Here is a 51780-nt window from a genome sequence, read left to right as displayed (position 1 = left end):
GCTTCAAAGTGTTTCACCCAACGACTTACAACCGAGTGATGAATACCTAATTCTTTCGCAATGGTTTTATAGCTCATGCCTTCTTTTAAGTATAAATCTATAGCTTGTTTCTTAAATTCTACATCGTAAGTGACTCTAATTTTTCCCATGAAAAAATCCCCTCCATAGTAAACAGGTTAATGTGCTTTCTTTTTCCTGTCTACTATAAGGGGATCATATCAAAACAATGGTTGCTTTTATTTCAGTCAATTCCTACTGTTGAAGAAACGGAAATTCTCCTGAGAAATGCCCATATAGATTTTTTGAAAAGAGAAAGCTTTCGCTATCTTATCTATCATAAGGATACTAATGATTTTATTGGAACTGCTAGCCTTCACGGAATTAATTGGAAAATTTCTAAATGTGAAATTGGATACTGGATTAATACGCAATTTAGTGGCAATGGATATATGACAGAGGTAGTAAGTGAGTTAACAAACCTTGGATTTCAGTTACTCAAATTTAGAAGGATTGAAATACGCTGTGAATCTACTAACACTAAAAGTCGTGCGATCCCTGAAAAACTAGGTTTTGAGCTTGAAGGGATATTACGTAATGAAGATCTTTCAGCTGACGGTAAAAAACTAATTGATACCTGCATCTATGCAAAGGTAAATTAGATTGAAATTTTAATACTCAATTGCGTCTGTGTACATAGTTTATTCCCCTTCTAATCCATTATTGTGATTTGTTTAGAACTATAGTACATCATTTTATAAATAAATTACTTCATGAAGTTATAAAATTAGGACCGTACATATTAGACATATCTAAAATTTACGGTCCTTTTGTTTACTAGTACTTATCTAACCTAAAGATAAGTATGTGCTCCTTTTACAATTTGAATTTCTTTGTAAGCTTCTTATATTTTCTATATGAACGTCGAACAATGTTTAACATGAAATACGGTATTTTAACAGGGAAAGGCAATTTATAAATGAAAGGCAAGTAAAATGTAAAATATGCCTTTTCTAAGTCTCTCCACTTACTATCTTCTTTTGTTTTTAAGAAATCAGATACATCGACTACATATCCCCTTCCATTTTCCATCATCACATTTTTTCCGTGAACATCACAAGGAGTTAATCCTTGCTCCCTTGCATACTCTATAGCTTCATTGATATCAAGGATTACCTGCTTAGGAATTTTAATCCCCTTATGGATAGCATCGTATAAGGTAATTTCTTTTAACCGTTTCAATACTATGAAATTTTCTCCTTTATATATAAGATTCGAATAAGAAGGATGATTTCCGATTCTTCGGTATACTTCTGACTCTTTTTCAATTCCTTCTCCTTCTCGCGCGTAAACTTTCACTACCCAATCTTTGTATTCTTTGTGCATAAATACTGCGGCATAATTACCTGTCCCTAAACACTTCCAAAGTCTAGGAATATCTTTAACTACTATAGGCTCGAATTCATCCTCACTTCTTATGCTTACCTCTTTTAATAATTCGTCCTTTATCAATCTCACAAAACTATTTATACTCATCATTCCCACTCCGGTTTTGCTACAAGGGGTACTACCCCATACCCATCAAGTTAAAAAGTACATTCTTCCCTAATACGAAAAAAATGAGCAGACTTCACTAAGTAACTAACTGTAGCGAAATAAATTTTTCATTTAGGGGGGTACTTCAAAATCTTAAAATGGATATTCTACGCAAATATATATTATTGATACAATAAGTTATGTTAACTTCATATAATTATATTATACAAAAACTCAGCAAATACCGTTACGAAAAGTTTACAAGTCATATCTACTCTCTCTAAATAGTTTATTGCGAATCTATTTTAAGGAGAATTCTTACATCACAATTTCATAAATCTAAGGTTTCAAACTATTCATTACGAAAAAAAGACCGTATCACTACGGTCCTTTTCTCGCTCTTATGCAAACACTATGACTGTGTAACTTTATTAGAAACAAGTAGTTTTTCAATACATATAGGTAACATATCTAATAACGTTTCAAATGCGTAATTTACGTCCAGACGCTCCGTCCATTGATGTGCATCTTTTCCTACTGGTCCCATATTTAATACTGGAACGTCAAACTCTTCTAATTCCTCTAGTGGAATCGAATAACCTTTATCCCATAATGGCATATTGTCTACAAGAGAACTCATTGAATCCAATGGGTTTTGTAAGCCCACATAGCTTAAATCTGAAATTCCTCCAAAATAATTTTGGTTTTCAAATGTAATGCTATGATTATAGTGGGCATACTTTTCCATTTCTACAACTACCTCTTTAATTAAAGGATTGTCGCGTGAACTCACAGCTGGATAGTATGGCGGCGCAAAGAAAAGTACAATCATTGGAGCCTTTTCTTTACATAAGATAGATAATTTGTCTACTAAATCAATAGTTACTGCACGATCATCTTTATCTTCTCTATTTTTTATAATATCGGATTGAATTTCATCTATTTTTTCTCTTCCATGTTGTTCAATTGCATAAGCGATAAGCTCTTCATACGTTAATACATTTACTTTAAGATTCGGCGGTATGAACGGATTATACTTAGAAAAATGATACGCTCGCTCCTCATACGATTCTTCGATTTTCTCTGCTACTTTCGTTACTTTTTGGCGTAACAATGAAACTACATCTGTCATCGTTTTTTCTAGTAAAAACAAATTAAATAATGTGACAGCACGATGAGGAATTTGTACAGAATAATCCTCCTTTAAATCTCTTTGAAGCAAGTTAGTTGGTGGTGGACTCGCTTCCCCTTCTACAATATCACAAAGGTCCGTATTCAACTCTAATTCCGCTGTTAATAATGCAGCCATATAGCTCCCATTTAATCCTGCAAAAGGTTCGCCTACATGTGTCTCTTTTCCATAGCAAAGGAAACCAGGTAACACCTTACCAATAGAACCAGTATAAATGTACTTATTTTGGTCACCAGGATGTCTTGAAAACATAGGCTCTGAATTTAGGACCGTTCTATACTCTAAGTCATGTTCTTTTGCTAAGTCTAATAATCTTGGAACAGCAGCTCTCATCCCTACAGAGTTCACTTCTTCATCTGGAACAGCCAATAAAAGAACATTCCCATCAAATCTTCCTTCACAAGCTTGCTCAACCATCGCCATTTGTAAAGTTAGACCACATTTCATATCCATTGTTCCTCTACCAAAGAGCCAATCTCCTTGTTCTATATCTTCACGTACATGATCTGGTAGCTCATCTTTATGAGAATAAAACATAGATGTTAATTTTTTAGGGTTAAATGCATCTTCTTTCCACACTCCATAATCCTGTACATCTACAACATCAAAGTGACTAACAAGAATTACAGTATTTTTCGTACTATCACTTTTCTTTACTAGGGCTGTAACAAAATATCGTCCATCCCCCGTCGGATTTTTTTGTAAATGATGCGGATTTTGTTTGAAATACTGTAAGTCAGATAATTGTTCTACAACAAAGTCTGGCAATATAACTTCAGCTTCTGAACCTGTAATACTAGGAATTTCAACAAGATTGCTTAATAATTGAACCAATTGTTCTTTAGATTGCCACTTTGACATATAAATCCCCCTATTTTTCCGCATTATGAAATTCATTTCCAATATATGAATAAAAAATGACGACAGCTATCAAAATTATAATTTTGCCGTTTGGCAAGCTTATGGTTCTTTTCATTTGCGGCAAACATATGCTTCCAGGATTTGAAGAATATGTTTAATATCACTTTTAAATAAAGTCACGGTGTTTATTTAAAAGACGCGATGTTTTGTCCCTTTAGATCTGTTTATCTAAAGAGAGGTTTTTATAGTGAAAAGAAAATCTGAACTGAAAGACGGATTAAGAAACTGCTGAGTAGCAATAAAGTTACTCCACTAAAGGGACAGATTGTTGAGGAACGTTTCCAGGCAATTAGATTATTCAAGTTTGAATAGATCATTGAGATTGTGAAGGTTTTTTACTTAAACTAACGGGGCAGTAATACTCAATTAAAAATAATGGTAAAGTTAGTGAAAAGAAGAAGGATTAAAAATCGTATAGATTCATTGTAATACATTTTAAGTTTTTGTGTGGCGAGGTATTTGAGAAGTAAGAATGATTTCATCAAAAAAACATTGAAGCTCCAACGGGGTTTTATATGACTATTTTTCCAGACCCAATTTAACATCACAAATTACAAATAAACATTCTATACTTTTGGTTAGATTTTTTATATAGTTTGATTGACAGCATCAGGGCTAGTCATAGCAATCTACTCGATACATTGTACGAGCTTGAATCAAAAATTGAATCAAGAAGTCGTTATGGATTTATACATGGGGAACTCGGCCCTGATCATGTATTAATTAATGACAAACTAGAACCTTATTTGATTGATATCGAAGGAACCGAGTTCTTTGATATTGAGCATGAGCACAGTTTTTTGCAGTTTCGATTTGGGGATTATTATCGATATTTAAAGAATGATACTCTCGACCCCAACAGGATGTTATTCTATCGATTCCATCATCATATATCCTTAACTTCAGGCGGGTTGAGATTGCTTCACAGAGGATTTCCGAATCAACAATTTGCAAAAGATCTAACCAATCACCATTCCCGTTGTGCACTGCGTTTTATTGAAGGTTGAACTTATGTCATTAAAAATTTAAAGATAGATAGGAGTTAAATACAATGATAAAAGGTTTCGGAGGAATATTTTGGAGAACTAAAAATCTTGATGTTATAAAAAAATGGTACAGTGAAGTGTTGAAGATTGAAATAGAAAATTGGAACGGGACTGTGATTAAACCCGAATTAGGAACTGAGACTATCTTTTCTTTCTTCACTGAAAATGACAATTATTTTCCAACAGAACAACAAGTGATGTTGAATTTCCAAGTACATAATCTAAACGAGACTATTCAGCATCTTGAACATATTGGTGTACCTCTTGAAAAGAAAGAAGAGATTAGTGAATTTGGAAAGTTTATTTGGATTAAAGATCCTGAAGGTCGATTGATTGAGCTGTGGGAGAAATAGCCGGTTACAATCATTTACTATTAAGCTAACGAGTGCTTTAGTTCAATAAAAAAAGTTGATTCCTTTGAAGTGCACCTTCGTTTATTAGACACAGTCTAACAATCGGAGGTGCACTTTTTTAATCTAAATTAATACTTTTAATAAAATCAAAATGATTTTCATCAGCTAATTTATCGATATAACCTGTTATATACAGATTTGCTTTAGATACTTCTGTATTCTTAAACTCAGAATAAAAATCAGGAGAAAATGATACTTCTAAAACAATACTATCCCCAGGTTTAATATTTAACTTATTACCTTTAGCTAACACTCTAAATGGATTTGTTGTTTGGCCAGAAACAGTAGGTGATTTAGGAAATGAAAACATAACATTATTTTGTACAATAATATAATCGGTATTATTAGTCATTTTTATTTTATAAGATATTTCAGTGTTCATATTAAGATTTTTAGAAATTAATTCATACACTATTCCATTTTCAACATCTGCTTGTTTAAAAGTAATATTATTTTTACTAGAACAAGCACTCAAAACAAAAAACAAAACCAATATGATTATTCCACATTCTTTTTTCATTGATCTATTACCACCTATCAGTAAACACTATATTCTCTTTGGATTGTCATAACATTTGAAACGTACGTAACACTAGTAATACTCTAAAAGCTAGAATTAGAACCGATTATGACAGTAGCGTCCAGTTCCTTGTTTCTAGCAACTTTTGTGCTAAGCCCAGCACCAGCAAAGATTTCAAAGGCCTGGGGTGCCTGAACTTCGCTCGTCTCTATCAAAAGATGTCCATCCAAAGCTAACCAGAGTAAAGCTTCTTCTGCTACTCTTCGCAGAATGTTAAGACCATCTTCTCCTCCGTCAAGCGTTACATGTGGTTCATATAGGCGTGCCTCCCGGGGGAGAAACTTTATTATTTCAGTAGGAACGTAAGGTACGTTCGCAACTAGGATATTTACATGGCCCTTAAGTGAGTCTGGTAGAGCTTTATACAAGTCACCTTCAAAAGCATGACCGCCAAAATTCGTTACATTGCGGCTAGCGCATTGTACTGCGATAGGGTCAATGTCAACAGAATACAATTCAACTCGTCCCAAAGCTGCTGCCAGTGCTGCGCCCACCGCACCTGATCCACAACATAGGTCAACAATGATATCGCTAGAACGTGACAGAGCCTCTGTTTGATGAACAAGGAACTCGGTACGTTTACGCGGTACAAAAACGCCTCGATCCACTTCTATTCGTAGACCACAAAACTCCGTGTATCCAACAACGTATTCCAGAGGTAAACCGTTGACTCGCATTTCTACCATTTTCATAAGGTCCTCTGGAGTTAGTGCCTCTGACATAAGTAACCGGGTCTCATCTTCTGCAAAAACACAACCGGCACTTCGAAGCTTGCTAACTATATATTTTTCCATTTTCATATCCAAAAATAAATTTGTTTTATTCTCTATATTATCTCACCACTTTTGATAAATTTTGTTTGTAATTCAGAATTCGTTAAAAATAGCTAATATCCTTTTTCAATAACCTGATTCTTACATAAACTGTCATTTGATGGACATATTCGTCTATGACCATCTCTTTCCCTTGTATATAGAGCATTCTTTTCAATTTCTGTTTTCGTCAAATCTAATTAACAGAGATATAAACGAAAACACATATTTTTACACTATTTCGATTTATATATACAAACTATAATTTTAACGTTTTGGGCTATTTGCTTTGCTTAAGTTGATTTGCATAGATACTACCCCTCTTTGAAATATTTCAGTTCAAAATGAAATAATATTTCAACATAGACTATCAATCTACCTAGACATTATGACAATCACCTTTAATATCTGAATTTTCCATATATTAAAGGATATTACTCAAACAACCTCGAACATTGTAATAAATATACATAAGGAGGTTGATTTATTTTGTTTCGTTCATTTACAAATGGATGTGTTGCCCTTGTGCAGCGTTTCTTACCAGAACCGTTTATTTTATCATGTTTATTAACTGTTTTCGTTATCTTCTTCGGCATGTTTGCAACGCACCAAACACCGGTCGAAATGATTACGCATTGGGGCAATGGCATTTGGGGACTTCTCGCCTTTTCTATGCAAATGGCTCTTGTACTCGTGACAGGATCTGCATTAGCAAACGCTCCTCTTATTAAAAAAGGATTAACGAGAGCAGCGAAATTACCGAAAACAAATGGACAAGGTATTATTGCTATTTCAATCGTAAGTTTACTAGGAGCATACATAAACTGGGGATTTGGTATTGTTGTATCGGTTTTATATGCAAAAGAAGTGGCCAGACAGTTAGAAGGATTAGATTATAGGTTAGCAATTGCTTCTTCCTACTCTGGATTTCTCATTTGGCATGCAGGCCTTTCTGCTTCTATCCCTCTTACGTTAGCAACTGGCGGCGAAACGTTAATTAAAACGACAGCTGGAAGTATTAAAGAAGCGATTCCAATAACAGAAACGTTATTCTCACCATACGCACTCGTGCCAGTTATTATTTTTCTCGTTACGATGCCTCTCATTAACCGGGCCATGCATCCAGATGAAAAACATACAATAACTGTAGATCCTAGCGTATTCCATGAAGAAGCTGCCGCTCAAGAAGTAGGGAACAATACGTTCGCTGAAAAAATGGAAAATAGTATGATTATTACACTTTGCATCGGATTATTAGGTCTTATTTATATTTTTAACTATTTTAGTACGAAAGGCTTTAACCTTACGCTTGATATCGTTATTTTTATGTTATTAATTGCCGGTCTTATTTTCCACCGTACTCCGATTCAATATATTCGCGCTTTCTCTGACTCAACTAAGAGTGCTTCAGGTATTTTACTTCAGTTTCCGTTCTATGCTGGAATTATGGGGATGATGATTGGAGTAAATAGTGAAGGTCTTTCGCTTGGAGGAGCTATTTCTACTTTCTTTATTAGTATTTCAAATGAAACCACATTCCCGCTCTTTACATTTTTAAGTGCTGGCATTGTAAATATTTTCGTTCCATCTGGAGGCGGTCAATGGGCAGTGCAAGCACCAATTATGATTCCAGCTGGCGCTGAACTTGGTGTACCTGCCGCGAAAACAGCGATGGCAATTGCGTGGGGCGATGCTTGGACAAATTTAATTCAACCTTTCTGGGCATTACCGGCATTAGCGATAGCTGGTTTAAGCGCGCGTGATATTATGGGATTTTGTGTTGTTAACTTACTATATGCAGGATTTATCATTAGTCTATGTTTCTTATTTATTTAAACGAAAAGCTAGTTTTATACTAGCTTTTTTATATAATAAATCATTCATTATCTATACAGCTTATTACCTTCCTCCACTCTACCTCTGCATGATTTAATGCTTCATATGTAAACAAATCTTCACATACTTTTTCAATCATATGAGGATTGTTCTTAAGGAAATTCCACTGCAATACTTTAGGGAGAACATACGTTTCGTATTCTTTACTTCCCTTTATTACCTCATCAACTTCTCTTTCACAAATCCCTCTTATTAAATAATCATTTCTTAATTGTATTTGAATTTGGTGAAACGTTTCGCTGTATTTCTTCAATTGGACTAAACAATTAATATACGTACGCAAAAGTTCGTCATCACAATTGCAACACTTTATAATACGATCGATTTCATTCATAATGTACGAGCCGCTTCTTCTATTTGTAACAGCCATTTTTCACGCTTCGTTACTTTACTCGTTTTCACAGATTGAAAAGCAGAACGTTTTATATCGCGAATACCACAAAAACGTAAAACCCCTCTTTTCATCATAATCCAATCCGCTGATCGATATAATAGGGCCACGTACCATAACGGTGAGTCTAACGTATTAATAACCCATGCTTTCTTTCCTTTAAATAAGCCTTTCGGTAATGACCCCTCATATTTATAAGCAAATCCAGCTACAAAAATACGATCGATAAATCCTTTTAAAATAGCAGGCATGCCCCACCACCATATCGGATATATGAAAAGAAGAATATCCGCTTTCTGCACTAATTCTCTATATCGCTTCGTCTCTTCTTCATTTAGTAAATCACGTCTTTTCTTCTCTTCATTAAATACAAGCACTGGATCAAATTGTTCTTTATATAAATCAAGTAGCGTAACAGAATGATTTGTTTCCTCAAGTCCTTTTTGCACATGCTCTAAAATTGCCCCATTAAAGCTTGAAGTATTAGGGTGAGCATATATAATTAGTACGTTCACTACAAAACAACTCCCTCTTTAGTTAAAGTTTCCCCTTCTTTAACATCGTCTCTACAATTTGCACATTTTTCGAACTTTGTAACAAACGATTTAATACTGTTAGTAACTCTTCTCTTTCTAAACCTTTCAATTGCTCTTTAACTGTACTCTCACCAGCACCTTGAATTTCATACACAACTGCCGCCATATGTTTACAATAATTTTCATAAGGACACTCGCAGCTACTTTCTGCAAAATCTTCAAGATCAATAATCACTTCATAATTCCCTGCATTTCCAGTAACGAAAGCAAATACTTTCTTGTCGTGTATTTCAACATCTTCTACATGTCCCTCTTCATAATATTCATATCCTCTATCTATAATGTACTTTGGAATCCATTTCATTATATCTTTTAATAAGTATGCATACATCACAACACCTCTTCCTCTAATTCCCTTTTGACTTCCAAAATCCTGCATGTTATTCTAATAACTGTCAAGTAGCGAGTCTACGTGACAAAACGACTGACACCTATTCGGCGGAGGTGTCTCTTTTCATTTGCAGCCGATATGAAGTGCCTCTTTCAGGCACATTCAATCTTTGACACTACACACTCAACACCATTCCCTTGTATCAGGCTGCTTTAGCAGTCYTTTACTCTACATACTTCAAAAAAAAGAGAGCTCAGCTCCCTTTTCCCGCTTTATAAAATACCCCTTTTTCAGCATAGCGATATTCATCATCAGCTAAAGTAATTTTCCCATCCAGTTTGAGTTCATCTAATAGTCTTGATAAATAAAATTGATGTAACATTTTTTTAGTGAATTTTCCTTCATGATGCGAAACGATATGTTCTTGAATATCTAACAATGATATTGGCTTATCTTGCTCTATCATATATTCATAAACTGTACTACGCAGTTTTACGTATTTTTCGAGTGTCACAGTACTTCGCAACCCCTTTCTTCTTATTATATGTTTTCGTAATCGGTTTTTTTGCAACAAAAAAACCTCTCCGATAAGAAGAAGTTACGTATATCTTCGTCTTATCTCCCAGAACAAATATGTTCTGCTGGAATTAGCACCTGCATCGCGGTTGCTGGGTTTCATCGGGCCAGTCCCTCCACCTCTCTGGATAAGAAAATATTCACTTTAAATTTAACTATACGTAATTTTATTATAATTGTCAAATAAATATAAAAAATTATATTTTCTTCTTTATTGTTCATACTACAAAAAGATGTACAAAAGGAGGCTACTACTTTGAAAAAGAATGCTCGTGGATACGTACAAGATTCTTTTCATTCCTTACAAGAAGCGAAACATTGTTTAGAAGATGCATTACAGACTGTTGAAGAAGATTTTAATCGCGCACGTATTGAACAATTCCTTTACGCTGTAGAGCAAGCTCTTCAACGTTGCGATTACACCGTTCACATTTTAGAACAAGAATGAAAACTTCCCATCAAAAGATGGGAAGTTTGTTTCAAATGGCATACTTCATCATTATTACCGTTATTATTAAAAAATATACAGAATTAACAATTTCTAAAATCCCTACTTTTAATATAGAAATCTTTTTGCCATACAACATAATGGCCCGAATTACACTTGGTACAAATATGAGTGAACACCATGGATTTATAGCAAATACAATTACCGTTAATACAATATGGTATCCCCAAGATATAAAACGATACTTCGGATTATTTTTTTCACGAATCATCGTTTTCACATAAAACGTACTTCCTAAAAAATATAGAAATGAAATAAGCGTAATGAATAATGCTGTTTTATCTATTAATTTCATGGAGAAATAATAACTGATTAAACCACCTATACAAAACACTATAATCGCACAAACATCATTTAGTAATGCTCGTTCATTTTTTTGACGAGCGTAATACATATTTACAATAAACAATGGAATCATTAATACTGCGAATAAAAGAATTCGCCATTCATATAATAAAGAAATCATCCCAAATACAAATGCAATGATAAAATAAACAATTGCAGCGTGTAGAAATTCTTTTTTTCTTCTTTGCCTTATGTACATGAGAAATGGATAAGTAGCTAGATAGATAAAGAACCAGGCTAAAAACAATGGGATATGATAAAAAGTAGGTTTACCAAGTAATACACTTAATAGAAATGGTATGACAAGCATCGCCCATGCTCCATGTTGCTTCGGAATAACTAACTTCATTAACTATACACCTCCCTCTTGAAAATAATTCTCACCTACTATTATACAAATAATTTCATATAATAACGGACATATATTGAATCTATTTTTTGACAATAAAAAATGCTCCTTACAATATGTAAGAAGCATGAAAGAGGCAAACGAATATGTAAGTCGCGACCCTACCTTATATGAGTATGCTTTTCTATGTCACGTTATGCTCATCTAATATACCGTATTTCTTTTTAAATCTTGTGAGGATCGTAATCCATGACGTACTAAATAGCAGCAGGAAAATAACATTCGATATCGCGTGACTCAAATCAAAGTAAAAACTTGCGACATAGTAAGCAATAACTGTTTCCCACGTTGCTTCCTGTATAAAACCGAGAAGACCCCAAAAATTCATAATCCAGCCAAATAGAAATCCAACGGCAAATCCGTACAACAGTCTTCCCCACAGTTTTTTCATTAAAAATGTATTACGTAATAGTCCAGCTATAAACCCGATCATGCCCCAAGAGAACATTTGCCACGGCGTCCACGGACCTTGTCCTAAAAAAATATTAGATACAATAGCCGCCGTTGCCCCAATCATAAAGCCAGTTTCACTCCCAAAAACAATTGCAGAAACGATAATGACAAAAGAAGTCGGTTGTACACTTGGTAAAATAGAAAATGGTACCCGGCTAACCGCTGCAATCGCCGCTAACACAGCAACGATAACAATTTCACGTGAAACAAACGCCTTCCTTTCAAAACGAACATAGAAAGGTAACATAATGACAGCTAATAAAAACAAACTACTTACCATGTAATACCCGTCCATAATAAAGGTCGTAAAGAGTAGTGTACATATTACAACCGCAAAAATAAATATTATGAATGCAACATATCGTTTGGACACGCTTCGTACACATCCTCCCACGTTAATGCAAATGGCAACTCTCTACGGATGAATCGATTAATAGATGTTGTATAAAAGAAGTTACCACTAAAGAACTCTTTCGGTGCATCATTCATAATGACTTTCCCGTCAAATAACATCATGCACTGATCAACGTATTTCGCTGCAAACTCAATATCATGCGTTGCCATTACAATTGTTGTACCTTCTTTTTGCAACTGTTTAAATAGCTCTCCTACTCTTTCCTTTTTCCATGGATCTAGTCCCTTTGTCGGCTCATCGAGTAATAATAAAGTTGGCTTTGATAATAACGTTGTACATAATGCGAGTAATTGTTGCTCTCCGCCGCTACAATCATGTGGATGGCGCTCTTTAAGTGAATCTAACCAGAATTTTTTCAACATTTCTTCTGCTATTGTTTTTCCCTCTTCACCATATAATTCACGCGCACGCTCATAAACCTCTTCCCATACTGTATCAAAAGTAAAATGATAGTACGGATGTTGCGATACGTACCCTATACTTTTAAATCGTTCTTTCGAATCAATTTTATGTACCACTTTACCATTCCACTTTACCTTACCTCTTCTAGCTTTTTGCAATCCTGCTAAAATCGTTAACAGTGTAGACTTCCCGGTTCCGTTTTTCCCAACTAGAGCTGTCCATTTTCCCTTTTCGATGTTCACTGTTAAATCTCGTAAAATAAGTGGACTATTTTTTTCATATTGAAAAGATATATGTTCTGCACTTAAAATTACTTCTTGCTTTTCATAGTGTTCTACTTGCCCATTCCTATATGATATCGCTGAAAAATCATTCATTTTCATTTGCGCTTCTCGCACTGTAAATGGAATCTCTTTCACATTCCACTCTAAAAACAATCTTGGAATTTGTGGAATGAATGGACGTAACTTTTCTACTTCCCACATGTTCGCTATCACATTTTTAGGAGTATCATCATAAATGATTCTGCCATTATCCATACAAACAACGCGTGTTGCGAGCGGTATAACTTCATCTAAACGATGTTCACTTAAAACTATCGTAATTCCGAGTTCTTCATTAATACGTTTTAATAATCCTAAAAACTCTTTCGCAGCAATCGGATCTAGTTGTGCTGTCGGTTCATCCAGTAATAATAGTTTCGGCTGCATGACTAACACCGCAGCTAAATTTACAAGTTGTTTTTGACCACCAGATAAAGTATGAACAGATTGATGTAACAAATCTTGAAATCCTAAAAAGCTAATGAGTTCCGCTATTCTTTGTTGAATAATATGTGATGGTAGCCCGATATTTTCTAAAGAGAATGCTAATTCTTGAATAACGGTATCCATTACGATCTGATTTTCTGGATTTTGAAATACCATACCAATTTCTTGGGCAGATAATAAATCTGGTACTTCTTCTAATAAAGCACCATCATAATATGTATGTCCAGAACGCGTGCCAATTGGAAGTAACTCCTTTTTAAAATGTTTTAATAAAGTTGTCTTCCCAGAACCTGAACCGCCAGCAAGTACTATAAATTCTCCTTTTTGAACAGAAAGAGAAATATGCTGTAACGCTTCTTCATTTTCATCAGTATATATAAATGATAAATTCTTCATTTCTGCATGCGCCACCACATCCATTCCCTTCCTTCCATCATAATTGGTAAACTAACAAACATCATAAATAATATAAACATAATTCCATCGTATTGCTGGAATAGTATTGATTCCACTTTCGGATAAATGATCAATTTCCCTCCGCCATAATAACTAAATATGAATGAGGCTATAAATAGAATACTTAAATAACTTAGCGTATACAAATCACGTCTTTCCATTCTATATCGAATATATGTCGTACGTTTCGTTACACCAAACCCACGAGCTTGCATAGAATCTGCCGTTTGTAGTGCATCTTCTAACGAACAAACTAATAACACTTGCAGTAATTTCATCCCATTTTTTATACGCTCAATGAGTGAACCTGAATCTAATTGCACACCTTTCGTTTTTTGGACGAGTGTAATTTTCTTTAACCGCCTAATAAACAAAGGAACAAACCTCACTGTAATCATCGTTAACAATGCTACTTTCGGTGAAATTCTTGAAAATAAATATAAAAATTTATGACTCGAAATAATATCGTTATAAGAAGCAAACGTAAACATAATCGCAACTAATAATAACCCCATAACAAGCCCAAACATAACTGCCTCAAGCTTAATCCGGCTATCTCCTAACCAAAATAACGTAGTCGCCCCTCTATGCGTTAATAAAGAATTAAATAAAATTACCATTAGAAAGAATACGATAGTACTTGGCAGCATGTTTCTTATTTTCTCGCCATTTCCTTGTACTGTATTTAAGATTACTATTAGTATAATCGCTCCAATTAAAAAAAGAGGATGAAGACACATCATACATAGTATCATCACCCCAATATAATAGAAAAAATTAACAAAAGGATGTAAAGAAGAAAAGCTTATTTTCATAGTCCTTTACCGAAGATCCTTTCCTATTTTAATACAAACACCCACTCGATTGTATCGCCTGGTTTTACTTTAACTACACCAGCACTATAGTTTGGAAAAGCACCGTTCACACGATATTTCCAGCCACTAGTAGTAGTAATATCTTTCTCGTATAAATCATTAATACCTTTTACATAAATATCACCTTTAGAGCCCATTGCATCAACCTCTAATCCTGTGCCCGTGAGCACACTGTAAACTGTGTCGCCTTCTTGTACATCAACCTTTTTCGCACCTAATAAGTATCCTTCATGACCTTTTACGGAGATTGTTACTTGTTTCGGTTGCGGCTTTGGTTTTGGTTCTGGCTTTGGTTCTGGCTGCGGTGGAGCCGGCACAGTTACCTGTTGTTGCCCTTTATTCGGATCTTCCTTTTGCTCTTGCTTTGGTGTTTCTTTTGGCTGATTAACAACCTTTGCTTCTTCTTTTACTTCTGGCGCTTTCTGTTGCTGGGGTTTCTCTTCTTGTACTTTTTGTTGCTCTGGTTGTTTATTTGCAGCAGGCTGTTCCTTTGGTTTCTCTTCTTTCTTTACTTCAGGTTGTTCCTGCGCTTTTTCTTCTTTCGGTTTCTCTTCTACTTTTTGTTCTTGTTTATCTTTCTGCTCTTCTTGTGGTTTTTGTTCCGGTTCAGCTTGCTTCTCTTCCGGTTTCGGTACATCTTTTTGTTCTTCCTGTTTCGCTACTTCTTTTTGCTCTTCTTGCTTCGGTTCTGCCTTCTTCTCAGGTTTTACAGCCGTTTCTTCACATCCGGCTAATAATCCCAATGAAAGAACTAAAGAAATGAACCATTTCATCTTACTCATGCTGTCCCTCACCTTTCATATTAAAGTGAAACTTTAATAAGTGGAGATTTTGTTCATCCCCACTCATTATTAGCCCTCACTTTTATAATAAAATTAGGAGCAAATGATTGCTCCTAATTTTTGTTAAGCTGCTTTACGTCTCCATAATACATATGCAGAAGCGATACATAATACACCCATACCTACTTGTGTAGCTGCACTATGAGAAGATGCTCCTGTTTGTGGTAATTGATTCTTATTCTTGTTTGTTTCTTTATTAACTCGTTCGTTATCTACAACAACTTTTAGATTTTCATCTTTTGGCTGTTCTTGTAACTCTTCTTGTTGTTTCGGCTGTTCTACAACTTCTTTTTCTTCTACAGTTGTCTCTGGCTCTACAATTGGTTTCGCATCAATTTCATTCTCTACTACATTTGACCAATCATAAATCGATTTCCCAAGATCTTTAAACTGAAGTAACGCTAAAAATGCTTGCTCTGTAGCCATTCCGCTACCTTTTTGATCACTTGGTAACCATTTAAACTCACCATTTGGAAGCTGGTATGACATTAAATTTTGTACTGCTTTATTAAGACGATCGTGATCTACATCTTTAACTAGCGATAGTCCAATAATTGCTTGTGCAGTACTATTAGAATTCTCTTGTCCATCAGCGGTAAAACCACCATTACCTAGCTGCTGCTTGTATAAATAATCAACAGCTTTTTGAATAGCTGGCTTTACATCTGCTTGATCTTGATAAGGAGCTAATGCTGCTAATACCATACTTGTTACATCAACGTTACTAGCACTTTCTTTACTACTTGAACTATCATATGTCCAGCCACCGTCTGTATGCTGCGCTTGTAAAAGTGCTTGTACTAAAGCAGCTCGATTCCATTTTGCTTCGGCCGGAATCTCATATTTCTTTGTATCTAATGCAAGTAATGTAAATGCGTATCCTGTAACGGAATTCACTTTATCTGATTCAAATAAATTTTGTACTAAATTTTGTCCCTCTACCTTTGTAGGATCAACATTCATTGCATTCATCATAATAATCGTTCTAGCTAAATCTGTTGCTGAAAAACGGTTTAAACGCTTCTTAACCTTTTCAGCTACTGGCTTAACATAGTTTATTTTCGTTTCAAGCGGAACATTTACACCTGAACGAGCAAGTCCAATCGCAACCCAATCACTACCAATTCCATCTTGTAACATCTTTTCTGACGTTTTAGAAATCGCTTCGTTTAATTGTGCTGCTGGAATTTCGACTTTCTCTTGCTTTGGTTGTTCTGTTACTTTATCTTCTGGTTTACCATCTGGCTTTTCTGTTTTCGGTTCTTCTGGCTTACCATCTGGTTTTTCTGTTTTCGGTTCTTCTGGCTTACCATCTGGCTTTTCTGTTTTCGGTTCTTCTGGTTTACCATCTGGCTTTTCTGTTTTCGGTTCCTCTGGTTTACCATCTGGTTTTTCTGTTTTCGGTTCCTCTGGTTTTGGCTCTTCTACAGTTTTACAAGTGCCAAATTTATCTAACGTTTGTTGCAACGTTTGTTGACTCATATTGCTCCAGTCTGCAACGTAACGAAATGCAACAACATCCCCAGACTCTAATTTATAACTATCCGCCCCAACTTCTGCAGATTTATCGTTTACATCATACAACCAACCGCTTGTTGCTCCGGCCATTAATCCATCGATACCCTTTATATACGTTCCAAATGACATACTTTCAGATGTTACTTTGTCACCCATAACTTTTTGTAGCAAACTAAAAGCTGTTTCTCCATCTTCAATGGAAACTTCTTTCGGACATAACATAATTCCTTTTTGTGATTCACCAATAATTGCAAGTTTCGCTGTCTTTCCTTCAGCAAACGTAATATGTACTGTATTCGCAAAAGAAACAAATACAAGTGCCACTGCCATTAATGATGTAAGCAGCCATTTCTTTAACATTGCCATCCCAAAATTCCCTCCCTTTACTAACATTCACACAAAAAAAGACCCTTTAAGGGTATGCGGTTGACACTCTCTTTTTGTAAGTGTCGAACAAAAATGTACAACACCTCCTACCCGCATTATTCGCGGCTATATTTGTATAGGAAAAATAATTTCGTTTATGAACGCACCATTGTGATAACATTCACTTTTCTAGGCAAAATTTAATCCCTTTTCAAGTTATCCCGCTATTCGCCGAGCAGTAAGACCCCCACCTCAAATTCAGCGAAAGCAAAGAAGTTAAGTGGGGATCAACTGCCCGTAAATGCCCGATTGGTGAAGGCTAATAATCAGTGTGGATGAACAAAATCCCCACTGATTAAAGTTTCACTTTATCGTAAATCGATAAACCTATACATTCTGTAATTTTTAAATTCTGTATTATTTTACTATTGACAAAGAATTTTGTCCATGCTTTATCGGATTTATTTTCTAAGAATAATAGCTTAATAGCCTTCCATTATTAGAAGTCATCCCTCACTATGTAAGCTTTTATCACTAACTATAATTCCATCTTCATCTACATAAACATATTCATTCGGTTTCCATTCGACTTCACCAAATTGCAATGAAATACCACGCTCTCCTTTTCCTTCTTTTATACTTCTATTTGGCATCGTCCCTAACGCTAAAATACCAATATCTATATTCTTTAGTTCACTAGAATCACGAACATATCCATTCACAATAATCCCCGCTAGCTTTCTTTCCTGCGCAATAGCTGCCAAATTATCACCAAGTAACGCACAATTCGTAGACGCTCCGCCATCAACAACTAATACCGTTCCTTCTGGTAATGTTTGCAATCCTTCCTTCACTAGTACATTATCATCCTTCACTTTTACCGTTGCGATTTTCCCATAGAATTGTTTTTTCTTCCCGAAAGACCGAAAAGACTGGCGACATATTTGTAATTCCTTTTCAAATTCATCACATAGATCCGTAGTTTTCCACATCTCTTTCCCTCTTTTCTTTTCCTTTTATATTACATATTCTTGGATTTTTTTCGTTTCCCTGTCTAATGCTGCAAGAATTTGTATGTGCAGAAAAAGGATAGAAAAACTATTGCCTTAAGAAGCCACCTTTATTATAATCTATTTCACAGATAAATTTCAGAATATTAAAAATTAACCAGGTGAAAAAGGAGGGGTTTTATGCAATTGCAGACCGAGGTAAAAAAACAGCCGAGTAAACGAAAGTTTAAAATGCCTGACGCGTACGTACTACTATTTTTTATTGCTTTACTTTGTGCAATAGCTACATATTTCGTTCCTGCTGGAGAATTTAAAAGAGTCACAAACGGTACTGTTACAACGACAATACCAGGAAGTTATCATTCTGTTCCACAATCGCCGGTAGGGTTTGTTTCTTTTTTTACCGCTATTGAAAAAGGAATGACACTTGCTGCTCCTATCATCTTCTTAATTTTATTTACAGGTGGAGCCATTGCAATTCTTGAAAAAACAGGTGCTCTTGACGGTTTAATCTATCATGTAATTAACAAATTTCGTAATCAGCAATTACTTTTCATTTGCATTGTCGCCGCACTCTTTTCTATTCTCGGAACGACTGGTATTATCGTGAACTCAGTTATCGGCTTTATCCCCATCGGCATCATCGTTGCACGCACATTAAAATGGGACGCTATCGTCGGCGTAGCAATTATTTATTTAGGCACTTATGCTGGTTTTAATGCTACTATTTTATCTCCCTCACCTTTAGGCATTTCACAAAAAATCGCAGAACTCCCGATGTTTTCAGGAATTGGTTTACGTACGGCAATTTATATCTCTTTTTTAATTGCTACCATTTTGTATATTAATTGGTATGTAAAACGCTTAAAAAAATCGAATAAAGGAAGCATACTCGGAGATAACTGGTTTCCAAGTAATGCTCTTTCAAGTGAGAAAGAAACAGAGAAAACAGAAGTTCCTTGGACAATACGTCATAAATTAATTTTACTCGTTTCGGCTTTATCATTAATTGCATTTTTAATAGGCGCTTTTCGTCTACATTGGACGGACGCAGAAATGACCGCTACTTTTATATTCATAGCAATTACAGCGGGAATAATAGGTGGTATGAAAGCAAACGATATCGCTTCTACTTTTCTAGCAGGCTGCCAAAATCTCATATACGGTGCTTTGATCGTCGGAATGGCTCGTTGTATTTCAGTCATTTTAGAACAAGGCAAATTACTTGATACAATCGTTAATCAACTCGCACAGTCTCTCAAAGGACATAGCCCTGTATTTGGCGTTCTCGGCATGTATGTAAGTAGTGCCGCATTACATTTCCTCATTTCATCCGGGACAGGAGAATCTGTTATTTTCATTCCGATATTAGCTCCATTAGCCGATTTCATGCATATTACACGCCAAGTTACAGTACAGGCTGTTATGCTTGGAGAAGGTGTAGTGAACTGCCTCAATCCAACTTCTGGTGTTTTAATGGGCGTTCTCGCAGCGAGCGGCATTTCTTATGGAAAATGGATTCGCTTCATGGCTCCACTTGCATTCATTTGGTTTATCATCGGACTTATTTTTCTTATTGTTGGTGTGAATATTGAATGGGGACCGTATTAAAAGACTCTTATTATACTTAACTTGATAAAATATCTATCCTATTCTCCAATCCTATAAAAATCACTTATTCTAGTATAGATATAAACAGGGATTGATCATAGTGATCAATCCCTTCTCTCAAAGCAAAATACCTTTAAATATTTTAATTCCAAATTTTATTTACCCATTCAGGATGATCAATAAAAGGATTGCGATTATGTTGATATTTTGTAAAAATCACTTCATTACGCTTTCGCTCTAAATCATCTACCGGGTCTTGTTCATTCCATTTTAGTAAAACGGATAGTTTACCCATGTATGGATCTTTATTGTTATTCACCTTTTCATTTAATTCTAAGTCTATTTCGCCGTTGTCTCCTTCATAACGAACAGCCATGTAAAATAGCATTCTAGCGATATCTCCTTTTACACTATCACGAGGTTCCCAAGAATCACTATCGTACTTACATTCTGTCGCTTCTGAATGATTCACACCACCATTATCAAAATCCAGATTTCCACGTGAGCTATTTACAGATACATCCGTCGCTCTTAAATGATGCAAATCTGTTCCAGCTCCTGCAGTCGTTCCAAAATCACCGTGAGATTTTGCCCAAACATGCTCTCGGTTCCAATTATCAACTCCTGAACCATTCGTAAGTTTCCCTTGCGAACGCCCAGTATATAAGAGTAGCACATTGTTTTTATTATTTGGATCTTCATCAGTATCTCTTAGTGCTTCCCAAACCGCACTGTATGATAACTTTGTATGATCATCAATAATATTATGAAGTTCCTTCTTTAATTCTAAACCCATTTTTCCTATTGCATTATTATAATATGTATCGTCATAGCTTTTTACAATAATCTCTTGTGGTGATGCAGAAGCTACTTCACCGTGTATGATATCTGTGAATGATAGAGATGCAGTACCTAAAATAAAAAATGAAGATAGTGTAACCATAGCAAGCCTTGTATTTCTAAACTTCATATACCCATTTCCCCTTTAAAATATAATTTGAAGCTATTAACTAAAAAATGCTTTCTAGCCCCCAAAAACTTTTAGAAAGCCATACCCATCCTTTTCTTTTTATTTAATACAAAACTCTATTGAGTCTGTATTATTTCCACACTTTTTGTTTATCTACTTTTCACAAGGAATATCCTTCTCTAGTAAAGATTATTAAAATATTCTTTACAATTAAAAAGTAGTTTAATGTTAACTTATAAATTTCAATTTTTTTATGCAATTATGCATATTTGATAAATCGTTCGACTTTTCTTTTTTCTATGACTGTCTTTATTTTTTGTGTAAAACCCTTCTTCCTCTGTAGAATAAGTACAAAAATAGATTGGATACCATGTAAGGCACCAATCTATTTTAATTAAAGAAACTTTGGTAATTCTGAGTTCACAACACATTGTGAAGTAATGATAACATTTTTATATTGAGACAGAACTACTACTATTTATTTGGTATCGAATCTATATACTTTTTAACTACTTCATATACATATTCTTGATTTGCCGCCGCTGTATTTGGATTGTATTTTCCGCCGTTTGTTTTATTGTTAGATAATACTCGAATCCCTAAAAATGGTACGTCATAAGCTTTTGCGATTTGCGCTGCTGCTGCACCTTCCATTTCTTCTACAGATGTACCGTATTTTGTATGGAACCATTTAATTCTATCAACTTCATTATTCCAAACGTCTGCTGAACCTATAGTACCTTCGACCACTTTACCTTTTGTATATTTATCTTTTACTGCATTAGCTGCTGCAAGTAAATCCTTATCTCCCTCGTAGTATCGGATTTTCTCAGCATTTGGATCTTCTCCTGCACTCCCTTCAGAAGCCATCAGGTCCATAGATATCCATTTTTCCGGTTCAATTCCTTGGTTCTCATTCATATTTGTTGTTTTTAGTGAACCTATATTCGCGACTTGTTTTCCTAACACAATATCAAATACATTTAAATTAGGATCATGTCCACCTGATGTTCCTTGGTTAATAATCGCTATAGGCTTATATTTTTCAATAGCCACTGCTGTAGCGGCTGCTGTATTTTCCATTCCTTTACCTGTTTTCGCAACGATTACAGGATAATTGTCTACAGTTCCTTTATAAAATACGAAACTCCCAGATTTTTCTTCTTTCACATTTTTTAACCTTTTTGCAAATTTTTCAGCTTCTATTGGCATTGGACCTTGAATTAAGATAGGGTTTTGAGTGCTTTTTGCCTCTGCTGCTTGTTTTGGACTAGCATTACATCCTGCAAGTATTGAGAATGATAATGCGATAGTAGTTGCTAGGGCACCATATTTTTTCAACAGATTTTTCTTCATAAATAATCTCTCCTCTTTCTCTTGTTGTTTTCTATACTCGATGTTTTGGTCCAAAGAAAAAAGCTCTAGAAATTGTAGAAAAATCTCTACTTTCTAGAACTACGGTAGTCAAAGTTAATTAAGCAAAAGATGAGGCCAATGCTAAATTATAGAACGGTAGCGGCTCAATACAGAAAGCGACCGAATACTTTAACCCGTAGTCCAGTTCTTTCATTGGGAACTAGGTAGAAACGCTCGGACCATATTACCGAGTATATACGAGTGATGTTATTTAAAATTATTATATTGGTAATATAACAAACTTTTAGTGTATACGCAATCTAAAAGTGAACATTTTTAATAATAATAATAAAAATGTTCGTTTTTACAACTTAAATAGTTAGTATTTATCATTCCTAAATGGATAACGACGCTAAAAAACTCACAACCCATATACTAAACTAGATTAACCTACAACAACCGATCTTTTACAGACAATTACTCTACCTTTTCAGCGTTTGAGGCATTTATTACTACATAATTCGGTATTGTCGCAACGAGTTGTATTAAATGTTGGTACATACTAATTTGCATCATTTCATTCGCCTTCTCAGTATTTCCAAGCATTTGATACGCTTGTGCGATTAAATCTTCCTCTGGAAAGTTAGGACGTATCGTTTCGCCAAGTAATTGAAGCACCTCATTTGGTCTATTGAGTATAAGATAGCAAGTTGCTTTAAACGATACCACCTCTTTCACAAGAGAAACATCTTCACTTTCTCCCTGCACTCGGCTAAAGAGATACATTGCCTCTTCTAAAATTTCAATTCTTCTATCCATATCCTCTGTTAACATGTGGTGATTAATAAAAAGTAGCCCCATTTGAATTAATAATGGAAAACAAGAATAATATTTTTTTGTCACTTCCCTGCACTCCATCATTACTTCATCAAACGGTTCTTCACTAAAAGCTTCCGCTAGTCTATGATATAAATTTTTAATATCTTCCTGTTCCATTTGCAGTGTATAACAGATTAATTCATCTATACTTATGTTAAAGTACGATGCTAACAGTGGCACAAATGTAATATCCGGATAACTCTGCCCAGTCTCCCATTTGGAAACAGATGCTTTCGTAATACCGATATACGCCGCTAACTCTTCCTATGTAATTCCTTTTTCTTTTCTCTTATCCGCAATGATTTTATGAATATGAATTTCTCTCACTGTATCACCTCATACTTTTATTATATGTACTTTATTTCACACAAAATATAGATTTTAAGTCGACTTTCGTTAACAAAATCAACTGTTAGGAAACATCTCTCTAAAATAAAAGGCAGGAACATATTTGATATGTTCCTGCCTTTTTATTGTGGGGTATCGATACATAGCCATCTAACTAAGATTTTGAAGTGCTTCAAAATCAAAAATTTCATCTCACCACAGTTTTCTATGAGAATCTAGTGAACAGCTTATTTACATAATTTTCGAAAGCGGAAGTTAAAAATTCTTAGTTTCTTGCTCAATTAAAGCCACCCGTTAGTTAAACAACAGAAGGTTTCTTAGTCAAGAACCGCTCCAATCGTATTACGGTATTAAATTACATATCATAAGGTTCGAGCTTCAAAATAAATTCTTCAACAGCCTTGCCTCTTGCGTTGGAAAAACCTTTATCTTCAGAGATGATTTTAAACCTGCATTTTTCCAATACCCTAATGGAGGCGAGGTTATCTTTAGCGGCACGAGCATAGAGCGGGCGTACCTTAATATACTCCAGAAACTCTGACAACGCTTTAGTTGCAATACCATGACCCCAATATTCCTTCCCAATCCAGTAGCTTACTTCGGGTTCGCCGAACTGTTCAAAGTTCGAGACGTGTCCAGTGACAATGCCATTGAATAATATAGTCTTAATTGTAATAGTCTCGTCAGCAATATTTTTTTTCCAATGGTCAAAAAATGCGTCCTTATCAGTGGGGTCTTTAGCTGTAAAAGCAGCCATATAGTTCGCCGTTGAATCTAGTTGTTGTTCGAAAAAGATAGGTAGATCTTTCTCTGTGATATCTCGTAGCTTCACTTCGCTTTTGCTAATGGATTCCATATAATTCACAAGCTCCTTAACATATTTTTTAATATTAATTCTTCCAAATTTAGAGAAATTCCTTCTTCAACTAATCTGCCCTTTAGTTGAAGAAGGAACAATGCATATTGTATACATAATCAGTTAACATAACGTCTCATTATCGGTAGCAAGGAAAAAGAAGAACCCTGCTCTCACAAGGGAACCTTCTTTTTTAGTTCTATGAATCTATACATTTTTTTATACATTCCTATCCTGGCACGATTTTAGGGTTCTTGTTTGTTACTGGATTAGCCAAAAAACTGTATAAAATCTTGCATACTCTTAGCGTGGGGGTTTTCCAAAATACTGGCATCCCCCAATATGTGCTTTCTTATGGGTATTTCTTGAACCCTCATTAAAACACTTTCCCGTCCTTTGTCTATCTTTAAAAGTAACTCTGCTTATTTATTTAAAGTCCTTGCAACGAGGCATTGTACTCCTCCTAAAGCCAAACAAATGATTAAAATTACACATCCATATTATACTAATTAAACTAAAAATTCATTCTCTTTTCATTTCATTCATTATGTAAATAAAAAAGGATAATCCGCCCTCATAATGGACTAATTATCCTATAAATCTTTATCTAAATTTAATAAAATTAGAACTTCTTTTCCTATGTATACTTATTTCGTTATTTCACCAAACTGCGCTCTCGTCACTTTCGCCAAGTCATCAACTTTAAGCTCAATTTGCACTCCAATTTTCCCGCCACTTACAATGATTGTTTCAAGTGATTGGGCACTTTCATCAATACATGTAGAAAATAATTTCTTCATTCCTACTGGTGAACAACCGCCGCGAATATACCCTGAAACTTTCGTAATATCTTTAACAGGAATCATTTCTATCTTCTTTTCACCGACCGCCTTTGCGGCTGCTTTTAAATTTAGTTCCTCATCTACTGGGATAATGAACACATGATAATCCTTACTATTCCCTTGAGCGACAAGTGTTTTATATACTTCTCTCACTTCTCGTCCAATTTTCTCTGCTACGGATACTCCATCAATTTTCCCATCGTCCGGATCATATGACATCATCGAATATTCAATTTTTTCTTTATCTAATATTCGCATCGCATTAGTTTTATCTTTTTTCATAGCGGTCTCCTTAAAAAGTTATTTCATATTATTAAGTTTTCTTTTATTATACACTCTTTTCAATTTCTCCTACATAACTTCACGTATTCTTCAAAACTGAAAATATTGATATTTCCAAATTCATCTGATATAATTTGGAAAAACTTATGTTAAGGAGAGATTTTTAATGCGAACTTTTAATACTTCTTTCCAACTTCATCATCATACGTAACGCCGTGTATCCGAAGAAAAATTTTTCTTCGTGGGTACAGGGCTTTTCCTGTTGACCCACGAAGCGTTCATAAAGCTATGTGGGTATTTTTATACCTGCATAGCTTTTTTTAATTTAAAAGAGGAGTGATTATGGTGGAAATGAAAAATGTAAAAGGGACAAAAGATTATTTACCAGAGGAACAAGTACTACGAAATAAAATTAAAAGAGCTTGTGAAGATACGTTTGAACGTTATGGCTGTAAACCCTTAGAGACACCAACGTTAAATATGTATGAGCTTATGTCTTACAAGTACGGTGGTGGCGATGAAATTTTAAAAGAAATATATACACTTAAGGATCAAGGAAAACGCGAGCTTGCCTTACGTTACGATTTAACAATTCCATTCGCTAAAGTCGTGGCGATGAATCCGAACATCCGCCTACCCTTTAAACGTTATGAAATTGGGAAAGTATTTCGAGATGGTCCGATTAAACAAGGAAGATTCCGTGAGTTCATTCAATGCGATGTTGATATAGTTGGTGTAGAGTCTGTCATGGCAGAAGCTGAACTCATGAGCATGGCATTTGAACTATTCCGAACGTTAAACTTAGAAGTAACAATTCAATATAATAACCGAAAATTATTAAACGGTATTCTCCAGTCTATTAACATCCCTACTGAACTAACGAGTGACGTAATTTTATCATTGGATAAAATCGAAAAGATTGGGATTGATGGTGTACGAAAAGATGTATTGGAGCGCGGGGTTACTGTAGAAATGGCCGATACAATATGTAATACTGTTTTATCTTGCCTAAAGCTCCCTATAGCCGACTTTAAAGACACTTTCAATAATACACTTGTCGCCGATGGAGTAAACGAATTGCAACAACTACAGCAATACTTACTCGCTCTCGGAATAAATGAAAATACGATATTCAATCCGTTTTTAGCAAGAGGACTCACAATGTATACAGGCACTGTGTATGAAATCTTTCTAAAAGATGGCACGATTACATCTAGCATCGGTAGCGGTGGTCGATACGATAATATTATCGGAGCATTCCGTGGTGATAATATGAACTATCCAACAGTCGGTATTTCATTCGGATTAGATGTCATTTATACAGCTCTATCACAGAAAGAAACCATACCATCTACAGCAGATCTTTTTATCATTCCACTCGGGACAGAATTACAATGTTTACAAATCGCCCAGCAATTGCGTTCTACTACTTCCTTAAAAGTCGAACTTGAACTAGCTGGACGTAAATTGAAACGTGCCCTTAATTATGCAAATAAAGAAAATATCCCGTATGTGCTAATAATTGGTGAAGAGGAACTATCTACAGAAACCGTTGTATTGCGCAATATGAAGGAAGGTACTGAAGTGAAGATTCCCCTTTCTTCTTTACGTAATTATTTATAATACGAACCACCCTCATTTGGGTGGTTTTTCTAGTGCATAAATAAAGAACCATTAAGTTTACATAATACAATTACCGTGTCCTCTAAATGTAAATCACAAAAAATATATCCATTCACCCACTATATTTGGTAATATATTCATACAAACATATTATTTAGGAGGAATTAACTTTGAGGGCAGTTGTAAAAACATTGAAGTGGACTACAGGTATCTCCCATCTTTTATTAATTCCTTGTTATTTATTTCAAGGGCTAGTTAACTTATATGGGATACCGTTACTTATAGTAATTACTTTACTACATATCATCACTAGTGTATTAGCTAAAAAGGAAGGCATGAAAGCCTATGCTAATTATATAGGAATCTTGGCTATTCTAGTTGCTTTCTTTCCCTATATACAAATCGCTATACATATTATAGCGTCGATTTTCCTTCTATTAGATGCGGCTTCCACGAACACAAACGAAGTTTATGATTCATAGTGGATTGTGGACTGTAAACAGACATTAGGGAAATATTTTTCAACCCTATACAAAAAAGAGGGCAGATATGCATCTCCCTCTTTTGTCTAACTATTATTATTCTTGTTCTTGCTCGTCCATAATCTTCTCGAACGCCGCAGATACTTTTTCAAATTCCTCGTCATTCTCTATGTATGAGAATTCATTATCTTCTTCTATTTTTAAAAAGAAGATATCAATGTCTTCCTCAGTTTCTGTTTGAATGTCTTCTACAAAGGCAACTGCAATGTATTCTGCACCTTCGACATCCATCGCTCCAAGCACTTCAACTTCCTGTTCTTCATTATTCTCATCGGTAAGACTAAAAACTTCGCCTACTTCAATTGCTTCCATATTCATTCTCCTCCTATCATACTCTAAAAAATAAAACGTTCAAATTGCACACTTACTAACATATCTTTCCATAAAAAAGTTGAATTCATACAGAAAGAACAACAAATTCTTGCTGATTCAGCAAAAGTATTCAACTATAAGGATATCATTTATGAATAGGAATGAACATATTTTAAATGAGATAATTGGATTAATTAATTTAAAATCCTTCTTTAGATTTCCGAAAGACCTCCATGTTCCATAATGATTCTTTCATATAGGCAGCTGGAATGCCACCTTTCAATCTGTAAGTAAATACTAAAATAGCACCTCCTATCCTGATTCCTTTCCGTACGTTTTTAGGATGAGAGATAAATCCTTCTATATAAACTAAAGAGACTTATGCAGCAATTCCAATACATCTTTCATCGCAAAAGGACCGTCTTTTTTTACATGCTCAGCGAATTCAGAAACGAGACATAATGTTTTCACACTTTCGATTGGATGCTCTCCTGACGCACTTTCAGCAGAAAGCATAACAGCATTCGTCCCGTCCAGTACAGCTTGAAATACATCTGTCACCTCAGCTCTTGTAGGAATAGAATGATTTACCATAGATTGAAGCATTTGTGTCGCTGTAATGACATATGTATTCGTTCGATTGCACTCACGAATCATCATTTTTTGCAAAAGCGGAATAAATTGATACGGCAATTCCACACCTAAATCTCCCCTTGCGATCATAATGCCATCCGCTTCTTTGCATATGTCTTGAAAATTCTCGATTGCTTCCATCGTTTCTATTTTTGCAATTAAATTAGGAGATGTTTCTTTATGTTCATGTATAAAACTTCGTATTTCCTTTATATGACTAGGTTTTCGAACGAAAGAACACGCAATAAAATCAACTTCCTCTTCTAGAAGAAATTGAATATCTTTTTTATCTTTCTCCGTAATAGCTGGCAAACTAACAATTGTACCTGGTAAGTTCACCCCTTTATGAGAGGAAATATTTCCACCTGTTTTTATTCTTGTTTCTATTTTTTCCGAACTTATCTTTTCAACGATTAACTCAACTTCTCCATCATTAATAAGAATTCTACTTCCAACTTTTACGTCATTCGCAATCCCCACATAATCAACACTTGCTCCTTCTTTATTCCCCTGAACTGGATTGGTATGTAAAGTAAATAACTCCCCTGCTTCAAGTGTAATTTGTTCCTCTTTCATTTCACCCAATCTTATTTTAGGACCTTGTACATCCCCTAGAATTTTAATAGAATCGTCTAACGATTTTACTAAACGAATGATGTCTTTATGACTTTCATGCGTACCATGTGATAAATTTAACCGAACAATTTTCATACCATTGTTTATTAACTGCGCTAACGTTTCTTCATTATTACTCGCTGGCCCAATTGTACAAACTCGATCAATTGTCATGTCCCCACCATCCTTTTTTAAATGTTTCCCATAAAATAAAGAGAAGATTCTTTTTATAGGAAAGACCATGTAACTAAGGGTGCAAAGAAGTTTTATATGAAGAGAATATTTTGCTGAAGAAGTAGCTTAAATTTAACTTTTCGACTCCATAGTTATTGTTAGTTTCGTTGCAATGGGGTACTACTAATAATAAATCTTGTTTACATACGAACGTTAGATTGGGATATCGAAAACGACCTATGGAGGAACCACAATGACTACTCTTCGAAAAAAAATAATGGGACTAACATTAGCGGGAATGGTAGCACTATTTACATTAGCAACAGGAATCATAATGAACGATAACGAGGTAAAAGCTGAGGTAAAAAAAGCAGGAAAGCAACCTAAAAATGTGATTTTCATGGTTATAGATGGGACAAGTTCTTCTGCTACAACATTAGCCCGCTGGTATAAAGGTTCACCTCTTGCACTAGATCAAATTGTATCCGGAGGTGTTCGTACGTATTCAGCCGAATCAGCTATTACGGACTCTGCACCAGCAGCCACAGCTTTAGCGACAGGAAATAAATCAAATTCAGGCTACGTGGGCGTATTACCTTCTGTTGTGAATTCACCTGGCTTAGAACCAGTGAAAGAAGAATGCAAGTTTCGTCCAGTTGCCAACGTCTTAGAAGGCGCAAAACGTTCTGGCCGCGCGACAGGAATCATTGCTACATCAGAAATTCAACATGCTACTCCGGCTAGTTTCTCTGCCCACCACGTTAACCGTAAAGATTTCGAAGTACTTGGTGAACAGCAAGTGTATCAAAATATAGAAGTTGTATTAGGTGGTGGAAAAGCAGCACTTCAGCCTACGACAAGCAACGGAATTCGTAAAGACAACGAAGATTTAGTAAAAGTGATTCAAGACAAAGGGTATGACTTTGTCGAAACAAAAGATGCGTTATTAAACTCCAAATCAAAGAAAATCTGGGGTTCTTTCTCTAATACTGCCCTTGCGTTCGATATGGATCGTATAATAACCAATCCTAAGCAGCCAACTCTTTCCCAGATGACGAGAAAAGCAATTCAAACATTATCAAAAGATAAAGATGGTTTCTTCTTATTTGTAGAAGGTAGTAAGGCAGATTGGGCAGCACATGCAAATGACCCAATCGGGATGATTAGCGATGTATTGGCATTTGATGATGCAGTTACAGAAGCATTAGAATTTGCGAAGAAAGACGGTAACACTATGGTCATTGCTTTAGCGGATCATGGTAATAGCGGTATTTCCATTGGTAACAGCAATACCACAAAAGGCTATGATACTACACCAGTATCAGCTTACATTGCCCCACTGAAAAAGGCGAAAATGACACTTGAAGGTGCTACAAATAAACTAAAAGATGATTTATCTAATATAAAAGAGGTCGCTGCACTTTACGGTTTAGACGACCTAACTGATAATGAAAAAGAGCTGTTAAAAGCTGCACGAAAGAAAACTGATGTAGGTCCAATCTTTACTAAATTATTGGCCAACCGTGCGAACATCGGTTTTACAACTGGTGGTCATACGGGTGAAGATGTATTCTTATACTCTTACGGTCCTCAAAAGCCATACGGTTTAGTCCAAAATACAGACATTGCGAAAATAATGGCCAAAGCAATGGGCTTTCAATTAGGAGAATTATCTAAGAAATTATTCTTAGATGCTGAAACATCCTTTAAACAAATTGGTGCAACTGTAACGATTGACAAAAAAGATGTACGAAACCCGGTGCTTGTAGTAAAACGCAATAATACGGAGGCCAAATTGTTTGTTAATAAAAACATTATCTATATTGGTGGGAAAGATTATGAATTAGGAGGCATCGTTGTAGAAAGCAACGGGAAATTCTATGTACCTGAAAAGGCAATTCAACTATTCACAAAGCATTCTCGCTAAATTTAAAAACAGACATAAAAAAACGCTATCCTTTCTATAGACAGGGTAGCGTTTTTTTTGTTATATGGATACAAATTTATCTTATTAAATCCATTCAACAATAGTATCCATAGTTTGTCTTGTTTTATTAAATTGTGGTTCTCCTTTACGGTATCCGAATGCAACCATAACTGACACCTCAAGATTGTCATCTTTTAAAATTCCTTCTTGACGAAGTAAAGAATCTACTTTTTCTTTATCGAATCCTTCCATTGGACAAGAATCAATACCGATTTGAGCTGCACTAGTCATCATATTAGCTAAAGCAATATAAGATTGCTTCGATGACCAATCAAATACAGCACGTTCGGAGTCTAACAATTTAAAATCCGATTCTTGGAATTTTTTGAAGAATTCATATCTCATCTGTTGAGCTTCTTCAGGCAATCCAATAATATCTTTCATCATGTGCTGAATATACTCTGCATCATAGTGCATATCTTTGATGGTTCTTGAAAGAACAATGACAAAATGACTTGCTGTTGAAAGCTGCCCACCTGCTCCCCATGAATATGGTAATAGTTTTTCTCTTAATTCTTTATTTTGTACCACAATAAATTTCCAAGGCTCATATCCAAAAGAAGAAGGAGATAATCTTCCTGTTTCTAAAATAAATTTAAAATCATCTTCTGAAATTTTCTTCATAGGATCAAATTCTTTACATGCATGTCTAAAGTTAAAAGCCTCAATAATTTTTTGTTTTGTATTTTGTTTTGTGTTAGTCATAAAAGATCCCCTTTTCATTAAATTATTATTTAACCAAATTATATTTTTAAAGTAACAATGATACAAGTACGCACATTTATGTGCTATAGTATCAAAAAAGATACTATTGTTAAGGGAGAGTCTTTTTATGATTAGTTCAAAAGAAGATGATGTAAATTATCCATTTTTAAATAAATATTCTTGTCCAGTAGAAGCTATCGTCGAGGTTATTGGCGGGAAATGGAAAGGTGTTATTCTTTATCATTTATTAGATGGTAAGAAACGATTTAATGAATTAAAAAGATTAAAACCTAATATCACCCAAAGAATGTTAACACTTCAACTTAGAGAACTTGAAGCAGATGGCATCGTACATCGGGAGGTATATCGTGAAGTGCCCCCTAAAGTAGAATATTCGTTAACTGAACTTGGCGAGTCATTACGTCCAATTATCCTTTTAATGATGGAATGGGCGACTAATAATATGGAGCAGGTTTTGGAAAGTAGAAATAACACTAAATAGTATTTAAAACCTGTAATTAGCCATTACAAACAACTCAAAAAAGATTGCCTCTTAGTATACAGGCGATTTTTTTTGAGTAAAAGGATTATTTTATTTAACTTTTTGTCAATATGTTGCGTTATTTATAAATTATTGCTTACTTTTGTAAAACATAATATTTTTCTATTAAACTATCCATCTTAATTGGTTATTATGTGTTTGAGAGCAAATCTCAATTAAAAACCATAAGGAGTGTTTATCTTGAAAAAATTCTTAGCTATCCCTGTAATTGCTGCATCTCTTATCGGCTTAGGTCAAACTTCAACATTCGCGGCAACCGAAGAAACAAAGGTAAGTCCTGCAAGTACTGAGTCTAATCAAGTGCAACTTCCACCAGTTCAATATGCTTTAGAGGCTAATGAAGAGTTCGCTTTTTACGGTTCAGGAATTTACAAATTTCACCATGAAGGCGGGAAGGATCTAAGAGTTTTCCTTAAAAATATTGGTAATGAAACTTTCAGTTATGATTTATATAATTCTAAAGGTGGATGGTTATCAAACGGAAAGTTAACACCTGGACAACAAACTATTAATGAATTTAGTACTGAGTGGTCTGATTGGCTTCCTAATGGTAAATACCAGATTGTATTTAAAAATAACAGTGGTGCATTTTCTAAAGTCAAAATTGCTGCAAGAGCACTAGACGAGTTTGAAAAATAGTACTTTTGGAATAATATTACCGATTGGAGCAGTTAGCTTTTGCTAGCTGCTCTTTTATTCTTTTCGTATTGTTGCTGCCATAAAGTATGGAGGACCATTCTTTCCATATTTCATTACCTCGTCAATATCCTGCAATTGTTGGATACCTTCCTCATCGTTACAATCACCAGGAATAATAATTGATGTGCAATATAATGGTGTAACTGACTCCTCATCATATGGCGACTCTTCAGCGAGATAAAACTGAGCTACCATTGGAAGTTCTTCTCTTTTACAGATTTCAAGAATCTGCTGCATTAACAGTGCAATTTCCTCATCATAAAATTTCTCTTTATCGTACATATCAATCCATTCCCCTTTTCTACAAAATAAAATTTTTGTAGAAAATAATGGACTTTAAAAACTACTAAATTGCAAATATAAATACAAGGGAGCATTTTATATGACTTCCTATCAAAGAATATCTTTAATAGTTATCACTCTTTTTTATCATTGTGATGTTCCTTTCAAATGAAGTCTTTATTTCTTAACACCCAACAAGAATGTACAACAAACTAAAAAGGCCTACTCACACGAGTAGGCTTTTGAAACTATGAAAGCTTCGTTAATAATTGATTTAAATCTTTTTTCGTTTTCGTCGTTAATGACTTCATTTTATTAACATCTATCTTTTCTTTCTCCGCTCCTACAATTAACGGATACATACTTTGGCCAATTGTTTTATATTCAGTCGGATGTGATGCTTCTAACTCTTTTTCAATGACATCCCACTTCTCATTAATTTGTTTTCCGATTTTATTAACTGTTTCTAATTTAGGATTTGCAGCTAATTGCTTGTCCAAGCTTTCAATTAATGTAACGACTTCTTTTACATTTGTTTTCACAGCGACGCTTTTCTTCGGATCTTTCGTTGTTTTTCCGTTATTGTTTGTACTTGTACTTTGATCTGTTGTTTTTCCGTTGTTGTTTGTACTTGTACTTTGATCTGTTGTTTTTCCGCTAGTAGTTTGATCATTCGTTTTTCCTGTCGTTTCTTTTTCTTTTGTTGTTTTGTCGTTACTTTCTGTTCCTGATGATTCCTTTGTATTTTTTGCATCCTTATCTGTTTTTTCATTCGAAGAAGTATTTGTGTCTTTTTCAGTATCTTTCGTTGTTTTTGACGCTTCATCTGCACTTGTCGTTTTCGATTGCTCTTCATTTTGTGCAGTTGCCTGATCCTTCTTCGCTGCATCTTTATCTGTGGAGGTACTACAAGCTGCCATTGTAAGCATTGTACCAATTGCTACTGATGCGATAGCGACCTTTTTCATTTTCATAAAAATCCCCCTATGTTTACAATTTTATCCTTCTCTTTACGATTCTATTTCCCCTTAAAAAATCCCTTTTCATACGAATCACCATCTTTCCGACAGTAATCTTCATAATAATACGTACAAAAAACGATAAATTCATTTTAATATTCGAGTTTTTTCTACTACATTTTCCTCCTCTGTAGCAAAAGAAAAAGAGTATGTTGTCACATGAAGATTTACAATCTACAAATGACAACATACTCCCCTATCAATTTTTTATCTTTCTTGACATTTTATTTATACAAAAAACAAAATAATTACTAATTTTTTTATTTCTCAACAATTGTTAACATAATATTTTTATGAATAACCACCGTTCGAATGAATGACTTGCCCAGTAACCCACTTCGCTTCTTCACTTACTAAAAAAGCAATTAAGCGTGCCGCATCCACCGGTTCTCCAACTCTTCCTTGCGGGAATTTCCATACTAAATGATGCTGTAATTCCTCTGTAATCCATCCTGTATTCGTTGGTCCTGGATCAACAGCATTGACTGTAATCCCCTTCTCCATAGCAATTGGTGCAACTGACTTTGTAAATGCTTCTATTGCTCCTTTCGTTGCTACGTATGCTAGTTCATCTGGCATCGGGCCTAATGACTGCCCAGAAGTAAGATTAATAATACTTCCACTCGTTTTAAGTGAAAAATGTTTAATAAATAATGAACTTAATAGCATAGGAGCACGAACATTAACCGTATAATGTTTATCTAGCTGTTCTACATCTAACTCTTCAATTTTCGTAGGAGTAGAATACGCCGCATTATTAATAAGAATAGATGGATCCCCTAAACGTTCTGATACCATATACAATACACGATTAGGCGAATAAGACTGCGATAAGTTTATTTCTGCCATTTCACATCGAACGCCGTAACTTTCAATTTCCTTTTTCAACAAAAAGGGCTCTTGATCATTCATTCCCCATGGCATCGCTTTATCATACCGAGGCCAATACGTGAAAAAAATGTCTATCCCATTTTGAGCAAGCACCTTGCATACAGCTGCACCAATTCCATTCAGACGAGTTGCCCCTGTTACAATTGCTATTTTCTTCACCTTTTCTCCTCCATCTATGGATAAATCCCCTGCACGAATACAGAGGATCTACCTTTTTAATTAATATTTGACAATATACGCTCAGCGCCTAATTTTAAAATTTTAATAAAGATATAATTTACAATCGTAAACATTACAAATAAAACGATAAACATAATCCAAAGTCCTACTTGAAGGAAGAAGTATAATACACTTACACCCGCTACAATAACTAAAGCTATTAAAATATTAGCTAAAAAATTCCACAAAGTTGTATATCGACTTTTAAATAATTTCTGTTCTGTATCCCAATGAATATCTGCAGTTTGTGCATCCCAGCGTGTACCGATTAAATTAATTAACAATAAACCGTTCGCACTTAGTAAGAACCAAAGTATCATGAAGACTGGCGAAATACCTGCTACAAATGCCATTGTAATACCGAATACTCCTAAAATGACTACATTAATTAACCAGGCCGTTATCGCTTTCGCAAAAAAGATATCCGAAGCCTTTACTGGTAAGTAACGATTCACAAACCAAGAGCTTCCATCTCGTGAGAATGACGTTGTTGCAATAACGTTACTCCCCATTAAAAATAAGGATGCACAAAGGCCAACACCAATTGCGAAACCTGCTGATTCTGGATTATCAATATATTCCGTAATCCATTTTAAATTTCCATCTTGTACAAACAAAACAAAGAACAGCATAATTGGCATAACGAAAGTTTGCACAATACAGTTTAAGAAAAATTGTGGTGTACGGAATAACGTTTTAAATTCTTTTTTCACATATGCTTTTAAATGAGAACTTTGTACTGTTGATTTCTGTAAACCTTCTGCTGAAATTACCTCTTTCTTTGCTGTACTCGTTGAAAGTCCAATAACCCCTTTTAAATATGTACGCTCTGCAATGTAATAAAACAAACCGAAAAATGCGATAGAAATAAGAATGTATATTAGTACGTATAATATTCCCTTCCACGATGCATTTTCTACTAATCCCATTGCACCAAAATATGTAGTTGGAAAATAATTTGTCATTTGTATGAAAAGGGAGGATTGATTATTTGTAAGATAATTCGCAACTGAATCTCCAGCTCCAGATACTGCACTTTTATTTCTCCATTGCATAAATACATTGATTCCGACGATAAATAGTATACTTACGATTCCAATAAATATACTTCCTCGATCTTTATTTTTCGCTATATTCGTATACCTCATAATAATTGTCATAATTAACGAAGCTAAAACTAGCGGAATGATCGGGAAGAATAAGTAAATGACAATCATATAAATGTAATATGTAATGAAAGCACCACTCTTTAAACCGTAAGTAATAAAGATAGGCAATAAAATAAACGAGCTCATTACGTATTGTGTAATTAACACTGTAAAGAACTTTGCCGAAATAATTTGCGCTGGTTTTAACGGTAACGGTAGCAACATTTCAACATCATTACTATAGTAAAACACTGTTAAAATGTTCATAATACTCATCAAAAATACCCATATACTAGCAACTGCTAATCCCATCGCAATAACAATTCCTGGATCCTGTCCGAGGTGTATCATTCCTTCATATATTCCATGGGTCATCGAACCGAATATTAAAAAACCTACAAATAAAATGGCTGCAAATGAAAATAAATACGCCCATCTTTTCTTTTTATCTGTTATGAAATCTGCATAATTTAATTTCAATAATACTTTCGTTAACGTCAAAATTTTACTCATTGCCCGTCATCTCCAAGAACATTTTTTCAAGTGATTCATTGGATTCAAAATGATCTCTCATTTCATTTAAATTCCCTTTAAACTGAAGATTTCCCTTATTAATAATCGCGACGCGGTCACATATTTTTTCAGCTACTTCTAATACGTGTGTCGAGAAAAATACAATCTTCCCTTTATCAGCATGTTCTCTCATCATTTCTTTTAAAATATATGCAGATTTCGGATCAAGACCTGTTAACGGTTCATCTAAAATCCACACATCTGGTTCATGTACGAGCACACCGATAATAACAATCTTTTGTCTCATACCGTGTGAATAACTTTGAATTTGATCAGATAAAGCATTGTACAGATCAAACTTCTTCGCTAATGACTCTATTCGTTCTTGTCTTACTTCCTTCGGTACTTCATACATATCAGCCATAAAGTTTAAATATTCAATCCCTTTTAATCGTAAAAACATATCCGGGCTATCTGGAACATAGCCAAATGTTTTCTTCGCTTCCATCGGATTTTTCATAATATCTTTACCGTTGATTGTAATGGTTCCTTTGTCCACCCCATGAATACCAGTAATCATCTTAATTGTCGTTGATTTACCCGCACCATTCGGTCCTAAAAACCCAAAGATTTCTCCGCTCGGTACAGATAAACTTAAATCTTTTACTGCATAGGTAGATCCATTATAACTTTTTGACACATTCAAAATTTCGATCATTACATCCAATCCTTTCCTTAATTACCAATTAACTATATTAACATTATAGCATACTTATATTTTTAGATTTTTACATTTTTCAGTTTTTTTAACCTTTAAAATAAATATAAACTCCTAATCCAACAATTAAAACAACAGCTAGTATTATATAAATCATCGTAAGTCGTTTAATATTTCCTTTTGTCGCTTTACTATAATTCGCATCACCATTTCGCCCAATTAACACCGTTCCAATTACAGTAATAACTACAAGTAATATAACGATCATTATCCCAGTTAACATTTCGTCCTCCCCCTCCTTACATCCATTTTACGATATTTCCCTTTTCATTTTACAGAATATTTAACCTTTTTTACTATTATTATGAAATAAATCGCAAAACTATTATTACTATGAATTTCCATATGTGATATATTTATAACATATAGTGATTTATCCCGCATTAACTGGCAGTAAGACTCCCACCTCAAATTTCGGCTGGAGCAAAGAAGTTAGGTGGGAGCCCTGCTGCCCGTAAACGCCCGATTGGTGAAGGCTAATAATCAGTGGGGGATGAACACCCCCCACTGATTAAAGTTTCACTTTATTTCTAACATCGAAAGGAGAATCTATCATGAAAACGACTTGGATTAAATATTTAGGATTTCTCGGTTTCTTTGGGTTTCTCGGATTTTTTTATGAAAAAGGATTGTTTACTCTGTTCTGTTTCTTCTCCTTTTTCACGACGTATAGAACGGTTCAACACGATGAACTGTTTGAACAAATCGTCAATAAATCTTGCCGCAACGCCTTTATCATTACGTTATTAACTACCGCTATCATTATCTTTATTGAAATGTTATTTCCGAATCCTACACTACAAGAGATTGATATTGCTCTTATTTTCAGCACACTCATTCTTACATTCGGATTCTCTATCTTCTTTTACGATAAACCAGTTGATGAAATGGAAGATGCACCATGGCGTTCGTAACGAAGATAAAAGAATACCGTGCCAAAGTACATATGACGCAGGAAGATTTAGCGAAAAAGGTTGGTGTACGTCGTGAAACGATTAGCCATCTCGAAAAAGGAAAGTATAACCCTTCCTTACAGCTTGCTCACGTTATAGCGAGGGCACTACATAGTACGATTGATGAGGTTTTTATTTTTGAGGATTAATAAAGGGCACCAAGTTTAATATATAATACTGAATCGTGAGCGGAAAACATATCAACAAAACCACAGCCTAGATGCATAGTGCTCTCCTTTCAAATTTGATAGGTTCTTCTCTTATCTAGTTTACTTTTTACACATTAAAAAAGAGCGAATCTACATTCGCTCTTTTCCACATATTTATGGCGTAAAGCTTATCATCCAACCTAACATAAATCCAAATACAGCAAACAGTAACATAAAAACACATAAACTACATGCCCACAATGCATATTTTCGACTTTTGCTTTTTGTGAGCATGCCTACGACTGAACACATCAATCCAGCTCCAACTATTTCTCGAAAACCTTCGCCTATAAATGTTTCTTGAATAAGCAATGTAATGTTCAAATACAATAACGCTAGAAAGGCAATAATTAATGAAATAATACCCATCCACGTTTCCTGTTTATAAATACGATTCTTTCTTTTTTTTAAGAATGCCAATTCCATAATCTCGCTTCACCTACTTTCAAGTTTCTAACTTTTTCATGGCTCATCAATTTTTCAACTTCTCCTTTAGGTCCAGTTACAACTGCCCCGTATGTTTTTATCCCATTTTTTTCAAGGAAAGAAATACGCTGTGACAACTCTAATACTTTCGCTCTAGATAGCTTCACTGCTAAATTTTCATGCTTCTGTAATGACTTTAAAACATCAATAAATTGTTCCTCATGAGGTGAGTCACTTAAAAAAGGACCACTTGGACTTGAAATCATATCTGCTGGAAAACCGATTGGGGCAACATACTGACCCTCATCATTCTTTTGCGTCTCCTCTAATCCTGTATTCACGGCATACCAAACAATATCAATAGTAGGAAACGTATCCGTTACCTCTTGTACACTTAATAATTCTCTAAAAGATACATATGCTTCTACAACAGATTCTTGTGGAAGACCTTTTAATACCTGAGCTTCCTCGCTACTATTATAAGACACATTATAATTATTAGGATGAGATAATACCTCGTTATCTATATATGGGACTTCCGGAATTTTTTCATCTGTTGTATATTCACGGCTTACTTTCGTTGCTCTACTTAATAAATAATCTGTTTTCTCTTCTCCTATTCGAATATCTTTCTTTCCTACCCTTTTATACAAATCAAAATGCAATTGTAAACTAAGCGGTAACAATGTTTGCTCCATGTCCCTTTCTTTCATAAATACATTAGGTTCTGTTACACTTAATGTTTGATTTACTACATTCCGTATCTCCATCGCGTTTGTAGGTGCCAATGTATAATATAAAAGTGTAGATATATATAAAATAGGTTGAATAAGTAATAAAAAAGTAAATACAATCAACACATTCGTAATTCGAGCTCTTTTTTTACCTATTTTCAACACTTGCTGCTGTTTTCCATCAGGAAGTGAATCTGGTCTTTGATGAAGAGCTTCTTGTAACAATTCTTTATAATCATCTTGTTCAGAATGAGGTTTATCATTTGTCATTTTGACTCTTTTCCTCCTTTAACAATTCTTTTAATCTCTTTCTCCCACGAATATGTGACTTTTATAAGTATTTACCTTTAAATCTAATACAGTAGCACCCTCTTCGTACGTTAATTGATGTACGTCACATAATAAAATAGCTTGTGCCTCTACCACTGGTAAAGTATGAATAATCTGAATTAATTTTTCATAACTATTTTTTGCGACTACATACTCTTCTGTAGATTCCCCTGCTTGTATTGTCTCTAATTCCTCCGTTCCTACAAAAGATACTTTTTTCTCTTTCCTTACAAAATCAATAAACGTATGATATGCCACTTTAAAAAGCCATGATTTTACCTTTTGGTTTTCATAGTCTTCTAGATAAAGATACGCCCGATAAAAAGTCTCCTGCATCAAGTCCTCCGCTACGTGATGGCTACGAGAAAGGGAAAATAAATACCGGTACACATCGTTTATATAAACCTTATATATTTCTTCAATTTCCATCCCCCTCCTCCTTTCATATATAACACGAATAAGCGTGTTATAAAGTTGCATTATTTTTCCTTTTTATATTTTTTATTTATTAAAAAAGAAATAACATTTATACATTTTAATAACTATTTACAATTATAAACAAAATACGAGATGTTATAACTGTAAATTCCTAAAAAAAGAAAAGCGACAAAATGCAATCTTCACACCAGAACCACATAAAAAATACCGGTATCCTTCCCATGAAGAATACCAGTACTTTTCATTTATCACCCATACAAAACCGCATGAAATACACCTAACAGTAAGTATTGATCCTCTATATAATCCTCATCATATACATCCATCTCGATATAATACATATCTTCCTCAAGACGAATATTCCAATCTGCGATTACATAGCCGTTTCGTAATAATTTTCCAAGCCCAATTGAAATTTTGTGAACAACATATTCTTCTGTCTTATATGTAAAAGTAAATAAGAAATTTGCATCTAATAACTTTCCGTCACATACAAGTATTTCATTCTCTGCATCATTATTATCGATGTACGTTACTAAAATCCTTCTTTGACGCTGCCTACTTACATCCTTTGCAATGACGCGAATATTGTTCTTACTATCCTTTATTTCATAAATGATATTACTACCGACTTTCGGAATGAAGTCTAGCACTTTCATCAACGTATTTTTATAATAGCCCCGTACTGCGCCTACTCCTTCGCTTCCATTGTAAACCTCTATTGAAGTCGTATCCGCTTTACTATCACACAGTCGTTTATAAGAAAGCTGCATCATTCGCTCTCCTCTTAAGTACTGATCAAACGTCACAGGATATCCTATCGCGCGCAGTTCCTTATTTAGCTCATATAAATAGCGTTGAACGCTCTCTACTAATGTTGTAGTTGATATACGCTCTTGAATTTCAAATTGCTGCCAACTGGAAAAAACTCTCCACTGATCTTCCTCTTCATATACGAATCCGAGAATTACTTCCTCACGGTCACTCGTTTCATAATTCAATTGTTCTTTCTGCCCATGTTGCACTTGTTCCATCCACTGTCCTAAATAAATGCCAAGCTCTGCAACCTTCATGCATGACTTCTGAAAAAATACGCTGTCACTCACGCGAATCGTTAAATCCCCTTCAATAAAGCCATTTGCATAAGCGGCATACCGTGGCTCATCCTTCTGCGGGATAGCCTTGTCTAACTCAAATAAAAACATTAACATCCTTCACTCACCTCTAGTTGTTACACAGCTCATACATGACATCGCATCACTCTGAGAAACTATGTATATATAAATATTTAATTATCGCATTATAAAACGTGAATGACCTTAGTATAGTAGCGCTATTTTTGCTTCGCGAACTCCCTCATAATAGAATAACTATCCTTTTATTATTTTTTTCTTGACTTAGAGTTCACTCTAATTATTATAATCAACTCATAGTTCATTCACAATAAAATCAATTGGATAAAATTCAGGAGGGATCGGAAAAGCTAAAATCAAAAGTGGCTGATATTAACGCAGACCTGAATGTTGTCATTCGAACCTTTGATTTATCTGTTAATACAATTGTACATTAAGGTACTAATTAAATAAAAACCTACGATTTCCTGTACGTTAAGAAGTCAGTGATTCTTGCCTTATTTTACTTTCTCTTAATAGTCGTAAAGCTTCTATAATTTATTTAGTACATATAAAAAAGACGGAATCATAAAATCAGCAAATTAGAAAATAAAACAGGATGGGAGTCAGTTATTATGGAGCAATCAAATAAAGCGTTTAGCCAGGCATTAGTAAAATCGTTAAGAGGGGAACGAGGACATCTTCCCATCAAGAATGCTTTGTCGGATATAGACGTGGCGCTTGCGGGAAAACGCAGAGAGGAACTGCCTTATTCTATTTATCAATTAGTGAAACACATGACCTATTGGCAAGATTTTCTCTTATTATCCGCTCAGGGGAAGAAGCCTGCATTGCCTGCCCATGTAAAAGAGAGCTGGCCTGAAGAAGAATGCCCTGGCAGTGAGGAAGAGTGGCAACAGATTATTCAGTATTTTCTTCAAGGGATTGAACAGGCATGCACGATCGCCCAAACTGTTCAATTGGACAAAACATTGGAGGAATGGCCTGGTGAAACCCCTGGCGGTGTTCTACGGAATATTGCATCTCATAACTCCTACCATTTAGGAGAAATTGTGCTGATTCGCAGATTATTTAGTGCTTGGCCACCGCCAACAGGCGGATATCCGGTCTAAACAAGGAAAGGGTTCCACCCCATGCCCATTAACTTAAGATTTTAAATTACACCCAAAACGAAATTTTTACCACTTTACAGTTATTTATGAGAATTAAATTCATTTTTTTCATTACTGGGGAACAAACATTTTTTAAACTTGATGGAGATAGGGTATAAAAATACAAATTTCATCTCCGAAAAAAATAAAAAAACGATTGCTTGAATCCTAAGAGGCAATCGTTTTTTTTAGCTGTTTGTAATGACCAATTACAAACAGCTAAATATATTATTTAGTGTTATTTCTGTTTTCTTTCAGTAAAATTATTTTGACTTGGTACCATCTTTTTTTGTTCCATATCATAGTATATGAACTTATATGAACGATTTTTCAAATATATCTACCGTAACTTAATATATATCAACTAATCGAAAAATCTTAACTCTATTAAAATGAAGCTACCTTTTCTTCCGCCACTTCCGCAATTTCTAAAATTTGTAGCAGGTTCTCCACTTCATAGGTCGGCTTAACGCCTGCCGTATTTTCTTTCAGACCCGGATTATACCAACACGTATCAATACCGTAATCTTCTCCGCCTTTCATATCAGAAGTTAGCGAATCTCCAACCATTAGTACACTTGATTTATCCGTAATCCCAAACTTCTCAAAAGCATAATCAAAAATCTCACGCGCTGGTTTTTGATGGCCGACTTCTTCAGAAATAATAATATGATCAAAGAAGTTACATAAAGGGGAATTTCCAATTCTAGATTGTTGCACTTTTGTATATCCATTCGTAATGATACCTAACTTGCAATCTTGAAGGTTCTCACATAATTGCACTGCACCATCTATAAGATGTACTTCTTTTCCTAAGTTTTCAAGGTATACGTCACTAAAATGCTGCGCGTCTACTTCTATATTATGAAGAGCAAATAATTGTCTAAATCGATCTACCGCTAATTCACTTAGCGTAATCATTTTATTCTCTAAATCTCTCCATAATCCATTACTAATCTCTTTATAACTTGCAAGATAATCATTATACCCTGTAGGCATGCCAAATTGTACAAACGCGTTATGTAATGCGTTTCTTTCTGTTTCAGGGAAATCTAATAATGTATCGTCTACGTCGAATAGTATTACTTTGTATTTCATGATGTTCGCCTCAATTCCTATTTTCTCATAGCTTAATTATAGCAACAATAATAAAAGGAGGCTAATCCAATCAGCCTCCCTCCTCATTATTTATCCCGCATTAACGGGCAGTCCGATTGGTGAAGGCTAATAATCAGTGGGGATGACCCCCCCTCACCGATTAAAGTTTCACTTTATCTTCTAGCAATAACACTTTCATTTCCTCTAACGATTCTTTCGTAAAGCCAAGAGCTTTTTCAGCGTATACTTCAACTGATCCATATTGCTTTTTAACTTCATCAATCGCAGCTTGTAAATACTCAGCACGTGCTTCAAACATTGCACCTAATATTGCTCTACTTTCGTCGTTCTGTAATTTCGCACCTAAAAAGGCCATCATTTTTTCATTTAACTTTTCACGGAAACTGTTACTTAGTAAGTAGTCTTCCATTACTGTTTTTTCCGGTACACCTAGTAAAAGTAATAATAATGCTGAGCCAAATCCTGTACGGTCTTTTCCAGCTGTACAGTGGTTTACTAACGGTAAGTTTTCCGGGTTTTGTGCTAAGTTTAAGAAGCTCACGAATGCTTCATTACCACTTACGAAATCTTGATTCATTTTCACAAGATACTCGCCTGGTTTCCCTAACATAGAAAGGTCACCAACTTGGAAAAATTCATTTATATTCAAGTCTTTCGCCAAGTCTTGCATAACTGGTAAGCACACTTGACGAGCACCTGTAACACTTGGGTTCGGCTTATGCTTCACTTCAAAATCTGTACGGTAATCACAAATTAACTTTAAGCCCGACTTCTGTAAATACTCGATATCCCATTCTGTTAATCCTGCTAATTCTTCAGAACGATACAATTTACCCCATTTTACTTTACGGCCTTCAGTCGTTTCATATCCTCCCATATCACGGAAGTTAAACGCACCTTGTAATGGTAATCTACGCTCAGCTACTGTCACTGCTTGTCCATTACTTCCTACTAATCTAAAATATGGACGCTCATTTTCACTCGGGTTTTCAATTGTACATGCATCCCCACTTACTGTTACAAGTAATTCTCCATTTTCTTCAATATGATCTGGTGAAGTACTCCAATAAATACGAACTTCTTCTATATTATTTTCCCACTTTATATGTAACGTATTATCTTCATTTCGTTCTACAGTTGCTTGTAGCCAATTTCTTTGCTGCTTCATACTTTCACCAACGCTTTCTTCGTATAGTCTAATCCTTCTCTATTGTATTATAGGAAAGCTTACTTTGTCGTTTCGATTTTTCTTTTTATCTTACAAACATGCAAAAAGTTCTTTTACTTGTTCAAAATTTGTACATGGATTCCCGCTAAATGAGTTCGAGAGAGTAAGCCATCCATCCTTCTAAAACCTTCTCACATATCGCTCAGTAGAGCTCAGCTGCTGACATCCGTTCTTTTCAAAGACATCCTTCATCCACTCGTTTTGTACATTTGTCTCGCCAATATAATAAGATGCACCTATTTCTTTTAAGACAAACATTGCCCCTGTAAAGAATGCTGCTTCATACCCTGTATTTCGCATATTTGGGGCGACTGCGAAATACATAAGTTTTCCTTCTTCTAACGTACCTCTTTCAATATGCGGGATTACAATTCCTATTGGCTCTTCATCGATACTTGCTGTTAAACAATGTTCTTTCCATTGCCCACCTATTTCTTGTAGCATCGTATTTACAAATTGATCATAATCGATTTGTTCTCCCGTCACTTCATTCCACAGTGAATAAAAAGCGGCTTCGCCTATCTCTTCAATAAGCTTAAAATCAATTTCACTTTCTATATCTTCTACTTCATATATATCCTTAAATACAATCATGTTTTCAGTAATATATTCAAATGAATACGTTTCGAAACACTTCTTATACACATCATAATTTGGGCTTTTTGAAGAAATTTCAAATTGCAATTCTTCTATTCCATCTTTTTCAGCTTCAGCAACGCAATATTGCATTATCTCTTCTAATTGCTCTTCTGTAAAAACCTCTGCATCATTTTCTTTTATCATTATAGAAGAAGCATTTTTTCTTATTTTAAAATGTTTTTCTAACTGTTCTATAGTCATCATATACTTCCCTCATCTATGTCATACTCGAATTTCTACTTGTTCTCCTTGCATGAGCAGGATTGTCCTTGAATATATAGAATACTAGAAAACATTGCATCTTTAAAGTGCGGAGGAGGTTCTCCATTGGATATTACAGCATTGCAACAACAGTTAGAGCTTATACAACAAAATGACTATACGCAACTGCAACATATAGATATTAATGAGTTAACGCTCAATATGCTTCAGTATATCGGAACAACTGATAGTTACGTTCGTTACCAACTTATATATAAATGTTTTGCACATTTCATTCATCATGAATTCCTTATGGACGATCAACTGAAATTACTTCTACAAACTTGTTTAAGTGATGAGTATTTATATTGTGACATTCACTCCCCACTTACAGATGGGGTTTTCACACGTTCTTATACTGTTTCGTTACTTGCATTAATACTCCAATTCGCTAACTCGCACTACTTTTTTACAGAGGAGGATATCGAAGAAATAAAAAACAAACTCATTACATACACAAACTTAGAAATGGATTTTCGAGGCTATATTGAAAATAAAGGATGGGCTCATTGTCTTGCCCACGTATCTGATGCCTTTTCTGAAATTGTTCACAATTCCTATACGACCTTTGAATGGTACGAGGAATTAATTCATTGTTTATTAAATAAAATTTTCATCCCATCGGATCTTTTTCATAATAATGAAGATGAACGAATTGTTACACCGTTACTATCTATGCTATATCATGACTTCCCGCAAGATGAGTTAATTTCAATTATTTATAAAAAAATAAAAAGGCTTCCTCAAATTAGAAAACGCCTTTCCCTTAATGAGTATTGTATTTTATGCGCAAACATTAAAATCTTTTTACGCACATTATTTTTTAGAACAAAAGATGATCATAACTTAGCATTTACAGCACGTAAAACAGAAAAAATGTTAAAAGAACTGCCTAATTATTATTAAATATAAGGAGAAGAATTATGGGCTATATTGAAGACATGAGAAATCTAGTAGGAAATCATCCACTCATTTTAATCGGATCACACGCCATTATATTAAATGAGAAAAATGAAATATTACTGCAGCTCCGTACAGATTTTAACCGCTGGGGTATTATTGGTGGCGCCTTAGAATATAACGAAACGTTAGAAGACGCTTTACAACGAGAAGTATATGAAGAAACTGGACTTATCATTAAAAATCCAGAACTATTCCGTACATACTCAGGACCTGATTTCTTTCAAATCTATCCAAACGGCGATCAAGTACACGGTGAGCTTGTATGCGATCAAACGGAATCGAAAGAACTGCGCTTCTTTTCACTTGATGAATTACCTAGTAATCTCCCTCCTGTTATTGAGAAGATTATTACTGACTTTCGGAAGTCGAATTGAACTATTAATATAGCCAAGATGGAATTCATCTTGACTATATTTTTATTTATTATCCTTATTTAACTCTTGTACAATATCCCTTTTTCCTATTTTATTAGCAAAAGGGATAAAAATAATAAGGACTATTCCGAACATCCCCGCTATTACCGTTACGATAAGTTTGAAATCAAAAAATAAAGGTGTACGATCTATTATACTTACCATATAGGTTAATAATATTCCTATAACAACCCCTAGTATGATTCCAATAAGTACATATAAATTAACTTGCGTCAAAATAATTTGTACAATACCCTTTTTATTAACTGTTATTGCTCGTAAAATAGCAAACTCTTTTCTTTTAGATTGAATATTATTTATAAGTGTATTACACACCCCTAATGTTACACTAAGCAAAATTACTACAATAACAACGATGAAGATGGACCACCTTTGCTGAAACATTAAATTAGATTGTTTTAACGATTGAGTATAACTACTTATTTTTAATTGTGGATATTGACCTTTCAATTTCTTTAATTGTTCCAACGTCTCTCTCTCATTATTTGAGCTAATAAATGCACGCTCAAAAACTGTATAATCTTGTTTATATGTTACATTACTCCAATCCATGAGTACCGAAGGAGAATTCGGTAGCTCGTTAACAATTAACCCAACTTCTACCTTACTAGTCGCTCTAACTTTTTGTTCCTGTTCTGAAAATAGACCTAATTGAACGATATCGCCTACATGAAGTTTATACCGTCCCGCTAACTCTTCTGTAACAATTATACTATTCTCCAAATTTGCAGGTACTTCTGGCAGTAATCCTTGCTTTTCCATTTCCTTTAAATCACCTAAATTATAGTCAAAAGTAATATAATTTTTACCTTGCTTTAATTCTGCCAGTGAGTTCGTACTAATTGTACTAGCTCCTTTTATACTACTTATTTCTTTAAATATATTTTGTATATGAGGTGAGGTAATGGTTAAATCATTATTCAAACGATTTTCCACAACAATATGTGTTGGAAATTCTCGTTTTAAATATCTTTCATTATTTTTCTGCATTGTTTTAAAAATAGTGGAACCAAAGACAACTATCACCATCATCGTACTTATCATTAAGATAACAAATGTATTTTTCCTTACTTGCGGAATTACATTTTTAATCGCAACAAATGTGTTCCTTCCAAATATTTTTTTCATCATAGGTAGGCATAATTCTAATATCGAAGAAAGATAAATAGGAAATAAAACATACACTCCTAAAACAAGAAATATAGATCCTATTACTATCACTATCGCCTGCATATCTCCAGTATTTGCTACAAATCCACCTAAAACAGTTAAAAACATGCTACTAATTAAAAGGAATTTCCCCATAATACTGCGTGTTTTTTTATTAGAAAAGTCGGATTCTTCATTTTCACGCATAAGCTTTACTGGCAATATTTTCGAACTTCTGTATGACGGATATAACATAAACAGTTCGATGAAAAAGATACTACAAATCATTGTTACAATTGCTATTTTAAAGTCAAAACTCATCGAATTAATTTGAAAATCAAATAAATGCTCTAGCCAACTTTGTAAAAAACGGTTACTTATTACAGCTAGTAACAAACCAAATATTCCACCAAAGAAATTAATTACACTACATTGAATAAATATAACTTTAAACATTTGTTTCGTTGTTGCTCCCATTGATCGCATAATAGCAAATTGGCTTTTATATTTATATAAAAACACTTCAAAATTAGACATTAATAATAACGAAGTAATAATAAGTATTAATACAGATAAAACAACTATAAAAATATGTAATGACGCTAAGTTACTTTTTAAAAACTCGTCTTCCTCCGCAATATCGATTCTTAATTCTTTGTCTATTTTATGAATTTGACTAGACAATGCTAGTACATCTGCATTCGCTTTTGCTTTTATCAACACATAAGTAGCCTCATTGTATTTACCCGTTTTTTCATATACGTGCTGTTTCACTGCACCTTCCGATAAAACAAGTATATCTGGAGCTGAACCTCCAGCTTCTATATCAGGTAAAACTTCTTTTACTACATAAGATTTATTTTCTATTTCAATCTTTTCTCCAACTTTTACTTGTAAAGTTTCCGCTAATCCATGATTTAATGTTACTTCCTCATTCGATAGATTTTTAGAGAAGTGATATCGACTTTTAGATAACGAATCATTTTGAACACCTACTGTATAAATAGCTGTATTCAATTTATTCACTTGCAAATGATTTACTAATACTTTTGACATGTATTCAATATTTTCTTGTTCCTTAATATTTTGTAGTAAAGATTTATCCATCAATTTATTTTGATCAGGGTTATATCCAACAGATAAATCCATATCTCCATATAAATTTTTAACTTCATTTATAACAGACTGTTTCGCATGGCTCGAAAATACAATCATCGTAACAATTAGAGAAACAGCCAACATAACGCTAACTATAGAGGAGATAGCAGTAAATTTATTCGTCTTAAAAAAGCGTAAACCTAATCCTCGTACTGATTTTATCATTTTGATTTCTCCATTAATCTTTTAAATTTATCTAAAATGATATTTATATCATTTACTCCATGAGAACACGTATAATCATCAACAACTTCTCCATCATGAAAGAAAAGAACCCGATCTGCATACGTAGCAATGTGAGGATCATGAGTAACAAGAATCATACTTTGATTGAATCTTTGTTTCATATCGACCAATACTCGTAAAATATCATTAGACGTATTGAAATCTAAATTTCCAGTAGGCTCATCTGCAAGAACAATTGGAGGAGATGTTATTAACGCCCTACCAATTGCAACACGTTGTTGTTGCCCCCCAGAAAGCTGAACTGGTCGATGATTTCTCCAATTTACTAAACCAAGAACATCTAATATTTTATTTGTTTTTTCTCGTATCTCCTCTTCTGAATCAGCTGATAATATGAGGGGTAACGCAATATTCTCTTCTACAGATAAATCCTTTAATAAATGAAATGCCTGAAATATGAATCCTATGTTATCCCGCCTGTACTCCGTCGCATATGGTTCAACAAACATATTTTTAGGGCCTTCACCATTTACATATACGACTCCCTCATCAGGCTTGTCTAAAGCACCAAGTATATTAAGTAATGTACTCTTCCCAGACCCACTCGTCCCCATTACAGCAAGAAGTTCTCCTTTATTTAACTCCAAAGATACATTTTGTAAGGCTCTAACATTTGTATCTACACTCTCATAAGTCTTACTTAAACCTTGAACTGCTAACACAATTTCACTCATCTTTATTCACCTCAACATTATTAAATGCTATTT

53 protein-coding genes, 3 pseudogenes and 2 riboswitches (1 of these 58 cut by a window edge) are annotated in these 51780 nt (G+C 34.5%); of the genes and pseudogenes, 16 read left to right on the top strand and 40 right to left on the bottom strand.

The window, feature by feature from the left end:
* A partial coding sequence (locus tag AC1DS7_RS21645) for a transposase (protein WP_476999203.1) occupies positions 1–149 on the bottom strand: 149 nt, incomplete at its 3' end.
* On the opposite strand from AC1DS7_RS21645, the gene AC1DS7_RS21640 reads away from it, so the two are divergent.
* Positions 96–659 (top strand): GNAT family N-acetyltransferase, encoded by a 564-nt coding sequence (locus AC1DS7_RS21640; protein ID WP_476999202.1) that lies wholly within the window; start codon positions 96–98, stop codon positions 657–659. The genes AC1DS7_RS21645 and AC1DS7_RS21640 overlap by 54 nt on opposite strands.
* Positions 660–873: 214 nt before the next feature.
* Here the strand turns inward: AC1DS7_RS21640 and AC1DS7_RS21635 are convergent, their stop codons facing one another.
* A complete protein-coding gene (locus AC1DS7_RS21635; protein ID WP_080118267.1) occupies positions 874–1542 on the bottom strand; it encodes a protein kinase family protein in 669 nt (222 codons plus the stop codon).
* A gap of 403 nt (positions 1543–1945) precedes the next feature.
* Positions 1946–3586, bottom strand: a complete 1641-nt coding sequence (locus tag AC1DS7_RS21630; protein WP_201065131.1) for a M20/M25/M40 family metallo-hydrolase — start codon at positions 3584–3586, stop codon at positions 1946–1948.
* 638 nt (positions 3587–4224) lie between these two features.
* On the opposite strand from AC1DS7_RS21630, the pseudogene AC1DS7_RS21625 reads away from it, so the two are divergent.
* Both AC1DS7_RS21625 and AC1DS7_RS21620 read left to right on the top strand, forming a co-directional pair.
* Positions 4225–4653: pseudogene (locus tag AC1DS7_RS21625) on the top strand (aminoglycoside phosphotransferase family protein); the annotation flags it as partial.
* A gap of 44 nt (positions 4654–4697) precedes the next feature.
* Positions 4698–5045, top strand: a complete 348-nt coding sequence (locus AC1DS7_RS21620) for a VOC family protein (protein WP_002013943.1) — start codon at positions 4698–4700, stop codon at positions 5043–5045.
* Positions 5046–5163: 118 nt separating this feature from the next.
* Here AC1DS7_RS21620 and AC1DS7_RS21615 read toward each other — a convergent pair whose 3' ends face one another.
* Both AC1DS7_RS21615 and AC1DS7_RS21610 read right to left on the bottom strand, forming a co-directional pair.
* Positions 5164–5625 carry a hypothetical protein gene (locus tag AC1DS7_RS21615; protein ID WP_060750704.1) on the bottom strand — a complete coding sequence of 154 codons (462 nt, stop codon included), beginning with the start codon at positions 5623–5625 and terminating at the stop codon, positions 5164–5166.
* Positions 5626–5708: 83 nt separating this feature from the next.
* Entirely contained in the window at positions 5709–6479 is a 771-nt protein-coding gene (locus AC1DS7_RS21610) for a putative protein N(5)-glutamine methyltransferase (protein ID WP_002165386.1), read from the bottom strand.
* Between the two features lie 507 nt (positions 6480–6986).
* Here AC1DS7_RS21610 and AC1DS7_RS21605 point away from each other — a divergent pair.
* Positions 6987–8333 carry a short-chain fatty acid transporter gene (locus AC1DS7_RS21605; protein ID WP_002033241.1) on the top strand — a complete coding sequence of 449 codons (1347 nt, stop codon included), beginning with the start codon at positions 6987–6989 and terminating at the stop codon, positions 8331–8333.
* Positions 8334–8373: 40 nt separating this feature from the next.
* On the opposite strand, the gene AC1DS7_RS21600 is transcribed toward AC1DS7_RS21605, so the two are convergent.
* The 4 genes from AC1DS7_RS21600 to AC1DS7_RS21585 all read right to left on the bottom strand — a co-directional run bounded on the left by AC1DS7_RS21600 (position 8374) and on the right by AC1DS7_RS21585 (position 10285).
* Positions 8374–8727, bottom strand: a complete 354-nt coding sequence (locus AC1DS7_RS21600; RefSeq protein ID WP_016101007.1) for a hypothetical protein — start codon at positions 8725–8727, stop codon at positions 8374–8376.
* The gene (locus AC1DS7_RS21595; protein WP_016101006.1) at positions 8724–9299 is read right to left on the bottom strand and encodes an NAD(P)H-dependent oxidoreductase; all 576 of its coding nucleotides are present in this window, start codon (positions 9297–9299) and stop codon (positions 8724–8726) included. The genes AC1DS7_RS21600 and AC1DS7_RS21595 overlap by 4 nt, the downstream gene beginning before the upstream one ends.
* 22 nt (positions 9300–9321) lie before the next feature.
* On the bottom strand, positions 9322–9759 hold the full coding sequence (locus AC1DS7_RS21590) for an SWIM zinc finger family protein (protein WP_080118265.1): 438 nt from the start codon (positions 9757–9759) through the stop codon (positions 9322–9324).
* A gap of 205 nt (positions 9760–9964) precedes the next feature.
* The gene (locus AC1DS7_RS21585; protein WP_002110869.1) at positions 9965–10285 is read right to left on the bottom strand and encodes a hypothetical protein; all 321 of its coding nucleotides are present in this window, start codon (positions 10283–10285) and stop codon (positions 9965–9967) included.
* A 38-nt stretch (positions 10286–10323) separates the two neighbouring features.
* Positions 10324–10422: riboswitch (SAM riboswitch) on the bottom strand.
* 121 nt (positions 10423–10543) lie between these two features.
* On the opposite strand from AC1DS7_RS21585, the gene AC1DS7_RS21580 reads away from it, so the two are divergent.
* Positions 10544–10735, top strand: a complete 192-nt coding sequence (locus tag AC1DS7_RS21580) for a hypothetical protein (protein ID WP_476999199.1) — start codon at positions 10544–10546, stop codon at positions 10733–10735.
* A gap of 31 nt (positions 10736–10766) precedes the next feature.
* On the opposite strand, the gene AC1DS7_RS21575 is transcribed toward AC1DS7_RS21580, so the two are convergent.
* The 7 genes from AC1DS7_RS21575 to rraA all read right to left on the bottom strand — a co-directional run bounded on the left by AC1DS7_RS21575 (position 10767) and on the right by rraA (position 18638).
* On the bottom strand, positions 10767–11489 hold the full coding sequence (locus tag AC1DS7_RS21575; RefSeq protein ID WP_002033247.1) for a YwiC-like family protein: 723 nt from the start codon (positions 11487–11489) through the stop codon (positions 10767–10769).
* A gap of 184 nt (positions 11490–11673) precedes the next feature.
* Positions 11674–12375 carry an ECF transporter S component gene (locus AC1DS7_RS21570; RefSeq protein ID WP_002167975.1) on the bottom strand — a complete coding sequence of 234 codons (702 nt, stop codon included), beginning with the start codon at positions 12373–12375 and terminating at the stop codon, positions 11674–11676.
* On the bottom strand, positions 12348–14009 hold the full coding sequence (locus AC1DS7_RS21565) for an ABC transporter ATP-binding protein (protein ID WP_215588362.1): 1662 nt from the start codon (positions 14007–14009) through the stop codon (positions 12348–12350). The genes AC1DS7_RS21570 and AC1DS7_RS21565 overlap by 28 nt, the downstream gene beginning before the upstream one ends.
* The gene (locus AC1DS7_RS21560; protein WP_215588363.1) at positions 13982–14860 is read right to left on the bottom strand and encodes an energy-coupling factor transporter transmembrane component T; all 879 of its coding nucleotides are present in this window, start codon (positions 14858–14860) and stop codon (positions 13982–13984) included. Before AC1DS7_RS21560 ends, AC1DS7_RS21565 begins: the two co-directional genes overlap by 28 nt.
* A gap of 23 nt (positions 14861–14883) precedes the next feature.
* A complete protein-coding gene (locus AC1DS7_RS21555) occupies positions 14884–15702 on the bottom strand; it encodes a DUF4430 domain-containing protein (protein WP_476999198.1) in 819 nt (272 codons plus the stop codon).
* 123 nt (positions 15703–15825) lie between these two features.
* Positions 15826–17646, bottom strand: a complete 1821-nt coding sequence (locus tag AC1DS7_RS21550; RefSeq protein WP_476999197.1) for a DUF4430 domain-containing protein — start codon at positions 17644–17646, stop codon at positions 15826–15828.
* 506 nt (positions 17647–18152) lie between these two features.
* Complete coding sequence (gene rraA, locus AC1DS7_RS21545) at positions 18153–18638, bottom strand: ribonuclease E activity regulator RraA (RefSeq protein WP_476999196.1); 486 nt, start codon at positions 18636–18638, stop codon at positions 18153–18155.
* Positions 18639–18836: 198 nt separating this feature from the next.
* On the opposite strand from rraA, the gene AC1DS7_RS21540 reads away from it, so the two are divergent.
* Entirely contained in the window at positions 18837–20267 is a 1431-nt protein-coding gene (locus tag AC1DS7_RS21540; protein WP_476999195.1) for a YfcC family protein, read from the top strand.
* Positions 20268–20409: 142 nt separating this feature from the next.
* Here the strand turns inward: AC1DS7_RS21540 and AC1DS7_RS21535 are convergent, their stop codons facing one another.
* The 5 genes and pseudogenes from AC1DS7_RS21535 to ybaK all read right to left on the bottom strand — a co-directional run bounded on the left by AC1DS7_RS21535 (position 20410) and on the right by ybaK (position 25800).
* Positions 20410–21237 (bottom strand): endonuclease I family protein, encoded by an 828-nt coding sequence (locus AC1DS7_RS21535; protein ID WP_002033283.1) that lies wholly within the window; start codon positions 21235–21237, stop codon positions 20410–20412.
* A 474-nt stretch (positions 21238–21711) separates the two neighbouring features.
* Positions 21712–22593 (bottom strand): 5'-methylthioadenosine/S-adenosylhomocysteine nucleosidase, encoded by an 882-nt coding sequence (locus tag AC1DS7_RS21530; protein WP_002190177.1) that lies wholly within the window; start codon positions 22591–22593, stop codon positions 21712–21714.
* Positions 22594–22770: 177 nt separating this feature from the next.
* A riboswitch (purine riboswitch) is annotated at positions 22771–22874 on the bottom strand.
* Positions 22875–23073: 199 nt separating this feature from the next.
* A pseudogene (locus AC1DS7_RS21525) lies at positions 23074–23799 on the bottom strand (helix-turn-helix domain-containing protein); the annotation flags it as partial.
* 376 nt (positions 23800–24175) lie between these two features.
* Complete coding sequence (locus tag AC1DS7_RS21520) at positions 24176–24676, bottom strand: GNAT family N-acetyltransferase (protein ID WP_016100997.1); 501 nt, start codon at positions 24674–24676, stop codon at positions 24176–24178.
* A gap of 647 nt (positions 24677–25323) precedes the next feature.
* On the bottom strand, positions 25324–25800 hold the full coding sequence (gene ybaK, locus AC1DS7_RS21515; protein ID WP_016100996.1) for a Cys-tRNA(Pro) deacylase: 477 nt from the start codon (positions 25798–25800) through the stop codon (positions 25324–25326).
* 342 nt (positions 25801–26142) lie between these two features.
* Between ybaK and AC1DS7_RS21510 the strand changes: the two genes are divergently transcribed.
* Together AC1DS7_RS21510 and AC1DS7_RS21505 are read left to right on the top strand one after the other, a co-directional pair.
* Complete coding sequence (locus AC1DS7_RS21510; protein ID WP_476999194.1) at positions 26143–27423, top strand: histidine--tRNA ligase; 1281 nt, start codon at positions 26143–26145, stop codon at positions 27421–27423.
* Positions 27424–27593: 170 nt separating this feature from the next.
* Positions 27594–27905 carry a hypothetical protein gene (locus tag AC1DS7_RS21505; protein ID WP_098636535.1) on the top strand — a complete coding sequence of 104 codons (312 nt, stop codon included), beginning with the start codon at positions 27594–27596 and terminating at the stop codon, positions 27903–27905.
* Positions 27906–28001: 96 nt separating this feature from the next.
* Here AC1DS7_RS21505 and AC1DS7_RS21500 read toward each other — a convergent pair whose 3' ends face one another.
* Both AC1DS7_RS21500 and AC1DS7_RS21495 read right to left on the bottom strand, forming a co-directional pair.
* The gene (locus AC1DS7_RS21500) at positions 28002–28283 is read right to left on the bottom strand and encodes a DUF1292 domain-containing protein (RefSeq protein ID WP_476999193.1); all 282 of its coding nucleotides are present in this window, start codon (positions 28281–28283) and stop codon (positions 28002–28004) included.
* 363 nt (positions 28284–28646) lie between these two features.
* Complete coding sequence (locus AC1DS7_RS21495; protein WP_476999192.1) at positions 28647–29699, bottom strand: pyruvate kinase; 1053 nt, start codon at positions 29697–29699, stop codon at positions 28647–28649.
* Between the two features lie 253 nt (positions 29700–29952).
* Between AC1DS7_RS21495 and AC1DS7_RS21490 the strand changes: the two genes are divergently transcribed.
* Complete coding sequence (locus tag AC1DS7_RS21490; protein WP_476999191.1) at positions 29953–31626, top strand: alkaline phosphatase; 1674 nt, start codon at positions 29953–29955, stop codon at positions 31624–31626.
* 84 nt (positions 31627–31710) lie between these two features.
* Here the strand turns inward: AC1DS7_RS21490 and AC1DS7_RS21485 are convergent, their stop codons facing one another.
* The gene (locus tag AC1DS7_RS21485) at positions 31711–32391 is read right to left on the bottom strand and encodes an NAD(P)H-dependent oxidoreductase (RefSeq protein WP_107888003.1); all 681 of its coding nucleotides are present in this window, start codon (positions 32389–32391) and stop codon (positions 31711–31713) included.
* 127 nt (positions 32392–32518) lie between these two features.
* Between AC1DS7_RS21485 and AC1DS7_RS21480 the strand changes: the two genes are divergently transcribed.
* Positions 32519–32893 carry a winged helix-turn-helix transcriptional regulator gene (locus tag AC1DS7_RS21480; protein WP_002128279.1) on the top strand — a complete coding sequence of 125 codons (375 nt, stop codon included), beginning with the start codon at positions 32519–32521 and terminating at the stop codon, positions 32891–32893.
* Between the two features lie 240 nt (positions 32894–33133).
* The gene (locus tag AC1DS7_RS21475; RefSeq protein ID WP_016096650.1) at positions 33134–33592 is read left to right on the top strand and encodes a hypothetical protein; all 459 of its coding nucleotides are present in this window, start codon (positions 33134–33136) and stop codon (positions 33590–33592) included.
* Positions 33593–33646: 54 nt separating this feature from the next.
* On the opposite strand, the gene AC1DS7_RS21470 is transcribed toward AC1DS7_RS21475, so the two are convergent.
* From AC1DS7_RS21470 to AC1DS7_RS21445, 6 genes are all read right to left on the bottom strand, one after another.
* A complete protein-coding gene (locus tag AC1DS7_RS21470) occupies positions 33647–33934 on the bottom strand; it encodes a hypothetical protein (protein WP_016096651.1) in 288 nt (95 codons plus the stop codon).
* Between the two features lie 248 nt (positions 33935–34182).
* On the bottom strand, positions 34183–34908 hold the full coding sequence (locus AC1DS7_RS21465) for a hypothetical protein (RefSeq protein ID WP_088039830.1): 726 nt from the start codon (positions 34906–34908) through the stop codon (positions 34183–34185).
* Positions 34909–35244: 336 nt separating this feature from the next.
* Positions 35245–36003 carry an SDR family oxidoreductase gene (locus tag AC1DS7_RS21460; protein WP_002185366.1) on the bottom strand — a complete coding sequence of 253 codons (759 nt, stop codon included), beginning with the start codon at positions 36001–36003 and terminating at the stop codon, positions 35245–35247.
* A gap of 56 nt (positions 36004–36059) precedes the next feature.
* The gene (locus tag AC1DS7_RS21455; RefSeq protein ID WP_002128285.1) at positions 36060–37724 is read right to left on the bottom strand and encodes a putative ABC transporter permease subunit; all 1665 of its coding nucleotides are present in this window, start codon (positions 37722–37724) and stop codon (positions 36060–36062) included.
* Positions 37717–38442 (bottom strand): ABC transporter ATP-binding protein, encoded by a 726-nt coding sequence (locus AC1DS7_RS21450; protein ID WP_002033261.1) that lies wholly within the window; start codon positions 38440–38442, stop codon positions 37717–37719. The genes AC1DS7_RS21455 and AC1DS7_RS21450 overlap by 8 nt, the downstream gene beginning before the upstream one ends.
* 88 nt (positions 38443–38530) lie before the next feature.
* Positions 38531–38725: a hypothetical protein gene (locus tag AC1DS7_RS21445; RefSeq protein WP_002142517.1), complete on the bottom strand. Its 195-nt coding sequence runs from the start codon at positions 38723–38725 to the stop codon at positions 38531–38533.
* Positions 38726–39056: 331 nt separating this feature from the next.
* Between AC1DS7_RS21445 and AC1DS7_RS21440 the strand changes: the two genes are divergently transcribed.
* Positions 39057–39416: a DUF3796 domain-containing protein gene (locus AC1DS7_RS21440; RefSeq protein ID WP_476999190.1), complete on the top strand. Its 360-nt coding sequence runs from the start codon at positions 39057–39059 to the stop codon at positions 39414–39416.
* Positions 39404–39604: a helix-turn-helix transcriptional regulator gene (locus AC1DS7_RS21435; protein ID WP_476999189.1), complete on the top strand. Its 201-nt coding sequence runs from the start codon at positions 39404–39406 to the stop codon at positions 39602–39604. Before AC1DS7_RS21440 ends, AC1DS7_RS21435 begins: the two co-directional genes overlap by 13 nt.
* Positions 39605–39778: 174 nt before the next feature.
* Here the strand turns inward: AC1DS7_RS21435 and AC1DS7_RS21430 are convergent, their stop codons facing one another.
* The 4 genes and pseudogenes from AC1DS7_RS21430 to AC1DS7_RS21415 all read right to left on the bottom strand — a co-directional run bounded on the left by AC1DS7_RS21430 (position 39779) and on the right by AC1DS7_RS21415 (position 42803).
* Positions 39779–40090: a hypothetical protein gene (locus AC1DS7_RS21430; protein WP_061689148.1), complete on the bottom strand. Its 312-nt coding sequence runs from the start codon at positions 40088–40090 to the stop codon at positions 39779–39781.
* A complete protein-coding gene (locus tag AC1DS7_RS21425; RefSeq protein ID WP_063217592.1) occupies positions 40072–41094 on the bottom strand; it encodes an anti-sigma factor in 1023 nt (340 codons plus the stop codon). Before AC1DS7_RS21425 ends, AC1DS7_RS21430 begins: the two co-directional genes overlap by 19 nt.
* A pseudogene (locus AC1DS7_RS21420) lies at positions 41084–41583 on the bottom strand (sigma-70 family RNA polymerase sigma factor). The gene AC1DS7_RS21425 and the pseudogene AC1DS7_RS21420 overlap by 11 nt, the downstream one beginning before the upstream one ends.
* 257 nt (positions 41584–41840) lie before the next feature.
* Entirely contained in the window at positions 41841–42803 is a 963-nt protein-coding gene (locus AC1DS7_RS21415; protein ID WP_016100985.1) for a tubby C-terminal domain-like protein, read from the bottom strand.
* A 536-nt stretch (positions 42804–43339) separates the two neighbouring features.
* Between AC1DS7_RS21415 and AC1DS7_RS21410 the strand changes: the two genes are divergently transcribed.
* Positions 43340–43837 carry a DinB family protein gene (locus AC1DS7_RS21410; protein ID WP_002013992.1) on the top strand — a complete coding sequence of 166 codons (498 nt, stop codon included), beginning with the start codon at positions 43340–43342 and terminating at the stop codon, positions 43835–43837.
* A 426-nt stretch (positions 43838–44263) separates the two neighbouring features.
* Here AC1DS7_RS21410 and AC1DS7_RS21405 read toward each other — a convergent pair whose 3' ends face one another.
* The 3 genes from AC1DS7_RS21405 to AC1DS7_RS21395 form a co-directional block, all read right to left on the bottom strand.
* A complete protein-coding gene (locus AC1DS7_RS21405) occupies positions 44264–44974 on the bottom strand; it encodes a YjjG family noncanonical pyrimidine nucleotidase (RefSeq protein WP_016100982.1) in 711 nt (236 codons plus the stop codon).
* A gap of 160 nt (positions 44975–45134) precedes the next feature.
* A complete protein-coding gene (locus AC1DS7_RS21400; protein ID WP_476999188.1) occupies positions 45135–46163 on the bottom strand; it encodes a tyrosine-protein phosphatase in 1029 nt (342 codons plus the stop codon).
* A 180-nt stretch (positions 46164–46343) separates the two neighbouring features.
* Positions 46344–47066, bottom strand: coding sequence for a GNAT family N-acetyltransferase (locus AC1DS7_RS21395; protein ID WP_476999187.1), 723 nt, complete (start codon positions 47064–47066; stop codon positions 46344–46346).
* A 123-nt stretch (positions 47067–47189) separates the two neighbouring features.
* Here AC1DS7_RS21395 and AC1DS7_RS21390 point away from each other — a divergent pair, with 123 nt between their 5' ends.
* Together AC1DS7_RS21390 and AC1DS7_RS21385 are read left to right on the top strand one after the other, a co-directional pair.
* Positions 47190–48029 carry a DUF2785 domain-containing protein gene (locus AC1DS7_RS21390; RefSeq protein ID WP_002013997.1) on the top strand — a complete coding sequence of 280 codons (840 nt, stop codon included), beginning with the start codon at positions 47190–47192 and terminating at the stop codon, positions 48027–48029.
* Positions 48030–48046: 17 nt separating this feature from the next.
* Complete coding sequence (locus tag AC1DS7_RS21385; RefSeq protein ID WP_016100979.1) at positions 48047–48460, top strand: NUDIX hydrolase; 414 nt, start codon at positions 48047–48049, stop codon at positions 48458–48460.
* Between the two features lie 42 nt (positions 48461–48502).
* On the opposite strand, the gene AC1DS7_RS21380 is transcribed toward AC1DS7_RS21385, so the two are convergent.
* The 3 genes in view from AC1DS7_RS21380 to AC1DS7_RS21370 are tightly spaced (each overlapping or abutting the next) and all read right to left on the bottom strand, a layout consistent with a single transcriptional unit that may run on beyond the window.
* Positions 48503–50992 (bottom strand): FtsX-like permease family protein, encoded by a 2490-nt coding sequence (locus AC1DS7_RS21380; RefSeq protein ID WP_016100978.1) that lies wholly within the window; start codon positions 50990–50992, stop codon positions 48503–48505.
* Positions 50989–51747, bottom strand: a complete 759-nt coding sequence (locus AC1DS7_RS21375) for an ABC transporter ATP-binding protein (protein WP_016100977.1) — start codon at positions 51745–51747, stop codon at positions 50989–50991. Before AC1DS7_RS21375 ends, AC1DS7_RS21380 begins: the two co-directional genes overlap by 4 nt.
* A protein-coding gene (locus AC1DS7_RS21370; RefSeq protein WP_016100976.1) for a hypothetical protein crosses the window boundary here: on the bottom strand, positions 51740–51780 show its 3' end. Its footprint extends 109 nt past the window's final position; 41 of the gene's 150 nt are visible here — the last part of the coding sequence; the start codon falls outside the window, past its right edge; it ends in the stop codon at positions 51740–51742. The genes AC1DS7_RS21375 and AC1DS7_RS21370 overlap by 8 nt, the downstream gene beginning before the upstream one ends.

The sequence above is a fragment of the Bacillus sp. P4_E1 genome (assembly GCF_056401715.1).
The sequence above is the reverse complement of the archived record's forward strand: the minus strand, read 5'-3'. Positions and strand labels throughout refer to the sequence as shown.

What these genes read in the sequence shown, in the direction of transcription:
- AC1DS7_RS21630 (WP_201065131.1), bottom strand. Translation starts at nt 3,586, where the DNA reads ATGTCAAAGTGGCAATCTAAAGAACAATTGGTTCAATTATTAAGCAAT.
- AC1DS7_RS21620 (WP_002013943.1), top strand. Translation starts at nt 4,698, where the DNA reads ATGATAAAAGGTTTCGGAGGAATATTTTGGAGAACTAAAAATCTTGAT.
- AC1DS7_RS21615 (WP_060750704.1), bottom strand. Translation starts at nt 5,625, where the DNA reads ATGAAAAAAGAATGTGGAATAATCATATTGGTTTTGTTTTTTGTTTTG.
- AC1DS7_RS21610 (WP_002165386.1), bottom strand. Translation starts at nt 6,479, where the DNA reads ATGGAAAAATATATAGTTAGCAAGCTTCGAAGTGCCGGTTGTGTTTTT.
- AC1DS7_RS21600 (WP_016101007.1), bottom strand. Translation starts at nt 8,727, where the DNA reads ATGAATGAAATCGATCGTATTATAAAGTGTTGCAATTGTGATGACGAA.
- AC1DS7_RS21590 (WP_080118265.1), bottom strand. Translation starts at nt 9,759, where the DNA reads ATGCAGGATTTTGGAAGTCAAAAGGGAATTAGAGGAAGAGGTGTTGTG.
- AC1DS7_RS21575 (WP_002033247.1), bottom strand. Translation starts at nt 11,489, where the DNA reads ATGAAGTTAGTTATTCCGAAGCAACATGGAGCATGGGCGATGCTTGTC.
- AC1DS7_RS21565 (WP_215588362.1), bottom strand. Translation starts at nt 14,009, where the DNA reads ATGGATGTGGTGGCGCATGCAGAAATGAAGAATTTATCATTTATATAT.
- AC1DS7_RS21560 (WP_215588363.1), bottom strand. Translation starts at nt 14,860, where the DNA reads ATGAAAATAAGCTTTTCTTCTTTACATCCTTTTGTTAATTTTTTCTAT.
- AC1DS7_RS21555 (WP_476999198.1), bottom strand. Translation starts at nt 15,702, where the DNA reads ATGAGTAAGATGAAATGGTTCATTTCTTTAGTTCTTTCATTGGGATTA.
- AC1DS7_RS21550 (WP_476999197.1), bottom strand. Translation starts at nt 17,646, where the DNA reads ATGGCAATGTTAAAGAAATGGCTGCTTACATCATTAATGGCAGTGGCA.
- rraA (WP_476999196.1), bottom strand. Translation starts at nt 18,638, where the DNA reads ATGTGGAAAACTACGGATCTATGTGATGAATTTGAAAAGGAATTACAA.
- AC1DS7_RS21540 (WP_476999195.1), top strand. Translation starts at nt 18,837, where the DNA reads ATGCAATTGCAGACCGAGGTAAAAAAACAGCCGAGTAAACGAAAGTTT.
- AC1DS7_RS21535 (WP_002033283.1), bottom strand. Translation starts at nt 21,237, where the DNA reads ATGAAGTTTAGAAATACAAGGCTTGCTATGGTTACACTATCTTCATTT.
- AC1DS7_RS21530 (WP_002190177.1), bottom strand. Translation starts at nt 22,593, where the DNA reads ATGAAGAAAAATCTGTTGAAAAAATATGGTGCCCTAGCAACTACTATC.
- AC1DS7_RS21520 (WP_016100997.1), bottom strand. Translation starts at nt 24,676, where the DNA reads ATGGAATCCATTAGCAAAAGCGAAGTGAAGCTACGAGATATCACAGAG.
- ybaK (WP_016100996.1), bottom strand. Translation starts at nt 25,800, where the DNA reads ATGAAAAAAGATAAAACTAATGCGATGCGAATATTAGATAAAGAAAAA.
- AC1DS7_RS21510 (WP_476999194.1), top strand. Translation starts at nt 26,143, where the DNA reads ATGGTGGAAATGAAAAATGTAAAAGGGACAAAAGATTATTTACCAGAG.
- AC1DS7_RS21500 (WP_476999193.1), bottom strand. Translation starts at nt 28,283, where the DNA reads ATGAATATGGAAGCAATTGAAGTAGGCGAAGTTTTTAGTCTTACCGAT.
- AC1DS7_RS21495 (WP_476999192.1), bottom strand. Translation starts at nt 29,699, where the DNA reads ATGACAATTGATCGAGTTTGTACAATTGGGCCAGCGAGTAATAATGAA.
- AC1DS7_RS21490 (WP_476999191.1), top strand. Translation starts at nt 29,953, where the DNA reads ATGACTACTCTTCGAAAAAAAATAATGGGACTAACATTAGCGGGAATG.
- AC1DS7_RS21485 (WP_107888003.1), bottom strand. Translation starts at nt 32,391, where the DNA reads ATGACTAACACAAAACAAAATACAAAACAAAAAATTATTGAGGCTTTT.
- AC1DS7_RS21480 (WP_002128279.1), top strand. Translation starts at nt 32,519, where the DNA reads ATGATTAGTTCAAAAGAAGATGATGTAAATTATCCATTTTTAAATAAA.
- AC1DS7_RS21470 (WP_016096651.1), bottom strand. Translation starts at nt 33,934, where the DNA reads ATGTACGATAAAGAGAAATTTTATGATGAGGAAATTGCACTGTTAATG.
- AC1DS7_RS21465 (WP_088039830.1), bottom strand. Translation starts at nt 34,908, where the DNA reads ATGAAAATGAAAAAGGTCGCTATCGCATCAGTAGCAATTGGTACAATG.
- AC1DS7_RS21455 (WP_002128285.1), bottom strand. Translation starts at nt 37,724, where the DNA reads ATGAGTAAAATTTTGACGTTAACGAAAGTATTATTGAAATTAAATTAT.
- AC1DS7_RS21450 (WP_002033261.1), bottom strand. Translation starts at nt 38,442, where the DNA reads ATGATCGAAATTTTGAATGTGTCAAAAAGTTATAATGGATCTACCTAT.
- AC1DS7_RS21445 (WP_002142517.1), bottom strand. Translation starts at nt 38,725, where the DNA reads ATGTTAACTGGGATAATGATCGTTATATTACTTGTAGTTATTACTGTA.
- AC1DS7_RS21440 (WP_476999190.1), top strand. Translation starts at nt 39,057, where the DNA reads ATGAAAACGACTTGGATTAAATATTTAGGATTTCTCGGTTTCTTTGGG.
- AC1DS7_RS21435 (WP_476999189.1), top strand. Translation starts at nt 39,404, where the DNA reads ATGGCGTTCGTAACGAAGATAAAAGAATACCGTGCCAAAGTACATATG.
- AC1DS7_RS21430 (WP_061689148.1), bottom strand. Translation starts at nt 40,090, where the DNA reads ATGGAATTGGCATTCTTAAAAAAAAGAAAGAATCGTATTTATAAACAG.
- AC1DS7_RS21425 (WP_063217592.1), bottom strand. Translation starts at nt 41,094, where the DNA reads ATGACAAATGATAAACCTCATTCTGAACAAGATGATTATAAAGAATTG.
- AC1DS7_RS21415 (WP_016100985.1), bottom strand. Translation starts at nt 42,803, where the DNA reads ATGTTAATGTTTTTATTTGAGTTAGACAAGGCTATCCCGCAGAAGGAT.
- AC1DS7_RS21410 (WP_002013992.1), top strand. Translation starts at nt 43,340, where the DNA reads ATGGAGCAATCAAATAAAGCGTTTAGCCAGGCATTAGTAAAATCGTTA.
- AC1DS7_RS21405 (WP_016100982.1), bottom strand. Translation starts at nt 44,974, where the DNA reads ATGAAATACAAAGTAATACTATTCGACGTAGACGATACATTATTAGAT.
- AC1DS7_RS21400 (WP_476999188.1), bottom strand. Translation starts at nt 46,163, where the DNA reads ATGAAGCAGCAAAGAAATTGGCTACAAGCAACTGTAGAACGAAATGAA.
- AC1DS7_RS21395 (WP_476999187.1), bottom strand. Translation starts at nt 47,066, where the DNA reads ATGATGACTATAGAACAGTTAGAAAAACATTTTAAAATAAGAAAAAAT.
- AC1DS7_RS21385 (WP_016100979.1), top strand. Translation starts at nt 48,047, where the DNA reads ATGGGCTATATTGAAGACATGAGAAATCTAGTAGGAAATCATCCACTC.
- AC1DS7_RS21380 (WP_016100978.1), bottom strand. Translation starts at nt 50,992, where the DNA reads ATGATAAAATCAGTACGAGGATTAGGTTTACGCTTTTTTAAGACGAAT.
- AC1DS7_RS21375 (WP_016100977.1), bottom strand. Translation starts at nt 51,747, where the DNA reads ATGAGTGAAATTGTGTTAGCAGTTCAAGGTTTAAGTAAGACTTATGAG.